Genomic DNA, 56,216 nt, shown 5'->3' with positions numbered 1-56,216 from the left:
GCGATCTCGGCAACCGTCTCCAGCCGCGGCCCCTGGGTGCAGCCATAGACGCCCTGAGCGCTAAAAGCGCAGCGCTCGGCAGTTAGCGCCCCGGCCAACTTTTCCCGCAACTCGGCATCGTAAGGGTGGCTGAAATCCACATGGGTGACATGTTCCAACTCCCCCTCATAAAAGGTGTGCGCGCGCCCCGAGGTGTAATCGATGACCTGGTGCGGCAGACAGAAATGCCCAGTGCCCATGGCCGCCTGGATGCCACCGACCGCATTCACCGCAATAATCGCCTTGGCGCCCGACTGCCTGAGCGCCCAGAGATTGGCGCGGTAATTCACCTGATGCGGCGGAATCCGGTGCGGGTGACCGTGACGGGCAAGAAACAACACTTCCCGGCCGGCATACTCACCCCGCAATACCGGTGCCGAGGGAGCACCGTAGGGCGTATCAACATGCAGCGCAGCTTTGATGGTCAGCCCATCCAGCTGGGTCAGGCCAGTACCGCCGATAATGGCGTAGACAGTCATCAAACTCTCCTCAATCGATTAATTGCGCGGCGCGTAATGCGCCTACTGCTTCCAGCCATCGCGGACTCTGCCGGTATTCCACTCCAGGGAAAGCCTGGCGACGCATACGCGCCAAACCTGGCGGCGCGACCACCTGCAAACGCTGCAAGGCGCTCAGCGCCAATTCAGCGGCAGCGCGATCATTGCAGACCAAGCCCATGTCGCAGCCCGCCGTCAGCGCAGCCTCGATGCGACAAGCCGCATCGCCCACCACATGAGCCCCGGCCATCGACAGATCATCGCTGAAAATAACCCCCGTGAACTGTAACTCACCACGCAGAATTTCCTGCAACCAGCGCCGCGAGAAGCCGGCAGGCTGGTCATCGACCTGCGGGTAGATCACATGCGCCGGCATCACCGCGGCCAACTGCTTGCTCAATTGCGCGAACGGCTGCAGATCGCTGGCGCGGATCTGCTCGAGGCTGCGCTCGTCCACTGGTATGGCCACATGGGAGTCGGCCTCGGCCCAGCCATGCCCGGGGAAATGCTTACCGGTCGCCGCCATGCCTGCCGCGTTCATGCCGCGAATAAACGCACCCGCCAGCCGCGCGGCGCGCCGGGCATCCCCCTCGAAGGCCCGGCTGCCGACCACCGCACTGCGCTGATGATCCAGATCCAGCACCGGCGCAAAGCTCAGATCCAGCCCCACCGCCAACACTTCGATGGCCATCAACCAGCCACAGTGCTCGGCCAAGACTTCGGCATTGGCATTATCGGCAATCGCACGCATCGCCGGCAGACGCACAAAACCCTGGCGCAGGCGCTGCACTCGGCCGCCTTCCTGATCGACGGCCAAGAGCAGATCCGGGCGTAACGCACGAATCGCGGCCGACAACTCGCGCACCTGCCGCGGGTGCTCGATATTGCGCGCGAACAGAATCAGGCCAGCCACTTCAGGCTGACGCAGAATCTGTCGATCCTCGGCGCTCAACCAAGTGCCGGCGATATCCAGCATCAACGAACCTTGCAGGGCTGAACTCACGAATATGATCCTTAACTAAAGTGATGCCGCCGCCCAGACCGGGCACGCCGCCTCGTCGATCTGCACGGCACATTGAACAGGAACGCGCGCAAACAGCGCCAGCAGATCGGCATTGCGCAGGCGTACACAACCGTGGGAGCGCGGCACGCCCATGGGCTCAGTATCCGGAGTGCCATGCAGATAAATGTAGCGGCGAAAAGTGTCGACAGCCCCCAGCCGATTGCGCCCCAGCTCACAGCCGCTGAGCCAGATGATCCGCGTGAGGATCCAGTCGCGGCCGGGGCATTGCGCAGCCAAGGCCGACGACCAGACCTCGCCGGTCCAGCGGCGTCCCCGCAATACGGCCCCCAGCGGCAAACCCTCGCCGATTTTCGCCCGCACTCGATGCAAACCACGCGGCGTGCAACCGGAGCCATTCAGCTCGCCCGGACCATTGAGCGCGGTGGACACAGGCAGGCGCAACACCAATTGCCCGTCGGCAAAACCGTACAGGCACTGATCAGCGAGGGAGATATGCAGAAAATCGAGGGCGCGCATGGCGCCTAGCTTAGCGGATCGAACTCGCCGCGCCCACCGGCACGGCATCAAACCTTGGTGGGTATGCCAGCGTTCTTGACGCGCGGCTTGAGCTGAGCAGCGGCCAAAACCCCATCGGTTACCCCGCTATCCGAACGCATGCCAGCTGCCAGGAACGGCACCATCATCCGCATGACCTGCTCGATCGACGTGCTGACCCCGAAATCGGCCTCAGCCATGGCGCGCAGCGCTTTGATTCCGGACATGCTGAATGCCGCAGCGCCGAGCATGAAATGCACGCGCCAGAACAACTCAAGCGGCGGGATACGCGGGGCGGCCTCATGCACCAGAAGCATGTAACGGCGGAACACCTTGCCGTACACCTCTTCCAGATACTTGCGCAGATGCCCTTGGCTTTGACTGAAGGCCAGCCCCAACAAGCGCATGAATATCGACAAATCGTTGCCACTGCGCGGCTTCACGGCCAACGCCTGCTCGACCAGCAACTCGAGCAACTCCTCAAGGCTGACTTTTGCCTCCGGCTTGGCCTGGCGACGATCCAGCTCGCGTTCGAGGCTACTGCAGAACGGCCCGAGAAAACGCGAAAAAACAGCCTGGATCAGCGCCTTTTTGGAACCGAAATGATAATTCACCGCTGCCAGGTTGACCCCAGCCTTGCTGGTAATCAGGCGCAATGAAGTTTCCGCAAACCCTTTCTCTGCGAACAACTGCTCTGCCGCATCGAGAATGCGTTCAACGGTTTCCGACTGGGCCATGATTATCCACCTAACAAACACTTGTTTGAAACATACGTTTCGGCTCGTCACCTTGTCAAGGTCACGCTGGCCATTTTCTGGCTGGACAGTCATGCATCCATGGCAAACAACACCCGCCGCTGCACCGGCGCACTTGTCGCCGAACCCAGTAACAGGTAGCCGGGATGAAAGCGCAAGCCGCGAATTTAGCCGAGAGGGGAAAAGGAGGATTGCCAACCCCGGATCACTGTATATAATCCCAGTCACTGTATAAAAAGACAGAGCCCAACATGCTGAAACTGACGCCACGCCAAGCTGAAATTCTCACCTTCATCAAGCACTGCCTTGACGACAACGGCTACCCGCCAACCCGTGCGGAAATCGCTCAGGCCCTTGGTTTCAAGTCACCCAATGCCGCAGAGGAACACCTCAAGGCTCTGGCTCGCAAAGGCGCCATCGAAATGACTCCCGGCGCCTCCCGCGGCATCCGCATTCCTGGCTACGAACCGAACAACACGGAAGAGGGCTTACCCGTGATCGGTCGCGTCGCCGCTGGCGCGCCCATTCTAGCGCAACAGAATATTGAAGACTGCTGCCGGATCAACCCCGAGTTCTTTCACCCCAAGGCTGATTACCTGCTGCGCGTGCGCGGCATGAGCATGAAGGACATTGGCATTCTCGACGGTGACCTGCTCGCCGTGCACACCACCCGCGAAGCGCACAATGGCCAGGTCGTGGTAGCCCGCATCGATGACGAAGTGACGGTCAAGCGCTTCAAGCGCCAAGGCAACAAGGTCTGGCTGATTGCCGAAAACCCCGAATTCGCCCCCATCGAAGTGAACCTGGAAGAGCAGGAGTTGGTCATCGAAGGCTTGAGTGTCGGCGTGATCCGCCGCTAGAGGAGATTCTATGCAGTTCCCGCAGCCACTAAACCGTACACAGTTGCCACTGTTCGAGGGGCTAATGGCCTCGGCAGTGACGCCGCGGCTGAACCAGGCGGTGGAGTCACTTTGGCAGGAGCCCCCCTTAGCCTTCAGTGAAATTTCGTTACGTGGCGCTGCCGGTCACTGCCTGAATCTGCTTGCCCCAATGCTCCGCGAGCTGAGCCAGAACAACGATGCGCGCTGGCTGAGTCTGATCGCCCCGCCCGGCAGCCTGACGCAAACCTGGCTGCGCGAAGCCGGCCTCAACCGCGAGCGCATTCTATTGCTCCATCCGCGCGGCAAACAAAGCCCTTTGCAACTGGCCCAGGAGGCACTCAGGCTCGGCCGCAGCCATACCGTCGTCAGTTGGCTGCACCCATTGGAGCAACACGCCCGAGAGCAGTTGGAGCAGGCCGCACGGCAAGGCAAGGCGCAAAGTCTCAACATAAGCCTGGGTTAGAGTGCGCCAGAAATGGCACAAGAACGGTGCGTGAGCCGAAGCCGTCGACTTGAGCGTCTGTAGCGAGGGGCAGTTCGACAAGCTGTGCTTTTCCGCAGTGGGATCGCGTTAAGTCCAACAGGCGGCTAACCACAAGACCGAGCGCGCTGATGCCGATATCAACGCCGATAGCAGCCGACAGAACTCAATGCAGCACGCGCGGGCCTTGTTCGTGGTCAAAGTCACCATCGGCCAGCTTGCCAGCCATTTGCACGCCGACACTGAGCATGGCCTTGGCTACCTCGATATGCTGACCCTGCAGGAATTCCTTGGCATCGGCGGAAAAATCCAGCACCACCAGGGTTTCTTCGTCTTCTGCGCGACGCAGTGCAATGCGCCCATCGGGCAACTCGACGATCTCAAGGTAGGACGTAGGCATAGGGCTGGCTCTCCACGAAAGGCCGGCATTGTAACAGTCGACCAAGGCTCACCCTAGCCCGCTTATCCAGACCCGCCTCACCACTCACTCAATGAGTCACGAAAGCGCCTGGCCAAGCCCTTCAGCTCCTGCCGCCAAACCTCCAGGGTTTCCCGCGCCAGTGGCGGCACCTCCTGATCCAGGCTGATCGCCTCGATCAAGGGAGTGCCCGGGTCGGTCTTGGCCTTGCTTGCCGCCTGCGGCGGCTGAAACAACTCGGCATAAGCTTTCAGCAGCTGAGCCAACCAGGTTTCCGCTTGCTGCGCCAACTCGATGAGTTCGGCCAATTCAGGGCTGGGAGCAGCATCCAGCAGTGCCTTGTTGAGCAACTGCTCGACTCGCGCTGCATGGCTTTGCGGCAGGCGATAGTAACCGGCGATCTCGTGACACAGCCCCAGCAGCGCACCATAGAGATGGAACAGCGCAGCCTCACGCTCGGCCTGTATCAGGGCCAAAGAGTTGACTGCCCGCCCCTCCTGCGCGACGCGCCAGGACTCCAGCGACAGGCCGGCATAGAAGAGCTTCTGGTTGGTACGGGTATACAGCTCATGAGCCATCAAGGCGCCCTCCATTACAGACCGATCAGAGGCTGTGAAAATACCGAAGGCCGTCGCGAGAGTGCCGTCGGGCGAGCGAAACGCAACGCAACGCAACGCAGTTGCAGCCGCCCGGCGACGGTCGCAGCAGGCAAGCGATTTTTTCTCAGACTCTCAGGCCACTATACGCGCGCCTGCTGCCTGCAGACGCGCACCTTGTCCGATCAACGCTTGTCTTCGACCTTCCACTTGCCGCCGTCATAGAAGGCACGCCAACCGGTCGGCTTGCCATCGACCTCGGTCTGCACATATTGCTCCTTGGTCTTGCGACTGAAGCGAATCACCGCCGCGCGGCCTTCCGGGTCTTTCTTCGGCGCCTCACAGAGGAAGTGATACTTAGGGTCGATTTCATCCTTGTGCGGAATCAGCTCCAGCACCAGCGGCGCACGGGTTTCGCGATTTTTCGGGAATTGACTGGCGGCCAGGAACAAACCCGAGGCACCGTCACGCAAGATATAGGTGTCGTTGACCTTCTCGCACTTGAGTTCGGGCATTTTCACCGGATCCATCTTCGGCGGAGCAGCCTCGCCGCTTTTCAGCAGCTTGCGGGTGTTCTTGCACTCAGCGTTGGTGCAACCGAAAAACTTGCCGAACCGCCCGGTCTTCAGCTGCATCTGGCTGCCGCACTTGTCGCATTCCAGGCTTGGGCCTTCGTAACCCTTGATCCGGTACTGGCCCTGTTCGATCTCGTAACCGGTGCAATCCGGATTGTTGCCACAGATGTGCAACTTGCGCGTCTCGTCGAGCAGGTAGGCATCCATGGCGGTGCCGCACTTCTGGCAGCGATGCTTGCCCAGCAGCACCAGCGATTCCGACTCACCTTCATCGTCCGCGGCGATTTCATCGCCAGGCACCAGGTTGATGGTCGATTTGCAGCGTTCTTTCGGCGGCAACGCATACCCGGAGCAACCGAGGAAAACCCCGGTGGAGGCGGTACGGATCATCATCGGCCGAGCACACTCGCGACACGGAATATCGGTCGGCGTCGGCAGGTTGGCACGCATGCCGTTATCGCTGGCTTCGGCCACTTCGAGTTTCTTCTTGAAGTCGCCGTAGAACTCATCGAGCACATGCTTCCACTCGCGCTCGCCTTGGGCCACATCGTCCAGGTGTTCTTCCATGCCGGCGGTAAAGCCGTAGTCCATCAGGTTGGAGAAGCTTTCGCTCAGGCGCCCGGTGACGATGTCGCCCATCTTTTCCGAATAGAAACGCCGATTGTGCAGGGCGACGTAGCCACGATCCTGAATGGTCGAAATGATTGCCGCATAGGTCGACGGACGACCGATACCACGCTTCTCCATCTCCTTGACCAGACTGGCTTCCGAATAGCGCGCCGGCGGTTTGGTGAAGTGCTGGCTCGGGTCGAGTTGGAGCAGCTTGAGCAGATCGCCCTGGGCCATGTCCGGCAACACGTCGTCATCGCCCGGCTTGCTCATTTGCGGCAATACCCGGGTGTAACCGTCGAATTTGAGGATGCGGCCCTTGGCGCGCAACTCGAACTGCGCGGCGGTCACGGTCACGGTGGTCGACAGGTACTCGGCAGGCGGCATCTGGCACGCCACGAACTGGCGCCAGATCAGCTCATACAGACGTTCGGCGTCACGCTCCATGCCGGTTAGCTGGGTCGGCTTGAGGTTGACCTCGGACGGACGAATCGCCTCATGCGCCTCCTGCGCTCCTTCCTTGCTGCTGTAGGCAATCGGGTTGGCCGGCAGGTATTTCTTGCCGAACTCGCCTTCGATGAAATCGCGCACCATGCCCACGGCATCGGCCGACAGGTTGGTCGAGTCGGTACGCATGTAGGTGATGTAACCGGCCTCGTACAGGCGCTGGGCCATCATCATGGTCTTCTTCACCCCGAAACCCAGGCGGTTGCTCGCCGCTTGCTGCAGGGTGGAGGTAATGAACGGTGCCGAGGGTTTGCTACTGGTCGGCTTGTCTTCACGCTTGGCAATGCTGTAGCTGGACGCCTCGAGCGTGGCCAGGGCGGCCATCGCCTGGGCTTCGTTCAGCGGCTTGAAGGCGGCGCCGTTTTCGCGGGCCACCTCGAAGCGCACATTGGCGCCCTTGGCCGTACCGAGGTCGGCGTGCACTTGCCAATATTCTTCAGGAACGAAGGCGCGGATCTCTGTCTCGCGCTCGACCACCAACTTCACCGCCACCGACTGCACCCGCCCGGCCGAAAGACCACGAGCGATCTTGGCCCACAACAACGGCGAGACCATGTAGCCCACTACCCGGTCGAGGAAGCGCCGCGCTTGCTGGGCATTGACCCGGTTGATGTCCAGCTCGCCCGGCGTGGAAAAGGCCTCTTGAATGGCCTTCTTGGTGATCTCGTTGAACACCACCCGCTTGTAGCGGCTGTCGTCGCCACCGATGGATTCGCGCAGGTGCCAGGCGATGGCTTCCCCCTCGCGATCCAAGTCGGTTGCGAGATAGATGGTGTCGGCATCCTTGGCCAACCGCCGCAGTTCTTCGACAACCTTTTCCTTGCCCGGGAGGATTTCGTACTTGGCCTTCCAGCCATGTTCGGGATCGACCCCCATGCGCGCCACCAGTTGGCGCTTGGCCTTTTCCTTGGGCGACAACGCCGGCACCTCGCCAGCAGCCGCCTTGCCCCGTTTAACGGGTTCCTTGGCAGCACTTGTCGAGCCGCTGGTGGGCAGGTCACGGATGTGGCCGATGCTCGACTTCACCACGTACTCGTTGCCCAAGTACTTGTTGATGGTCTTGGCCTTGGCCGGGGATTCCACGATGACCAGCGATTTGCCCATGGATTGGAAAATTCCTGAAATTCGATAAATGAAAGGCGGGAGACGCCATACAGACTGTTGAAAATAGTGCGAAGCAATAACTGGCGAGATGAATTCAACCGAAGAAGCGAAGTTTACATGCTGTAAAGAAGCATTCTGCGGCCGCGTTCAACGCTGCACGATCCAGCGCATGGTTTTCAATAGCCGGCCTGCGCGGCACCGCTATATATAGTGGCGTTCCGGTTGAGGTCAAGCGCAGCAATAGTGCGACTGGCGCTCAGGATCGTTCGAAAAGGCTTGTTTCGGCCTGAATCAAAGCAAAGCGTGGAACCATTTCGCCGTCCACTGCGACGCGCTCGCAAAACATCTCCAGCGGGCGCAGCCACAAGCCGTAATCGCCGTACAGCGCCTGGTAGACCACCATTTGCTGCTCTGTCTCGGAATGCCGAGCCACGCCAAACACGCGGTATTCGGGCCCTTTGTAGTGGCGATAAAGACCGGGCTGTAATTGCATCGCTATATTCCTTGAATTTTTTTCCCGCCGCCAAAAAACCTCCGGGAGATTTTTTCACGTCGCGTAGCGACGGCCCGAAGGGTGGCCGCCATGGATGGCATGGCCAAAAACAAAAACCGGGGCACTAGGCCCCGGTTATGTGTCTGCGAGCGCCTTCGCTGATCAACTAAAGGCGTTCGAAGACCGTGCTGATGCCTTGGCCAAGACCGATACACATGGTGGACACACCAAACGTACCGCCATTTTGCTTCATCACGTTCAACAGGGTACCGGAGATACGCGCACCGGAACAACCGAAGGGGTGGCCCAGGGCAATGGCGCCGCCGTGCAGGTTGACCTTCTCTTCCATCTTGTCGAGCACTTTCAGATCCTTCAGCACCGGCAGAGCCTGGGCGGCGAAGGCTTCGTTAAGCTCGAAGAAGTCGACATCGGCAATCCCCAAACCCGCCCGCTTGAGGGCTTTCTGGGTGGCCGGCACCGGACCGTAACCCATGATCGCCGGATCGACACCGGCGACTGCCATGGCACGTACCACGGCCATCGGTTGAATGCCGAGGTCCTTGGCGCGCTGGGCGGACATGACGATCATGCAGGAAGCGCCGTCGGTGATCTGCGAGGAAGTACCCGCCGTCACGGTGCCGCCCTTAGGATTGAACGCCGGCTTCAGCGCAGCCAGGCTTGCCAGGGTGGTCTCCGGACGAATGGTTTCGTCGTAGTCGAACATCTTCAGGAAGCCGTTCTCGTCGTAGCCTTGCATCGGGATGATTTCATCCTTGAACTTGCCTTCGACGGTGGCCTTGTGCGCCAGACGGTGCGAACGCTCACCGAAGGCATCCTGCTGCTCGCGGCTGATGCCGTGCATCTTGCCGAGCATTTCCGCGGTCAGCCCCATCATGCCCGACGCCTTGGCGGCGTACAGCGACAGATGCGGGTTCGGGTCGACGCCGTGCATCATGCCGACGTGGCCCATGTGCTCCACACCGCCGATGACGAACACGTCGCCGTTGCCGGTCTGAATCGCCTGCACGGCAGTGTGCAGGGCGCTCATGGAGGAACCACACAGGCGGCTGACCGTCTGCGCAGCACTGGTGTGCGGGATCTGGGTCATCAGCGACGCCATGCGCGCGATGTTCCAGCCCTGCTCCAGGGTCTGGTTGACGCAGCCCCAGATCACGTCTTCCACTTCGGCCGGATCGACCTTGGTGTTACGTGTCAGCAAGCCGCTGATCAGGTTGGCCGACAGGGTTTCGGCACGGGTGTTGCGGTGCATGCCGCCCTTGGAACGCCCCATCGGGGTGCGACCGAAGTCGACGATCACTGCATCTCTAGGATTCAGGCTCATAAATTCACTCTCGCTCTAGTCTGTGCGCGATTAACCGAAAAACTTCTGGCCGTTGGCGGCCATTTCGCGAAGCTTGGCAGTCGGGGTGTACAGCGCGCCCAGATCGGCGTACTTGTCGGCCAGGGCCACGAATTCGGCGACACCGATGCTGTCGATGTAACGTAGCGCACCACCGCGGAACGGCGGGAAGCCGATGCCGTAGATCAGGCCCATATCGGCCTCGGCAGCAGTTTCGACGATGCCATCTTCCAGGCAGCGGACAGTTTCCATGCACAGCGGGATCATCAGGCAGTTGATGATGTCCTCGTCGCTGACTTCACGCTGCTCGAAAACGATAGGTGCCAACACTTCCTGAACGCTGGCATCGACCACCTTCTTCGGCTTGCCGCGCTTGTCCATCTCGTAGACGTAGAAGCCCTTGCCATTCTTCTGGCCCAGGCGATTGGCTTCATACAGCGCATCGACGGCCGAACGACGGTCATCCTTCATGCGATCCGGGAAGCCCTCGGCCATCACGTCGCGGCCATGGTGACCGGTATCGATGCCGACCACGTCCATCAGGTAGGCCGGGCCCATCGGCCAGCCGAACTTCTCCATCACCTTGTCGATGCGCACGAAGTCGACACCGGCACTGACCAGCTTGGCGAAACCGCCGAAATACGGGAACAGCACGCGGTTGACCAGGAAGCCCGGACAGTCGTTGACCACCACCGGGGTCTTGCCCATCTTCTTGGCGTAGGCCACGGTGGTCGCAACGGCCACTTCGCTGGACTTCTCGCCACGGATCACTTCAACCAACGGCATCATATGCACCGGATTGAAGAAGTGCATGCCAACGAAGTTTTCCGGGCGCTTGAGGGCCTTGGCCAGCAGGCTGATGGAGATGGTCGAGGTGTTGGAAGCGAGAATCGCATCCTCCTTCACCGCAGTTTCCACTTCCGCCAATACCGCTTGCTTGACCTTGGGGTTCTCGACTACCGCTTCGACCACGATGTCGACGTTGGCGAAGTCACCATAGGACATGGTCGGACGAATGGCGTTGAGCGCTTCGGCCATCTTCGCCGGGGTCATGCGGCCTTTGGCAACACGGTTGCCGAGCAGCTTGCTCGCCTCGTTCAGCCCCATCTGGATACCCTCTTCACGGATATCCTTCATCAGGATCGGGGTGCCCTTGGAGGCGGACTGATAGGCGATACCGCCGCCCATGATGCCGGCACCGAGAACGGCGGCCAGCTTCACGTCGTTGGCGACTTCGTCGTAGTGCTTGGCTTTCTTCTTCAGTTCCTGGTCATTGAGGAACAGGCCGATCAGGCTTTCGGCGACCGAGGTCTTGGCCAGCTTGACGAAGCCGGCGGCCTCCACTTCAAGCGCCTTGTCGCGACCGAAGTTGGCCGCTTTCTGAATGGTCTTGATCGCTTCGACCGGGGCCGGGTAATTCGGGCCGGCTTGGCCTGCCACGAAACCCTTGGCGGTTTCGAAGCACATCATCTGTTCGATGGCGTTGAGCTTGAGCTTTTCCAGCTTCGGCTGGCGCTTGGCCTTGTAGTCCAATTCGCCAGAAATAGCGCGCTTGACCAGATCCAAGGCAGCAGCCTGGAGTTTGTCGGCGGCCACCACCGCATCCACTGCACCCACTTTCAGGGCGTCGTCCGCACGGTTCTCTTTGCCGGCGGCGATCCACTCGACCGCGTTATCGGTACCGATAACCCGCGGCAGGCGCACGGTGCCGCCGAAGCCCGGGTAGATGCCCAGCTTGACTTCCGGCAGGCCCACCTTGGCGCTTTCCGCCATGACCCGGTAATCCGCCGCCAGGCACATCTCAAAACCACCGCCCAGGGCGATGCCATTGATCGCCACGACAGTCGGCACATCGAGGTCTTCAAAATCACTGAAAATCTTGTTGGCTTCGAGGTTGCCAGCCACCAGCTCTGCATCCGGCAACTTGAAGTTGTCGACGAACTCGGTGATGTCGGCGCCGACGATGAATACGTCTTTGCCACTGGTGACAATCACGCCCTTGATCGAACCATCGGCCTTGATTGCATCAACCGACTGACGCAAATCGTTGAGGGTTAGACGGTTGAATTTGTTGACGGACTCACCCTTGAGGTCGAATTTCAATTCGACTATGCCGCTCTCAAGAGCCTTAACCGTGATGGCTTTACCTTCGTAAATCATCAACTGATCTCCACGGTATGGAAGCTGAACAATACACATCGGAGCCAACCAGCTAGCTACCCTACGGCACAGCCGTTTCAGAGCAACCCCTATAAGCCTGGCACACCCGCCGACGCGATAATCGGGCTGGATTGGCGTTGCTTTTTTTAAGCAAACGATCAATTCATACGCCCGTTTGATTTGGGTGTGCCCACCTTCAAGGAAAAGCTGCAAATTGTCAATTGGTCACGCGCAGCTCGATGCATCGGCAGCGGCCAGCAGCCAGATCCCTGAAGATTTATAAGGATATATTGAAGCGATCAGGCAGCCATCAGCGGCAATAAATGGCGATTAATCCAATCGACGAGCGACGCCTGTAAGCCCGCGCATAGCCGAGCAAAAATTTTAGGCGCCGAGCACAATCGTACTCAATGCGGACGAATCAGAACGCAGGCAGCACCTCCACCCGGCTCTGAGTCAGGCTGCATTGGCCATATGGCTCATCCGAATGTTCCGGTCGGCCTGACCACTTCTACAGCCTGGCGCTTGTGCCGGCCTTTGTGGGTTACCTGATCGAATGGTTTGCCGGAGTTCCACTCAAGCACGTGCCAGCAAGAAGCTGGCAATCTTCTGCAGCGCGTCGCCCCCCTCCCGCTCCCCCCAATATAAGGCAACCATTTGCGCCGTAGCCTCGACCTTGAACACATCGACCGGCAAGCCGGCCAATTGCGCTGCCAATGGCGCATCGCTGCAAGGCTCACGCCACTTATTCAGCCACTGACCGGGCTCGGCCTGCCAGTAACACCAGCAATCCTCATGTCCACGGCGCCGCGCTCGATGATATTGCGGACACTGGCCTGGCGGTTCCACAGCCAACCAATGCGGCCATTGCTCGCGCGACAACTGCATCGCCAATCCCATGCGCCGGGCTTGCAAACGCACATCCATCCGCCCACGCTGTCGCCGCGACGGCATCAGCATGGCCAGCGGGCTAAGCACAACAGCCAGAAGCAACAATATGATCCATATGTGCATAAATTTATCTCGCTGGTATAACCCTGTCACAAGCGCTCAATGCGGCCATACTTACCACCATCGGTCACCCTCAGAAGGAACCACCCATGCCTTACCAGCATATTCTGGTCGCTGTCGACCTAACCGAAGAATGCGACCCCGTCATGCAGCGCGCGCAGAAGCTGGCTTCGAGCAGCCACGCCAAATTATCCGTGGTTCATATAGTCGAACCCATGGCCATGGCGTTTGGCGGGGATGTGCCAATGGATTTGTCGATGCTGCAACAGCAGCAATTCGAACAAGCCCGCGAACGCCTGGACAGCTTTGCCGGCAAATATCCCGACCTGGGCGCCGACCAACGCCATCTGGCTTATGGCCAGCCACGCCAGGAAATCCACCGTTTGGCCGAAGAACAAGGTTGCGATCTGATCATCGTCGGCAGCCATGGCCGCCACGGCCTGGCCTTGTTGCTCGGTTCCACTGCCAACGACGTGCTGCATGGCGCGCCCTGCGACGTGCTGGCCGTACGCCTGAAGAAACCCGAGTAGCGTTGCTCACCCGGCAAATGAGGCGCCATGCCTCATTTGCCCGGCATCAGTCTAAATTGTCGCCAGCGCTCATCACCAACGGACGAACCTTCTGCAACTGGGTTTCCAGTGAATAGGTCATGCTCGATGACATCGAAAAGAACGTTAAAAAAGCCTTGAGGTTCGAGTCGCCTTCACAGGTGTCATGAATCCGCTGCCAGAATGCCTGATTGACCAACTGCAATTGCTGGAACATGCGCACCAAGCCCTTGAGTTCCCAATCCGCATGGCGTCCTTCACGGAAATTGAAATACTGCCGTGCCAGGTACAGCGAAACCGTGCGCAGGGTGAATTCCTGGTTATTGGCGAACGGCAGGTGGTTCTGCGCCATTGGCTTGAGCCTGCCCAACATGGGGCAGGCACTGGTCGCCATGATCACCCCGAGCAGCGCACGCAGCCCCTCTTCAAGGCCGGCCTGCTTGGTGTATTCGCGCTCTGGCGTGCGCACCCAGACCATGGCCTTCTTGAAGGCCGGCAGACCTTGGAAATCCTCGATAACCCGGTGCAGGTCGACCGCGGCCGGGCAATGGCTGAAGTCGTTCCTGCTCAGCGGACAATTGCTGCACTGCTGGTAGTCCAGGCGCGTCCAGTTCGGCGCCAGCTGGGCCTGAGCGGGGTCATACACACGATCCAGTTCGATCCTGTAACTGAACTCGTGATTATCGTCGAGACTAATCCGGTACTCGATGGCCATGCGTGTCTCCGCCAGACTTCTTGAGGTTCTGCTTAAGGATAATCAGCCGCGGCAGAAGAACTCAGCCTTCCAACTCGGCCCAACGCTCCAGCAGTTTATCCAGTTCATGCTGCTGGCTTTGCAAACGAGCCAGCACCTCGGCACTTTTTTCTGCGGATTGCTGGTAAAACGCCGGGGCGCCGATTTGCGCCTCCAGTGCGACGATCTGCACTTCCAGCGCATCGATCTGCGCGGGCAGCGCCTCCAGCTCGCGCTGCACCTTGTAACTGAGTTTCTTCTTCGCAACCGGAGCGGCCGCGGCCGCCGGCACAGGTGCAGGCGCCGCCTCGACCACGGCAGACGCCAGTTCGGCCTTGCCGGCCTTGCTTTCGCCAACCCCGAGCAAGCGCGGCGAACCGCCCTGACGCAGCCAGTCCTGATAACCGCCGACGTATTCGCGCACCTGACCCTCGCCTTCGAAGACCAGGGTGCTGGTCACCACGTTATCGAGGAAGGCCCGGTCGTGACTGACCATCAGCACGGTGCCCTTAAAGGTCAGCAAGACCTCCTCGAGCAGCTCGAGGGTTTCCACATCGAGGTCGTTGGTCGGCTCGTCCAGCACCAGCAGGTTGGCCGGCTTGCTGAACAGCTTGGCCAGCAGCAGGCGCGCACGCTCGCCACCGGACAAGGCCTTGACCGGCGTGCGAGCACGCTGCGGACTGAACAGGAAGTCGCCCAGGTAGCTCAGCACATGCCGGCTTTGCCCATCGATCTCGATGAAGTCGCGGCCTTCGGCGACGTTGTCGATCACGGTTTTTTCCAGATCGAGCTGGTGGCGCAGCTGGTCGAAGTAAGCCACGTCGATGCGCGTGCCCTCCTTGACGCTGCCGCTGCTCGGCTGCAAACCGCCGAGCATCAACTTCAGCAAGGTGGTCTTGCCGGTACCGTTGGCGCCGAGCAGGCCGATACGATCCTCGCGCTGCAGCACCATGGAGAAGTCCTTGACCAGCAACGGCCCGCCCGGATGGGCGAAACTGACGTTCTCCAGCACCATCACCTGCTTGCCGGATTTATCGGCGGTGTCGAGCTGGATATTGGCTTTGCCGGTCCGTTCACGGCGCTCGCTGCGCTCGACCCGCAAGGCCTTCAACGCCCGCACGCGCCCTTCGTTACGGGTGCGGCGCGCCTTGATGCCCTGGCGAATCCACACTTCTTCCTGAGCCAGGCGCTTGTCGAACAACGCATTGGCCACTTCTTCGGCGGCCAGAGTGGCCTCTTTGTGCACCAGGAAGCTGGCGTAATCGCCGTTCCAGTCGATCAAGCCGCCGCGATCCAGTTCGAGGATGCGCGTGGCCAGGTTCTGCAGGAAGGAACGGTCGTGGGTAATGAACAACACGGCGCCGCTGAAGCCCAGCAGCGCCTCTTCCAGCCAGGCGATAGCGCCGATGTCCAGGTGGTTGGTCGGCTCGTCGAGCAACAGCAGATCCGGCTCGGAGACCAGCGCCTGGGCCAGCAGCACCCGCCGCCGCCAGCCACCGGAGAGTTCGGCCAGGGTCTTGTCGGCCGGCAACTGCAAACGGCTCAGGGTGCTGTCGACCAGTTGCTGCAGACGCCAGCCGTCACGGGCCTCGAGGTCGTGCTGGACATGCATGAGCTTGTCCAGATCGGCGTCGGTGACGATGTTTTGGCTCAGGTGGTGATATTGCGCCAGCAGTTCGCCGACCCCGTCCAGGCCTTGGGCCACCACATCGAAAACGGTTCGCCCGTCGGCGACCGGCAGCTCTTGCGGCAACTCGCCGATCTTCAGCCCCGGCGCGCGCCAGACCGAGCCGTCATCGGGCTTCTGGTCGCCCTTGACCAGCTTCAACATGCTCGACTTGCCGGTGCCGTTACGGCCGATGATGCACGCCCGCTCGCCACGGGCAATCTGCCAAGACACCTTGTCCAGCAGCGGCATGGCGCCGTAGGCCAGGGAAACATCGGTGAACTTAAGCAGGGTCATGGCACGCCTCGACAATACAGCGACTGCTAAACCCGCAGGTAACGGCGGCGAAAGCGCAGGAGATGAACAGATATCTGCGCGTTTCAGCCCCGTTCTGCGGATGTTCATCAGCGCAAAAACTCATTTACCGATACCCGCAGGCGTCGACAAAAACTGGGCGCGCATTCTAACCGAGATGCGCAGCGAGTTTGCGGGCAATTTTCATTGAGGCGCCAGTCGGCAGCGCGGCTTTCGCCTGCCCCCGGCAAAAGGCTAAGCTAGAGGCATCAAGCGCCGGTTTTACCGCCGCCTCTCCCAATTGCTTACCCGGAAGTGTCATGCGCGGTCGCCTGTTTCGCCTGTTCTCCTGCTTGATCCTCTCTGCCGCGACAGCCGCAGCAGCTCAGGCTGCCAGCCTGACCCAGCAACGCCAGTACTATGACGAGGCCAAAGCCGCCCTGGCCAAAGGCGACAAAGGCCCCTATCAGCGCTACGCCAATGCCCTGCGCGATTACCCGCTGGAGCCTTACCTGGCGTATGAAGAACTGACTGCCCGGCTCAAATGGGCCAGCAATGACGAAATCGAAAAGTTCCTTGCCGAACATGGCGACCTGCCCCAGGCCAGCTGGATGAAACTGCGCTGGCTGCGTTGGCTGGCCGAGCGCGGCGAATGGCAAACCTTCATCAACCACTATGATCCCGCGCTGAACTTCACTGAACTGGACTGCCTGTACGGGCAATACCAGTTGGGCCAGGGCATGCTTGCCGAGGGTTTTGCCACCGCCGAGAAACTCTGGCTGGTCGGCAAGTCGCAACCCAACGCCTGCGACCCGTTGTTCGAGCAGTGGGCCGGCAAGGGCCAACTCACCGAAGCCATGCGCTGGAAGCGCGCCAAACTGGCTGCCGAGACCCGCAACTACGGCCTGGCCAGCTTTCTGATCAAGGGTCTGCCGACCCTGGGCAACCACGGCAAGCTGTTGCTGGAAGTGGCACAGAAACCACAAATCCTCAGTCAAACCGCTCGTTTCAGCCCCAACGACCAGGCCATGGCCGATGTAGTTGGCCTGGGCCTGCGCCGCCTGGCCCGACAGGATCCGGAAAAAGCCCTGACGCTGCTGGATGGCTATGCCCGACGCATGAAGTTTTCCAGCGACGAGCAAGTCGCCATCGCCCGCGAAATCGGCCTGACCCTGGCGAAACGCTTCGACGCCCGCGCACTCCAGGTGATGGCGCAGTACGACCCGCAACTGCGCGACAACACCGTCAGCGAATGGCGTGCGCGCCTGCTGCTGCGCCTCGGCCGCTGGAACGAAGCGCACCAACTGACCCGGCAAATGCCCAAAGAGCTGGGCCAGAGCAACCGCTGGCGTTACTGGCAGGCGCGCAGCCTGCAGCTGGCCCAGCCCAACAGCCAGGAACCGCAAGCGCTCTACCTGGGCCTGGCCAAGGAGCGTGATTTCTACGGTTTCATGGCCGCCGACCAAGTCAAGGCACCTTACCAACTGAACAACAAACCGCTGCTACTGTCAGCCAAGACGGTGCAAAAGGTACGCAACGCCGCCGGTATTCGCCGCGCCATGGAGTTCCACGAGCGTGGCCAGATCGTCGATGGCCGCCGCGAGTGGTATCACGTCAGTCGCCTGTTCAGCCGTGATGAACTGGTTGCCCAAGCGCGCCTGGCCTACGACATGGAGTGGTACTTTCCGGCGATCCGCACCATCAGCCAGGCGCAATATTGGGACGATCTGGACGTGCGCTTCCCCATGGTTCACCGCGAGCCACTGACCATCGAGTCGAAGAAGCGCGGCCTGCATTCCAGCTGGGTGTTTGCCATTACCCGCCAGGAAAGCGCCTTCATGGCCGACGCCAAGTCCCCGGTCGGGGCCATGGGCCTGATGCAGCTGATGCCGGCGACCGCCAAGGAAACCGCGCGCAAGTTTGGCATCCCCTTGGGCAACCCGAACAATGCCCTGCTGCCGAATGTGAACATTCAGCTCGGCGCCGCCTACCTGAGCCAGGTTTACGGTCAATTCAACGGCAACCGCGTACTCGCCTCGGCCGCCTACAACGCTGGCCCCGGACGCGTGCGCCAATGGTTGCGCGGTGCCGACCACCTGGCCTACGACGTCTGGATCGAGAACATTCCGTTCGACGAGACCCGGCAGTATGTACAGAACGTGTTGTCTTATTCGGTGATCTACGGGCAGAAGCTCAACGCGCCGCAACCACTGATTGCCTGGCACGAGCGTTATTTCGACGATCAGTAGGTTTTAGCTGCAAGCCAATCAGACTGGGGCTTAAGCAGCCCACCAGGCTTTTACTTGCAGCTTATGGCTTATGCCTCTTACTCCAACACCTCAACCGGCATACCGACCGTCAGCTCGCCGGCACCTTGATTGATCAGGTTCTGGCCGAAATACACCTCGCCATCACGGGCGCGGTAGGTCTTCAGAGTCGCCAGCGGTTCACGGTCGGCGCTGCGCTCGCCGGTCAGCGGATCCAGGGTCGGGATGATGCAGCGAGTGCAGCCCTTGGCCACGCGAAACTCAGTGCCACCAATGCGAATCCGCCGCCAGCTGTCTTCGGCGTAGGCCGCGCCGCCCTCGATCACCAGATTCGGCCGGAAACGCAGCATCTCCAGCGGCCGGCCGACCCGCGCCGACAAATCATCCAGCGAAGCCTGGCCGATCAACAGCACAGGGAAGCCGTCGGCGAAGCCGACCTTCTCTTGCGCACTGAGGTTGCCGGCGATATAGCGGGCGCGCTCGGCGGGCACATGCACCAGCCGACAGGGCTTGCCGATAAAGCGACTCAACCATTCCGCCGCCTCATCGCCCGCATCCGGGACATACAGGCTGTCGCTCCAGATGAACACCCCGCGCAACGCTGCATCGGCCTTCGGCAAGGGCACCTCGAGCGCCGGAAAGCCGGCCGCACTCAGGGTCAGGCCACCCGCCGCATTGTGCCGCGCCAGCAATTGGCTCATATGCGGCAATGCACGCTGGGTCAAAAAGCGTCCATTCTGGGCATCGACTACCATCCAGCGACGGTCACCAACCACGCCCAAGGCATCCAGCTGAATCTGGCTCAGCGGTTCGGCGATGGCAGACTTCAATGGGTAACGGTACAACTCGGAGAGACGTAACATGAACCAGCTTCCCGCTCGGCAAAAACCCCTTATACGAGTAACCCGGCGTACTCACAAGCCCGCGTTGGGTTTGCCCCTGCTGGTGCTGCTGAGCGCCTGTAGCGCCAGCCCGCCGGACAACCTGGGCGTACGCGACGGCCGTCTGGCACCCTGCCCGGAGTCGCCCAACTGCGTCAACAGCCAAACCGGCGACGAGGAGCAGCGGATCGAACCGCTGCCGCTGCGCGGTAGCCCGAGCCAGACCCGGGCACTGCTGGTCAAGCTATTAGCCGACGAACCGCGGGCACGCCTGATCGAGCAAGAGACGAATTATCTGCGCGCCGAATTCAGCAGCCAGGTGCTGCGCTTCGTCGATGACGTGGAATTCCTGATTGGCGAGCACGCCGTCGATGTGCGCTCGGCCTCACGCCTGGGCTACGCGGATTTCGGCGTCAACCGCAAACGCATCGAGCAACTGCGCCAACGGCTCGGCGAGCAGCAGTAGCGGCTAGGCTGGCGCTGCGCGCCGAGGCGCCCTACGCGGTTGTCTCGTCCAGCGCCAGGCGCTCGCCGATCACGTCGACCAGTTTGTCCGGCTGGAATTTGGAGAGGAAGTTGTCGCAACCGACCTTTTTCACCATGGCTTCGTTGAAGCTGCCGGACAGCGAGGTGTGCAGCACCACATAGAGATCCTTCAGGCGTGGATCCTGACGAATTTCGGTGGTCAGGCGATAACCGTCCATCTCCGGCATTTCTGCATCGGTGAACACCATCAACAGCTTGTCGGTCATCACCTCACCGGCATCCGCCCATTTCTTCAGCATGTTCAGGCCTTTCAGGCCGTCGGTGGCGACATGCATTTTCAAGCCCAACTGCGACAAGGTCTCGCGCAACTGCGCCAAGGCCACGCTGGAGTCATCCACCAGCAGCACCTCACGCCCGCGCGCGCGCTCCAACAGCGGGTCGGCCAGGCGCTCACCGGAAATCTTGGCGTTGTAGGGCACGATCTCGGCCAGCACCTTTTCCACATCGATGATTTCCACCAACTGTTCTTCGGTCTTGGTGATCGCCGTCAGGTAATGCTGGCGACCTGCACCACCGGGCGGTGGCAAGATGGATTCCCAATTGAGGTTGAGAATGCGCTCGACACCGCCAACCAGAAAGGCCTGCACCGACCGGTTGTATTCGGTGACGATGATGGTGCTGCGCTCATCCGGCACTATCGGGCGCATGCCAATGGCTTGCGACAGGTCGATTACCGGCAAGGTCTGGCCACGCAGACTGACCACCCCGCAGACAAACCGATGGCGGTGCGGCATGAGCGTCAGCTTGGGCATCTGCAGGACTTCCTGCACCTTGAACACGTTGATCGCGAACAACTGCCGCCCGGCCAGACGAAACATCAGGATTTCCAGACGGTTCTCGCCCACCAGTTGGGTGCGTTGATCCACCGAGTCGAGAATGCCAGCCATTGCGCGCTCCAAATTGTTTTATCGAGTCCAGTTACAGCAAGGGTATCGGCCAGGAGCGACAGCGCTGCAGCCAATCAGGCGTTATCTTGCACGAGCCAGCGCAACGGTGCCAGCCAAGCGCTATCGGCACACCCGCAGAGTAGCGGCGACCCCGCCGACAAATGCCCCCCGCAAAGCATTGCCTTGCGCTAAAAGCCGCAGCCGCCGGCTTTCCGGCCTCCGGCTGCGCCACTTTGCAAGTCATTGATCCCTTTGGATAACCAGGCAGCCTCGGCGGGCGACGATGCAGGCATCCTGCAAGCCGTCACCCGTCCTGATCCAGACCGGCCGCGCTCTCGTCTGGCGGCGGCTGACGGCGTGGCAGCCAGACGGTGAACGCCGTGCCTTTGCCAAGTTCGCTCTCGATCTCCAGACGACCGTGGTGCTTGGCCACAATGCTGTAAGACACCGACAGTCCAAGACCGGTGCCCTGCCCGACCGGTTTGGTGGTGAAGAAGGGGTCGAACAAGCGGGTCAGATGCTCCGGGGCAATACCGCTGCCACTGTCACGCACCCGCACGAACACCCAATCATCTTGGCTTCCGGTCTCCAGCCAGATAGTGCCCTGCTCCTCGATGGCATGGGCGGCGTTGATGATCAGGTTCATGAACACCTGATTGAGTTGCGAGCCCAGGCACTGCACCGGCGGCAACTCGCCATAGTGCTTGACCACCTCGGCCTTGAACTTGATCTCGTTCCAGATCACGTTGAGCGTGCTGTCGAGCCCCTTGTGCAAATCGGCCTCCTGCCAGTCGCCCGAGTCGATATGGGAGAAATCGCGCAGATCCTGCACGATCTGCTTAACCCGCTCCAGGCCCTGGCGCGACTCACGCACCAGATCGGCCATGTCACTGCGCAGAAAATCGTAATCCAGGCTCTGGTTGGCCTGCTCCAGCTTCCCGCGCAAGGCCGCATCCGGATGTTCGGCTACCACCGCCTGGTAGCTCTCGATCAGGCGGAACAGGTCGCCGACATAACGCTCCAGGCTGCTGAAGTTGGAATAGACATAACCCACCGGATTATTGATCTCGTGGGCTACGCCCGCCGCCAACTGGCCGATCGCCGCCATTTTTTCCGACTGCAGCAATTGCGCCTGAGCGTCTTCAAGCTTGCTAATCAGCCGCGCCTGCTCGCTCTTTTCCGCGAGTAGCAATTGATTGAGGCGCTCCAGCTGCAGATGCTGGGCAGCGGTTTCGGTGGCATCGGAGATGGTCAGGCAGACATATTTGACCGTGCCTGCGGCCTCGATCAGCGGCGAAAAGGTGCAGTCCTGGTACATCATTTCGGTCGAGCCGGTGATGGGCCGGCTGCCGGAGAAGCTGAACAGGTGCGGGCGTTGCTGCCAAGAGGTGAACGCCAGGTTCTGCAAGGCGAAAACCCCATCGATTTTCTTCTGTACCCAGAGCCGCGGCAACTCCGGAAACAACTCGAACAGCGACCGCCCCCTGACCTCGGCGCAGTCCTTGCCGCTGTGGATCGCCATGAAATCGTTCCAGAACACCACCCGGCACTGGCTATCGAGCAGCAGCACGCCAAGGTTGATGCTCTGCAGCACCGCCACCAACTCCGCGGCCAATGCTTCTCCTGGTGCAGACGTCATCTCGCATCCTTATTCCGATAAGGTGAGCCAGGCGGCTGCCCAAGAAGAGCGCCTGGCTCCGAACTGTAAACTGGTGCCGAGGAACGAAGCCCAACAACATCCATACCTTGAACCGGGGCGTACAGACGTTGCCCCCCGGCGCCACCTATCGCCACCGACATTCTCGAACAGCCGGCTAGATATCGCTCAACAACTGATCGATCACGGCGATAACGGTGGCCACCGTATCTTCGGTGATGCACACCAACAGGTCGCAATAGAAGCTGTGGGTCGCCACCTCGAAGTGGATTTCCAGCACCAGCGCCTGATAGCCACGCAATTCCTCGGCGCCAAGCACTTCCTGCAGCGAACGCCCATGGGACAGCAGTGAGGGCGAACCGTAGTTCACCTTGATTTCGACCTGCTGCGCCAGGCCATTGATGCAGGCGCCGGTGAGGATATTGGTGACGTCCAGCATCAGCTCATCCTGAATGCTGTGTTTTTCCACTCCTTCATAGCCCATCAAGTCGGCTAACTGATCGGCACCGTTCTCGCCAAAGCACACCATCACCTCGCCGCGCAGTCGGCCGAGAAAGGACTGACGGGTAATGATGGCCGGCTGACTGGCGATCATCAGCTGACTCAGCACGCCGGTGTTGGTCACGTCGACGGCATGGATGCGGGGCACTGACAGGGTGACGAAGGTTTCGGTCAAGCGCGCCAGACGGTCGGCGCCCTGGCCCATGGCCACGTTCATCAGTTCCTGCAAGGCATCGCGCTGATCTTCATTGAGGTTGGCCAATTGGCTGCTCATCTAGATCAGCCCTACGTCATGCAGCGCCACCTGCATGGCCTCGGGAGTGATCGGTTTCTTGACGAATGCCGCCGCCCCCAGATCGCGCACGCGTTGCTGGGCTTGCGGCTGGATATCGGCGCTGATGACGATGACTACGGCATTGGCATCCTCGCGCTTGAGTTGCTCCAGGGTACGAAAACCGTCCATCACCGGCATGGTCAGATCGAGAAAAATCACCTCGGCGTGGCCGGCGTGGTAAGCCGCCAAGGCTTCCTCACCGTTAGCGGCCTGGGTCACGACCGCCTGTAATTCCACCGGCAGGGCTTTCATCACCAGTTTTCGGGACATGGCCGAATCATCGACTATCAGTATTTTCAAGCGCGCACTCCTCTGCTTTCTGTGACTCTTATGACTTCACGTACGATGCGTGACAGCCAACAGCATGCAGCCTAGCCGCTGCTCATTTCAACCTTAACCAAGCACCTGCCTCTGAGCATGCCGGGATTGAGGCGCGCCGACTGCGGCGAGCAGGCACAATATATCGCGGCCAGCGGGTTATGCCGGATAGCCGGTAATCGCCCGAATGCGCAGATACAAGGGTTTGAGTTGCTGGTACATGCGCAGATAAACCTCGCGATATAGCTGCTGATAGATACGTTGCGCGGCCGGGTTGGGCTGGAATACCCGACCGACCCGGGTCATGGCCGCGAGGGCGCTGGGGAAATCCGGATGCAGGCCGAGGCCCACCGCACAGTCGATGGCCGCGCCCAGGCCGGAGGTCTCGTAGACATGCGGGCGCTCGGCCGGCAGGCCGAAGATGTCGGCGGTCAACTGCATGGCCGCATCGCTCTGTGAGCCGCCACCGGAAACCCGCAGGCGGGTGATTCTGGTTCCCGAGCGTTTTTCGATCTTCTCCTTGCCTTGGCGCAGGGCGTAGGCCAGGCCTTCGAGAATGGCGCGATAGATATGCGCGCGGGTATGCACATCGCCAAAACCGATAATCGAACCCTTGGCCTCCAGGCCCGGTTCACGGATACCCGGCGACCAGTAGGGTTGCAGCATCAGGCCCATGGAGCCGGCCGGCACGGCGTTGACCAGTTCGTCGAACAATGCCTCGGGTTCGACGCCCAACTCCCTGGCCCGCTGCATCTCGCGCTGACCGAACTCCCGCTTGAACCAGCTGACCATCCAGAAGCCGCGGTAGATCATCACCTCGGTATTGAAGTGCCCGGGGAGCGCCGCCGGGTATGGCGGAATCAACGCGGTGGTTTCCAGGTACTGGTGCCGCGTGGTGTTAATGGTCGCGGTGGTGCCGTAGGACAGGCAGGCGACATGCGGCTCCAGCACACCGGCGCCGAGTACCTCGCAGGCCTTGTCGGCACCGGCGGCGATCAGCGGCAAGCCCTCGGGAATCCCGGTGTGGCGGCTGGCGGCGGCGCTGACAGTGCCGAGCCGTGCGCCTGGCGGGTAGAGTTGCGGCAACTGCTCGCGGCGCACCGGTATGGCCTGCCATTTCCAGTCACGCGGCGCCGCCCACTTTAAGCGCTTGTAATCGAACGGCAGGTAACCGACGCAACTGGCCAGCGAATCGACGAAGCGCCCGCACAGGCGATGCGTGAGAAAGCCGGAAAGCAGCAGGACTTTATCGGTTTGCGCCCAGATCTCCGGCTGGTTCTGCGCGACCCAATTGATCTCGGCCTGAGCACGAAAATGGTCGACCGCCTGTTGCGCGCCGATCAGCTTGAACAGCCAGCCCCAGGGCCCCTTGATCCGCCCCCGCACCTCGGCCTGCCGCTGATCCAGCCAGAGGATCGCCGGGCGCAGCGGCTGGCCCTGCGCATCGACATGGATCAGCGTGCCGCGCTGGGTGGTCAACGCCACGCCCTTGATCAGGCTACGGTCGATATCCACCTGCGCCCACAGCCGCTTGCAGGCCTCGCCCAGGCTGGCCCAGTAATACTCAGGATCCTGCTCGGCCCAGCCGGGTTGAGTGGAGTAGTAGGCTTCGAGTTCCACCTTGCCCTTGCCGACCAGGTTGCCGTGCAGGTCGAACAACAGCGCCCGCACGCTCTGGGTGCCGTTATCGATGGCCAGCAGGTAGCTTTTTTCGCTCAAGGCACAGTCCTTCTTATCATGTGTGCAGTCGCCTGCAAGGCCGGGCTACCGGACACCTGGCAGGCCGTACCAACTGTTTAGGGTGGGTTTCGGCCCACCGAGGCATGCGCCGCCGATCACCCCTACACGCGTTCGCAATTCTGCGGCAGGCTGTAACAGCTGCGCCAGAGCGCCAGATAGTCGCACTGCTCCCGCTCCCAGCGCTCATCGTCCCAACCCAGGCGCGCCTGACACAGCGCACGGATTTTCGGCAGCTCGGCGGCGGCGCCGTTCGCCAGCAGCAGGCCCAGACGGGTGCGGCGCAGCAGCAGATCGTCCAGGTGCAGCACCAACTCCTGCTCGGCCGCCCAGGCCAGTTCAGCCCAGAGCGTGTAAGTGCCGACCGCCTGCTCGGCACCCAGTTGTTCGACCAACGCCAGCAACTGCGGCAACGCCCGGCCATACCGGCCCAGTAGGCGCTTGTGCTGGGCGTGGCTGAGCGGCGCCATAGGTTGGCTGGGCAACGGGACAAAGGTCGCCGCTCCGTGATCCTCCACGCGGCGCCCGAGCATGGGCGCGCAGGCCGCCAGCACTTCCAGGGCGAGCAGGCGAAAGGTGGTCAGCTTGCCGCCGGCCAGGGTCACGCAACCGGGCTCGCACCACAGCGCGTGTTCACGCTTCTCGTCCGAGGGTTTACGTCCGGCGGCGCCGTCGCTGACCACCGGCCGCACCCCGGCCCAGGTCGACAGCACGTCGCTGGCCTTGATCGCGGCAGCGGGAAACTGCTGGGCGCAGGCCAGCAGCAGGTAATCCACCTCCTCGGCGCTGATTCGCGCTTCCCGATCCAGCGGATCCGGGTGATCGAGATCGGTGGTGCCGACCACGGTCGCGCCTTCCCAGGGGAAGACGAACACCGGGCGCCGATCCGCGCCGTGCATGAAGCTGAAGGCATGGGCCACCGGCAGGCGCCAGGCTGGCAGCAGCAAGTGGCTACCACGCAACGGACGGATATGCTCGCTGCCGGTTGCAGCACGCAACCGATCCGTCCAGGCGCCGGTGGCCTGGGCCACGACCCGACTGCGAAAATTGAAACGGCGGCCGCTTTCGCGATCCTCGGCGAGCAAGCCGACCACCCGGCCATTGTCGCGCAACAACTCGATCACCTTGACCCCGTTGAGCGCCTCGCCGCCGTCGCCGCGCGCCTCGCCGAGCACGCGCATGACCAGGCGGGCGTCATCGGTCACCGCATCGAAGAAGCGCGTGCCGCCGAGCAGGCCGTCTTGCTTGAGGCCCGGCGCCAGATAGCGCAGTTCCTGCAACGGGTAGTACAGGTGATTACGTTTGCCCGCCAGGGCGTCGTACAGCGCCAACAGGCCGCCGAACACTCGCGGCCCGGGAAACTGCCCCTGGTAATGCGCCATCATGAAGCTCAGCGAATCGACCAGCCCGGGGGCTTCCTGCAGCAGGCGCTGGCGTTCGCGCACCGAGTCGCGGGTCAGGCCGAACTGGCCTTTGGCGATGTAACGCAGGCCGCCATGCACCATCTTCGACGAGCGGCTGGAGGTGCCCCAGGCGAAGTCGCGCTGCTCCAGCAGCAGGCATGTCCAGCCACGCCGCGCCGCCTCGCGGAGAATCCCGGCGCCGCTGATGCCGCCACCGATGACGATCAGATCCCACTCGCGCGCCGCCAGCTCGGCGAGCGCAGGCTCGCGCCAGGCGGCGTTCCAGGCGGGCATCGTCATTGCTCAAGCAACACGCCGGGAGCCAGGCGCTGCTCCGGGTCGAAATGCGCGGCCAAGGCCTTGAGCGCCGCCATGCCCAGCTCGCCCTTTTCCACCGCGAGGTAGGCCGCGTGATCGCGGCCGACGCCGTGCTGATGGCTAATGGTGCCGCCGTTATCGGCGATGGTTCGGCTGGCGGCGTGCTTGAGCTTCTGCCAGCGCTGCATGGCCTGCTCGTAACTGTTGCCGGGGCGGAACACGTAGGTGGTGTAGATGCTCGATCCCTCGCCATACACGTGGGACAAGTGAGTGAACACATGCACCCGCTCGCCTTCTTCGTTCAAGCCATCGCGCAGGCTGGCTTCAACCTTGTTCAGCAGGCTGTCGACATTGCTCCAGTCGGTGGCGGTTTCCAGGGTGTCCACCGCGTAGCCGGCGCTCCACAGGCCATGGCGCAGGTAGGGGAAACGAAAACGGTTCTCCGCCCACTTCTTGCCCAGCAGGGTGCCGCTGAACACGCCGCCGAAGCCTTTCAGCAGGCGCTTGGCCTGCTTCAGCGAAGCGCCATTCTGCATGCGGCTGCCGGTCACGCCAAAAGTCAGCATGCACTTGCCGTCGCCGGCACCGCGCAGGGCCAGGTATTTCTCCAGCCAGGCGATTTGTTGCGGGTGCCCGGCCAGGGCCAGTTGGGTTGTGGTTTCGATGGCATTGGACAGGCGCAGCATGGACAGCGGCACACGCGCCTGGGCCAGGCTGCGGATACCGGTCAACGCCTGCTGCCAGTTGGGCATGAACACCGCGTAGAAGTGTTCCTGCTCGGCCAGGCGACTGATGCGCACCTTGACCTCGGAGATGATGCCGAAGCGCCCTTCCGAACCCATCAGCAGCTCACGCAGGTCGGGGCCGGCGGCGGAAGCCGGGAAGGTCGGAATTTCCAGGGTGCCGGCAAACGTCTCGACCTTGCCGCCGGCGAACAATTGTTCGATCCGTCCGTAACGCAGCGACTGCTGGCCACTGGAACGACTGGCGACCCAGCCGCCGAGGGTCGACAGCTCCCAGGATTGCGGGAAATGGCCGAGGGTGTAGCCCTGGGCCCGCAACTGGCTTTCCACCTGCGGACCATTGGCGCCGGGACCGAACGTGGCGATCAGGCTGTCGTCGTCGATCTCGATCAACTTGCCCATGCGCTCCAGCGACAGGGTCAGCACCGGCTTGTCACTGACTGGCGGGTTGATATGCCCGGCCACCGAAGTTCCGCCGCCATAAGGAATCACGGTCAGGTCGTGCCGGCTGGCCCAGACCAGCAACTCGCGAATCTGCGCGGCGCTCTCCGGGTAGGCGACGCCATCGGGAAATACGCCGAACTCGCCGGAGCGCATCGCCAGCCAATCCGCCAGACTCTGGCCACGGGCATGGCGCAGGCGATCCTCGGCGCGCAGGCAGACCAGGGGGTGGGCCGGCAAACGTGAAACCGGCACCTTGGCCAGCACCTGCTCCAGGCTGGCATCGGCCAGTGCCTGGCCCGGCCCAACCAATTCGGCAAGAAAGGCCTCGCCATGACTCGGCAATTCCACCACTGTTGCCTCATCGCCCCAGCCGTTCCAACGTCGCATCAGCCTCTCCCCTGGATATTCCGATCACACTCAATGGCTGCCTATACTAGCCGGCCGCTGCCCGACGTCACTGTCGAATCGGGACAGGCGCTATCGCCAATCAAGCCATTGCGAATAAGACCATAATGCAGACTCTCGGCTACACCTCGGTTCCCGTCCTGCTCAAGCACCTGCGCCATGCCGAACAGCTTGGCCTGGATATCGATCGGGCGCTGGCCGCCGCTGGCGTGCAGGCCGACGACCTCGGCGACAACGGCAAGCGCATTCCCGGCGCAGCCCATGAGCGCCTGCTCCAGCACCTGATCGAGGTCTCCGGCGACCCGCTGTTCGGCCTGCATTGCGCCCGTTTCGTGCAACCCGGCTCGTGGAGCGTGCTCGGCTATATCACCATGAACTGCGCCACTCTCGGCGAAGCCATGAGCCGCATCGTGCCCTACGAAAAATTGGTGGGCGATATGGGCGTCAGCCGGATCGAGGCGGCAACCGATCACGTCAAACTGATCTGGAGCTGCCGCCACCAGAGCGCACAGATCCGCCGACACATGGTCGAAGACGTGCTGGCGTCCTGGCTGCTCTACGCACGCTGGATCGCCGACATGCAAGGCTCGCCGCAAGAAGTCTGGTTCGAACACGCCCTGCCCGCGGGCGTGAACCTCGCCGAGTACAGCGCGGTGTTCGGTTGCCCGATCCGTTTCGAGCAACCCTGCAGCGCCCTGATCGTGCCGCTGGACTACCTCGGCCTGGCGCTACGCCAGGCCGACGCCAACCTGCTGCGCACCCTGGAAGAGCATGCCCTGAACCTGATGGCCGGCCTGGACGAGCACGAAGCGCTACCGCTGCGGGTCAAGAACGCCCTGCGCCTGCTGCTCAAGGACGGGCTGCCACGCAAGGAACGGGTGGCGGAGAAATTCAACATGACGCTACGCACCCTGCAGCGTCACCTGCAACAGGCCGACACCAGCTACCAGCAGATCCTCGACCAACTGCGCCAGGAACTGGCCGAGCACTACCTGCTGCGCAGCGACCTGGCGATCCAGGACATCGCCAGCTACCTGGGCTTCACCGAATCGCGCTCCTTCCACCGCAGCTTCAAGGGCTGGACCGGCCAGACGCCGGGACAGTTTCGCGAGAACCAGCGCCAGGCGCAGAACCCGTAGGGGGGGGCTTCAGCCCACCGCTTAGTTCGCCGACACGCCGCGCGCTATCTGCCCAGCGCTACCCGAGAATCTCACTCAGCGGGATAAAGCGCAGACTATCGCCCTCGGCCAGGGTCGTGCCCTCCAGCACCTCGGCCAAGCCCTCGGCCCAGGCGGCGCTGCGCAATACGCCGGAACTCTGGTTGGGATGCAGCACCACGCGACCATTCTGCAGACGCGCACGCAGGTACTCGCGGCGTTTGCCCGGTTTGCTCCAGGTGAAACCGGCGGGCAGCGCAAAGCCCAGCGGCTCGACCCGTTGCACACCCATGCGGCGCAGCAGATAGGGTCGCGCCAGCAGGCCGAACGTCACCAGGGTCGAGCCCGGATTGCCCGGCAGGCCGATCACCGGCACGCCGCGAAACTGCCCGCAGGTCAGCGGCTTGCCCGGTTTGATCGCCAGCTTCCAGAGGGCCAACTGGCCCTCTTCGCGCAGCGCCACGCCGAGAAAGTCCGCCTCGCCCACCGACACCCCACCGGTGGACAGAATCAGATCGACATCGCTCAACGCCGCCAACGCCGCGCGGGTTGACTCCAGGTCATCGGCAAGGATGCCGCCATCCACCACCGCACAGCCGAGGCGCTGCAACCAGGCCATCAGCAGACGGCGATTGCTGTTGTAGATCTGCCCCGCCCCCAGCGGCAAGCCCGGCTCGACCAATTCGTCGCCGGTGGACAGCACCGCCACCCGCAGACGCCGGCGCACACTCAGTTCGACGATCCCCAGCGAGGCCGCCAAGCCCAGTTCGATCGGCCCGAGGCGCGTCCCCGCCGGCAACAGATGCTCACCGAGGCGGGTTTCCTGGCCCTGTGCCCGCACGTTCTGAGCGAGGCGCAATGGCTCGCTAAAACGCACCCGGCCATCCGCCTCGACCACCACGTTTTCCTGCATTTCCACCGTATCGGCCCCGGCCGGCAGCGGCGCGCCGGTGAAGATCCGCGCACAACTGCCGGGCTGCAGCGGCTGCGGCGCGTTGCCGGCCTGGATCCGCTGGCTCACCCGCAGCGGCTCGCCCGTCCAGTCGGCCAGGCACAGGGCGTAACCGTCCATCGCACTATTGGCCCAGGGCGGCAAGTCCAGCCCGGCAATCAGCGGTTCGGCCAGCACCCGGCCGTCGGCGTCGGCCAGCGCTACCCGCTCGTTATCAGCGACCGGCATCGCCTCGGCCAGGGCCAGCAAGCGCTGCAGCGCCGCCTCGACCGGCAGCAGGCCGGGCTGCTCGCCGCCACTCATCCGCGGCTCTCGCAGGCGGCCATCTGTTTCAGGTGGGCGACGAAGTTGCAGGGGCCATGCCGGGCGTCGAGCTGCTCGCCGAGGATGCCATCCCAAGCGGTGCGACAAGCATTGGTCGAACCCGGCAGACAGCACACCAGGGTGCTGTTGGCCATGCCGGCCAGCGCGCGGGACTGAATGGTCGAAGTGCCGATATCGACCGCGGAAATCTGCCGGAACAGCTCGCCGAAGCCGTCCACCTGCTTGTCCAGCAGGCAAGCCACGGCTTCCGGGGTACTGTCACGACCGGTAAAGCCGGTGCCGCCGGTGATCAGCACCACCTGCACGCCGTCGTCGGCAATCCAGGTCGCGACCTGGGCGCGGATCTTGTACAAGTCGTCCTTGAGCAACACTCGCGCCGCCAGGACATGCCCAGCGGCCTGCAGACGGTCGACGAACAACTGACCGGAGGTGTCGGTTTCCTGAGTACGGGTATCGCTGACGGTCAGCACGGCAATATTCAACGGCGCAAATTGCGCCTCGGCCTTGTGGCTCATGGCAGGCTTCCAGTTGTCTGAGGGGAGGCGCAATGTTATATCACAGGCCCACCTTTGGAGGCTCTACCATGCTCGTCCCCCCTGCTCTGCCAAGCTGTTCCGTGCTGTTGTTGTGCGGTGGACGCGGACAACGCATGGGCGGTCGCGACAAGGGCCTGATCGAGTGGCAGGGTCGCCCGCTGGTCGCCTGGCTGCATGACCTGGTACGGCCGCTCAGCGACGACCTGATCATCTCCTGCAACCGCAACAGCGAACGCTACAAGGCCTTTGCTGACCGCCTGATCGCCGACGACGACCAGCACTTCCAGGGCCCGCTGGCCGGTATCCGCGCGGGCCTGCAAGCGGCCCGCCACGACTATCTGCTGGTGCTGCCGTGCGATACGCCCCTGCTCGACCGTGCCTTGCTCGAGGAGTTGCTGGGCCACGCCGGCAACCAACCGGTCTTGGTGCGTCAAGGCGACTTCTGGGAGCCCTTGTTCAGCCTCATCCCGAAATCCCTGGGCAGCTCACTCGAAGACGCCTGGCTGGCCGGCGAACGCAGCCCGCAACGCTGGCTGTGCCGGCATGAACCGATTGCAGTTGTTTGCCCGCCCAACGACCCCCGCCTGGCCAACCTGAACACCCCGCAACTGCTCGCGCAGAACAGCGAATAACTGCCCGCCACTGAACTTGAACACCAATTATTCGTCAGAGGCTGAGTACACAGCCCCTACAAACACAAGGAAACAACTCATGACCCAGCGGTTCCTTCACGCCTTCCTGCTCGCTCTGGGCTTCGCCGCGCTGGCCGGTTGCGCATCGCCATCGGTAATCACCCTGAACGATGGCCGTGAAATCCAGACCATCAACACCCCCGAGTTCGATGATGACTCCGGCTTCTACGAATTCGAGCAACTCGATGGTAACCGCGCCAAGGTCAACAAGGATCAAGTGCGCACCATCCAAGAGTTGTAAGCACAGCCTGCACCCAGGCACCCACGCCCCCTGAGTGCAGGCCAGCGACCGAAAGTGCTGGTAGCGCGCCCACGCCGCTCGAAAAAATAATGCCCTAAGCCCTTGTGCAACAAAACTATTTCAGTACAATTCGGCTTATTCGGAGTGTAGCGCAGCTCGGTAGCGCGTCTCGTTCGGGACGAGAAGGTCGCAGGTTCGAATCCTGTCTCTCCGACCAAATCCCAGTTTCTAGCAGTCTCAAGCTGTCTACGAAACACCCCAAGAAGCCCGCCTAATGCGGGCTTTCTTGTTTCTGCCAGTCGCAGGTTGGCTCAGGTCAGTTCACCCCGCCGTGGTATGCCTATCGTGCAGGCTCGGAGAATTCGAACCAGAGGCATGCAAGGATAGAACGACAGGCCATAACCCCCCGCCCGCTGGCTGAGACAACCCTCTCCGCTCTAGAGCCCGAGCATGACGGCAACAGCGATTATTGAACGACGCTGTTTATGGCGCGCTTGCTGAGCATGCGGATCCGTACCCGCTTAAAAACCAATGCCCCAAGGCCGTCAATTCAGGCCATTGGCCAGCACCCCGCTGCCCACCGACACGGTGTTCTGCGGCAGGCATTGGCGGAACAGGTCGCGCTCGGGCTGATACGCCGAGGTGCGCACATCCATCAAGCCGAGGATCGAGTGGAACAGGTTGTCGTGCGAGTAGGCGACGCCCTGCTGTTTGGCCAGGCAACTGGCTTGAATGCCGGAGCGTTGTTCCAGCCCAGCCGATAGCCACACGATCATCGGCACATGGGTTTGCTCGCTCGGCGCCATGGCGTAAGGCAGGCCGTGCAGGTAGAGGCCATTCTCGCCCAGCGACTCACCGTGATCGGACATATAGAGCATGGCCGTGTCGAAACGCCCGGCATTGCCCTTGAGCAATTCGATGGTTTGCGCCAGCACATGGTCGGTATAGGTCAGCGAGTTGTCATAGGCATTGACGATGCTGTCGGCCGAACACCGGTCGAGCTGGTTGTCTCGGCACACCGGAGTGAATTTCTCGAACGCCGCCGGGTAACGTTTGAAATACGCCGGGCCATGGCTGCCCTTCATGTGCAGCACCACCACGGCGTCGTGATCGAGCTTGTCCAGGTAGCTTTGCAGACCGCTGAGCAACACCTGGTCGTGGCACTCATGGCCCTGGCACAGGCCGGGGATCTGCAGGTGCGACACGTCGTCGGTCGGCACCCGGTCACAGGCGCCCTTGCAGCCGGAGTTGTTGTCACGCCACAACACCGCGACCCCGGCACGCTGCAATACGTCCAGCAGACCCTCGCGGTTTTTGCTCATCGAGTCTTTGTAGTTGGCGTGGCCGACATCGAGGAACATGCAGGGCACCGATACCGCCGTGGCGGTGCCGCAGGAGCGGGCATTGCTGAAGCTGATGACCGCCTGCTTGGCCAGCTCCGGGTTGGTCGGGCGGGGGTAACCGTTGAGCGAGAAGTTCGCTGCCCGCGCGGTTTCCCCGACGACCAGGATCGTCAGCTTGGGCTTGGCGATACCTCCCACCGGCTTGACTTGGTGGGCATCGGCGCCGACCACCTGCAACTTGGCCGGGGTCGCGAACTGGCGCTTGCTATAACCATGCACCGCCGCCGCCACGTTGGACGGAGTCAGCAACAGGCGCAGTTCATGGTGATTGCGCAGCAGCGAGGCGTACGACTGATAGTTGCTCATCGCGATGCCGCCCAGGCAGGCCAGCGCCAGCGCCATGCTCGCCAGCTTGAAGCCCAGCTCACGCGTCCAAGGCCGAGTGATCAGACACACCCGACTGACGACCAGTGCGGGCACCACACCGAGGGCAAACAGCCAGCCGAGCATGCCCCAACTGAACAGATCCAGCGCCTCGGCACTGTCGGTCTGCAGCACGTTGGCCAGCATGTTGTAGTCGATGACGATGCCGTAGCTGCTCATGAAGAAACTCGCCGCCGCCGACACCAGCAGCAACACGCCGAGGCTCGCCTTGGTCAACCGCCCCCAGGCCAGCAGGCTGAGCAACAGGTAAAGCCACAGCCAAACCAGTAGCGGCAAGCTGATCAGGAACAGGCGGTTGTCATTGCTCCAGCCGCCCACGCCTTGCCAGACATCGCGCCAGAAAGGGATGTTCATGGTCAGCAGCAACCACAGGGCAACCGCCATGATCAGGACGTTGCGGCTGATGGCGAACGTCCGCTTGGCGGAGCCTTGGGGGTGTTCGGTTGCCTGAGCTTGTTTTCGCACAACGGCCTCTATGCACAGATCGAGAGAATGCCGTGCAGCCTAAGGAGCGCGATGTGAAAGGCTTGTCGGGGCTATGTGAAGAATTCGTTGAGCGTGTGCAGGGCTGCAGCCCCTGCGCAGAATGCCGCCCTTGGCGAGCCGCCTTGTTTCGAGTGCAATACGGGCGGAGCGGCCAGCGATTCAAGCTGCAAGCCGCTCAACCCTGATCACGGCGTCAGGCCGAGGCAGGCGTGGCAATAGCTTTTTGAGTCTGGGCTGGCCTGCACATGGCGGCTACCACCAGCACCGGCAGAACCACGGCGAGAATCACCGAGGAGCCGACGGTGCCGAACTCCACACCGTCCTTGTCATAGGTATTGGCGAAAAAGTCGCCATCAACGCTTACGCCATTAGCTCGAGCGAATCAGGTGGTCGAAGGCGCTCAGTGAAGCCTTGGTGCCCTCGCCCACGGCAATGACGATCTGCTTGTACGGCACCGTGGTCACATCGCCGGCGGCGAAGATCCCCGGCACCGAGGTTTCGCCGCGCGAGTCGACGATGATCTCGCCACGCGGGGACAGCTCGATGGCGCCCTTGAGCCAGTCGCTGTTGGGCAGCAAACCAATCTGCACGAAGATGCCTTCCAGCTCGATAGTGCGCAGCTGGTCACTGTTGCGATCCTGGTAGACCAGGCCACTGACCTTCTGCCCATCACCTTGCACCTCGGTGGTCAGGGCGTTCTTGATGACGCTGACGTTGGCCAGGCTGTTGAGCTTGTTCTGCAACACCGCATCGGCGCGCAACTGGCTGTCGAACTCGATCAGGGTGACGTGCGCGACGATACCCGCCAGGTCGATGGCCGCCTCGACACCGGAGTTGCCGCCGCCTATCACCGCCACTTGCTTACCCTTGAACAGCGGGCCGTCGCAGTGCGGGCAGTAGGCCACGCCGCGACCGCGGTACTGCTGCTCGCCGGGTACGTTCATCTCGCGCCAGCGGGCGCCGGTGGCAAGGATCAGGGTCTTGGCCTTGAGGCTGGCGCCGCTGGCGAACTTCACTTCATGCAGGCCGCCGGCGCTGCTCGCAGGAATCAGCGCACTGGCACGCTGCAGATTGATGATGTCGACATCGTACTGCTTGACGTGCTCTTCCAGGGCACGCGCCAGTTTCGGCCCTTCGGTTTCCTGCACCGAGATGAAGTTCTCGATGGCCATGGTGTCCAGCACCTGGCCGCCGAAACGCTCGGCGGCGACGCCCGTGCGAACCCCCTTGCGTGCGGCATAGATAGCCGCCGCCGCACCGGCAGGGCCACCGCCCACGATCAAGACCTCGAAGGCGTGCTTGGCGTTGAGCTTTTCGGCGTCGCGAGCACTGGCGCCCGTATCGATTCTGGCGAGAATCTGCTCGACATCCATACGGCCCTGGGCAAACAACTCGCCATTCAGGTAGATGCTCGGCACCGACATGACCTGGCGCTGCTCGACTTCATCCTGAAACAGCGCGCCGTCGATGGCGACGTGACGGATATTCGGGTTGAGCACGGCCATCAGGTTCAGTGCCTGAACCACATCCGGGCAGTTCTGGCAGGACAGCGAGAAGTAGGTTTCGAAGTGGAATTGGCCTTCGATGCCTTTGACCTGCTCGATGACGTCTGCCGCCAGCCTGGACGGGTGACCGCCGACCTGCAGTAGCGCCAGCACCAGGGAGGTGAACTCGTGCCCCACAGGGAGGCCGGCGAATCGCAGGCCGATATCCGCGCCTGGGCGATTCAGCGAGAACGACGGTTTGCGGTTGTCGCGGCCATCTTCACGCAGGGTAATTTTGTCGGTCAGGCTGACGATGTCGTGCAGCAGACCGCTCAGTTCGCGGGACTTGTCGCTGTCATCGAGGGACGCAACGATCTCGAACGGCTGGGCAACCTTCTCGAGGTAGGCCTGCAACTGGGCTTTAAGTGTGGCGTCCAACATGATTCAGGCATCCCTTTCAACGAATTAACGAATTTCAGACACAAAAACGCCCAGGCGGATCGCGCCCGGGCGTCGGCCACCAAAGGGGCCGAACTACAGCCCGCAAGTGCGTGAGGCAGTAAGACTTAAATCTTCCCGACCAGATCCAGCGAAGGCGCCAGAGTGGCTTCGCCTTCTTTCCACTTGGCCGGGCAGACTTCGCCTGGGTGGGTGGCAACGTATTGGGCCGCCTTGACCTTGCGCAGCAACTCTTGAGCATCACGGCCGATGCCGCCAGCGTTGATTTCGACGATCTGGATCTTGCCTTGCGGGTCGATGACGAAGGTGCCGCGATCAGCCAGACCCGCTTCTTCGATCATCACGCCGAAGTTGCGGGTGATGCTGCCGGTGGGGTCGCCGACCAGCGGGTACTGGATCTTGCCGATGGTGTCGGAGGTGTCGTGCCAGGCTTTGTGGGTGAAGTGGGTGTCGGTGGACACGCCGTAGATCTCCACGTTGAGCTTCTGGAACTCGGCATAGTTGTCAGCCAGGTCGCCCAGCTCGGTCGGGCAAACGAAGGTAAAGTCGGCCGGGTAGAAAAACACCACCGACCACTTGCCTTGCAGATCGGCTTCGCTGACATCGACGAACTGGCCCTGATGGTAGGCAGTGGCTTTGAACGGCTTAACTTCACTGTTGATGTAGGACATGTAGAACTCCTTGGGAGGGGAATAACTTGACCCGAGGAATACTAGCGATCGCCACTCGAAGAATCTTATTGATTGAAGCCATCGGACTGATTGAATCCGTCAATCGACAAACCAATAAGAACTTAAAAAACAAATAGTTAGCAAAGCCATGGAGCCACGCACGGACACCGCTGCAGGCACCAACTCGCTGTGGCTCCGGCATAAAACAGCGGACTCAAGCGAGGCTTGGATCGATCACCAACACCAGCTTGCCGTTGACCCGATTGCTCGCCAGTGCGGCAAAGGCCGCTTGCGCGTCGCCGATCGGGAAACTGCGCTGCAGTTGCGGCCTCAGCCGGCCCTCGGCAAACAGCGGCCACACCTGCTGCTGCAGATCGCGCAGCAGGTCGGCCTTGAACTGATCGTCGCGGCTGCGCAGGGTCGAACCGATCAATTGCAGGCGCTTGCCGAGCAACAACGCCAGATCCAGCTCGGCCTTGCGCCCGCCCATCAGGCCGATATTCACCCAGCGACCATCGAGCGCCAGCAACTCCTGGTTGAGCGCGGCGTAGTTGCCGCCGACCGGATCGAGGATCACGTCGAAGGGAGCAAAATCGCGCAAGGCCTGCAGGTTGTCGGCGTCGCGCAGCACGCCAGCCTGGGCACCCAAGGCCTCGCAATAGGCCAGGCGTTCGACCGAGCCGACGCTGACCCAGCACGGATTGCCAAATGCCTTGCACAACTGGATCGCCGCCGAGCCCACGCCACTGGCCCCCGCATGCAGCAGAACCTTTTCCCCAGGCTTCAGGCCGGCCAGTTGGAACAGGTTGAGCCAGGCTGTGGCATACACCTCAGGCAAAGCAGCCGCTTCATGCAGCGATACGCCTTGCGGCACCGTTAAGGCATGCCGCGCATCGACCACCACCTCCTCGGCCATGCCGCCGCCGGCCAGCAACGCGCAAACCCGATCGCCCACCTGCCAGTCACTGCCCGCCCCGACCGCGCTGATCACCCCGGCGCACTCCAGACCCAGGATAGCGCTGGCCCCCGGTGGCGGCGGATACAGACCGGCGCACTGCAGCAGGTCGGCCCGGTTCAACCCGGCGGCCGCTACGCGGATACGGATTTGCCCTACATCACAGACCGGGGTGGGCTGCTGCGCCCATTCCACGCGCCCTTCAACGCCTTGCAATGCCTTCACGCTGCCTCCATAGTGCATTTGAACCGGGCTCGACGTTTCAACGTCGGGCTTTTGCATTGCGCCGATGGAACCTGGCGCCCTGAAAGATGGCCTAATATGCGTTATCAAATGTCCCTACGTCGAGTCAGCATGAAGCGATCACTGCTTAGCACCCTCCTCGCCCTTAGCCTCGGTTTAAGTGCTTTGCCGCTGTCTGCGAAAACCAGCAGTGCCGACCCGTGGGAATACTTGCAACCGAATCGCGAGCAGGTCATCGCCAGCCTCAATGTCGTAGAGCTGCTCAATCGGCACCACTACAACAAGCCGCCGCTCAACGATGAGCGTTCGGCGAAGATCTATCAGGGCTACCTGAAGATGCTCGATCCTTCGCGCAGTTACTTCACCGCCGGTGACATTGCCGAATTCGACCGCTGGCGCAACCGCTTCGACGACCTGCTGAAAAGCGGCAATCTGGAGCCGGGCTTTCTTATCTACAAGCGTTATCTGGAGCGCCTGCAAAGCCGCTTGCAGCTTGCCCTGCAGATACTCGAACAGGGCGTCAACAAGATTGACTTCAGCATCGATGAGAGCCTGCTGATCGACCGCGAAAAGGCCCCCTGGGCCAAGGATCTAACCGAGCTGGACGAGTTATGGCGCAAACGCGTTAAAGACGAAGTGCTGCGCCTGAAAATCGCCGGCAAAGAACCCAAGGCAATTCAAGAGTTGCTGATCAAGCGCTACAAGAGTCAACAGACGCGCCTGCGGCAGACGCGCGGCGAGGACATCTTCCAGACCTACATCAACGCCTTCGCCATGTCCTACGACCCGCACACCACCTACCTCTCCCCGGACAACGCGGAGAACTTCGACATCAATATGAGCCTGTCGCTGGAAGGCATTGGCGCGGTACTGCAAAGCGACAACGAACACGTCAAAGTCGTGCGCCTGGTGCCCGCAGGCCCGGCCGACAAGAGCAAGCAGATTGCACCGGCGGACAAGATCATCGGCGTTGCCCAGGGCCGCGACGAAATGGTCGACGTGATCGGCTGGCGGCTGGACGAAGTGGTCAAGCTGATCCGCGGCCCGAAAGGTTCGCTGGTACGCCTGGAAGTCATTCCGGCGAGCAACGCACCGAATGACGACACCAGCAAAGTGGTCAACATCACCCGCGAAGCAGTCAAGCTGGAAGAGCAAGCCGCGAAGAAATCCGTGCTGCAACTGAACCACGAAGGGCGCGACTACAAACTGGGCATCATCGAAATCCCCGCGTTTTATCTGGATTTCAAGGCCTTTCGCGCCGGAGATCCGAATTACACAAGCACCACCCGCGACGTCAAACGCCTGATCGCCGAACTGGAACAGGAGAAGGTCGACGGCGTGGTCATCGACCTGCGTAACAATGGCGGCGGCTCACTGCAGGAAGCGACCGAACTGACCGGGCTGTTTATCGACCAAGGGCCAACCGTACTGGTGCGTAACAGCGACGGCCGGGTCGATGTGCTGGCCGATGAAAATACCGGCATTTACTACAAAGGCCCTCTGGCCGTATTGGTCAATCGCCTGTCCGCCTCGGCTTCGGAGATTTTCGCCGGCGCCATGCAGGACTATCACCGCGCGCTGATCCTCGGTGGCCAGACCTTCGGCAAAGGCACGGTACAGACCATTCAACCGCTCAATCACGGCGAACTTAAGCTGACCCTGGCCAAGTTCTACCGCGTTTCCGGACAAAGCACCCAGCACCAGGGGGTGATCCCGGACATCCAGTACCCCGATGTGATGGACACCAAGGAGATCGGCGAAAGCGCCCTGCCCGAGGCTTTGCCGTGGGACAGCATCAAAGCTGCAATCGCCCCCGAACAGGATCCGATCAAGCCACTCCTGGAAGAGCTACAGTCTCGCTACGATAGCCGCACAGCGAAGAATGCGGACTTCACCTTTACCCGCGACCGCCTGGCGCTGGCGCAAAAGCTCATGGATGAAACCAGCGTCAGCCTCAACGAAGGCAAACGCCGCGCACAACAAACCGATATAGAAGCGCAGCAATTGGTGATCGAAAACAACCGCCGTCAAGCCAAGGGCGAAGCCCTGCTCAACGAGTTGAAGAAAGAGGATGAAGACGCCGCTGCGGTCGAACCTGAAAAAACCAAACCGGAAGATGACGCCTTCCTCGCCGAAAGCGGGCATGTCCTGCTCGACTTCCTGGGCTTGAGTTCGAGGGTGGCCAAACAGTAAGCGAACAGTAAGCGTTAGCCGCTCACGGCTGTCATCAAAGAGTCATCAATCTGTCGTGAAATGCAGGGGCTGATAGCGATATCAGCCCCTTCGCTTTTTCTGCATATCGAGACTCCCATGACCGTCACCGAGCAACTGAGCGCACTGGGCCATATTCTCGCTCACGGCGACCTGCATAGCGTATTCCAGCCAATCGTCAGCCTCTCCGAACGCCGCATCCTCGGTTACGAAGCCCTGACTCGCGGCCCGTCCAACAGCCCCTTGCACTCGCCGATCAACCTGTTCGCCGTGGCACGCAATGCCGGGCGGCTGGGCGAGCTGGAAGTGGCCTGCCGCAAGAATGCCTGCCGGCGCTTCAGCGAACTGCAATTGCAAGGCAAGCTGTTTCTCAACGTATCGCCGGATTCACTGCTGGAGCCCGGCCATCAACCCGGTCGCACCCTACAACTGCTGCAAGCCTATGGCATCCCCCCCAGCCAGGTGGTGATCGAGCTAACCGAGCAGTCTCCCACCGACGACTTCACCCTCCTCGACACGGCCCTCCACCACTACCGCGCCATGGGCTTCTCGATTGCCCTGGACGACCTCGGTGCGGGCTATTCAAGCCTGCGCCTATGGTCGGAACTGCGCCCGGATTACGTGAAAATCGACCGTCACTTCATCGATGGCATTCATCAGGATGCGGTCAAACGCGAGTTCGTCGGCTCCATCCTGAAGATGGCCCAGGCCTCCCGCGCCCAGGTGATTGCCGAAGGCATCGAACTGGAAGAAGAACTCATGGTGCTGGCCGAGATGGGCATCGACCTGCTGCAAGGCTATTTGCTCTGCCGCCCGCAGGAACAACCGCCACGCGATGCACGCCAGCTCCTGCCGAAGCTCAACGGCAATGCGCTCATAATGAATGAAGAAAGCAGCAGCCTCGCCGCCTTGCTAAACGAACAGCCGGCAGTATCCCAGCACACGGCCATCGCCGAGGTACTGGAAGCCTTCCGCGCCCAGGCCAACCTCAATTCCCTGGCGGTAATCGATGAACACGGACAAACGGTCGGTATCGTCAACCGCCAGGCGCTGTCCGAAGCGCTGCTCAAGCCCTTCGCCGCCGACCTGTTCGCGCGCAAACCGATCAGCCGCCTGATGAGCAATGACTTCCTCGCCGTCGAACTGAATCAGTCGCTGCAGAAGGTCAGCCGCCTGCTCACCAGCCGTGCCCGCCAGCGCATTGAGGAAGACTTCATCATCACCCAGGGCGGCAGCTACCTGGGGCTCGGTCGGGTGATCGACGTGCTCAAGTTGATCACCGAACTGAAAATCCAGCAGGCGCGCTACGCCAACCCGCTGACCTTGCTACCGGGCAATGTGCCGATCCAGCAATGCCTGACTCGCCTGCTGCAACAAGCCCGTGAAGCGGTAATCTGCTATGTGGATATCGACAACTTCAAGCCGTTCAACGACCTCTATGGCTACGCCAAAGGCGATGAAGTGCTGCTGAGCCTGGCGCAATGCCTGAGCGAACGGGTAGACCCGGCACGCGACTTCGTCGGCCACATTGGCGGCGACGACTTCTTACTGGTGCTCGGTTCGCACGATTGGCGGGGCCGCCTCAATCGCCTGCTGGAAGACTTTCAAAGTCAGTGTCGACGCTTCTACAGCGATGAGCACCTACAAGCGGGCTGCCTGGTCGCTCACAGCCGACAGGGCCAGCGTCAGGAGTTTGCACTGCTCTCCCTGTCGCTGGGCGTGGTGCACTTGCGCCCGGAACAATGCGCGCAATTCGACGCCAGCCAGCTCGCAGGCCTGGCTTCCGAGGCTAAACGCTACGCCAAGGCGGTGCCCGGCTACAGCCTGCACATCATCGATACGCAAAAGCTGTCGGCGTAAGCCGGCCGCGCCCCACAGGCTTGAAGTTCTGCTCAGGGTATAAACAGCGCTGCCGGAGCGCGCCGGGCACGATCCGGCAGCCTGCAGCGGCTCGGCGGACCACAGTGGATAGCCTTGCGCCACAGCCCCGTGGACTCCCGTGCCGCTACAGCCCCAGCTCCTGCGCCCGTTGGACAAAGCTTGCCGCACGCGCGGCATCGGCCGGCAAGCCCGGGCCACCGTCGCGATACAGATCGGCCAAGCGCTGGGCGGCCAGGGGATGGCCAGCCGCTGCCGCCAGCGTCCACCAGCGCACGGCCTCAAGACCGTCGGGGGCTTGTCGGGCATTGCCCGCCAGGCTCAGCACACCGAGCTGATAGGCGGCCTTGGCATCGCCCGCGGTGGCCGCCAGATGCAACAGCCGCATGCCTTCTTCGCGGGCGCCAAGCCCCTGGCCGCGAAACAGCAGGATATGCCCATAGAAGCTCTGCGCGGCAACATCGCCCAGGTTGGCCATGCGTGCAAACTGCCCCTCAAGCCAACGCCAACCGCGTGGCTGCTTGACCAACCACGACCAGTGAAACAGCCGCCGGGCCACGCCATAGCCTATCCGCGCACGCAGCCGCCAAAACACCTAGACCTCCTCGGGGTAGGTAAACTCGAACACCCGCACCACTTCGGCCGCATGCCAGGACGCGGCGGCTACGCCGTCCGACGCACCGTTAAAGCGACCAAGGCGAGTCACGCAGTCGAAGAATCCGGTGCGCGGCAGTCGACTCGCCCCCTGACTGATTACCAAGGCGCTACGCAGTGGCCGCTCGGCACGGGCATCCAGGGCCGCCAGGTGTTCCAACGCAGCAGTGAGTGTTTGCATGGCCGGGGTCGGCAAGGCCAAACGCTCGACCAACGCCCGATAGGTCAGCAGGTGACGTTGGCGCCGGGCATCCTCCAGCTCATCGAGCAAGGCCTGCCAATGCTGGCGACTGATACTTACGCTCAAAATTTCTCCTCCCAGCCGGCGACACCGAGCGCCCAGGCCAAGGCCCGCTTGATGGCGGCATCCGGTTGGCGCTCGGCACTTTCGATCATGCCCAGATAATGCGGGCTGATCCCCACCGAACGCGCCAACTCCTGCAGCGACAAGCCCTTTTCCTCGCGCAAACGCGCCAACTCACTCAGCGCCGGTTTGACTGTATCCGCAGCCGCCACCGGCACTTGCGCAGCGTGACCCGCAGCCTGCAACAAGGCCAGGTAATCCGCCCAGGGCAGTACCGCATACTCGGGTTCGCCATCACGCTTGATCACTTGCACTTTCATTCTCGACTCTCCGTGGAAAGCAGTACCGACAGCCTCAGCACCTTCCTTGCAGATGGCCATGTTAACAGCCCAATACGGCAAAGGGCGTGACCTAAACTGCCTTGACACCGTTCGGGCAGCACTCTGGAGGCATTTTGCGGACGCTGGCGATCCTTCTATTAGCCGGCGGCATACCATAACCGCCGCAGAGGCATTGCGCCGGGGCTGCTCCCCCGCCGACGGCATGCCCTATGCCGAGGTGCGCGATCATCAGCTGCTGGTTTCACCCAGTAGTTCGGCCGCCAGGCCGGCCAGCGCCTGAAGCTCGAACTGCACTTCGTCGAGCCCCCGCACGGATGCATCGAAACTTACCGCCGAGTGGCTGGAAGGGCGCTGCAGGAACGCGCGACCCGAGGGCGCTCGCCCGGATGTTCGACGTCTCCGCCAAGCATCCGTCAGGGCTGCCATTCATCCAACGCCAAGTGTTACCTATCCGGCAGGCGCTCGATAACCTCGAGCGCCTCAGGCGCCTGGGCTTCCCGCCAGGCACGGAATGCCGCCAGCTCATCGCTCCAGGTGCGCAGCACCCAAGCCAGCACGGCTAAATCGTCGATAAACCCCAGCACCGGCAACCAATCCGGCAGTCCATCCAGCGGAGTGACGAAATACAGCAGCGCCGCCACTACCGCCAGTAGTGCCTGTGAGCTGATCGCTCGATACTCACCCCGCCACCAGGCCATGCACAGGCCTTGCAGTAGTCGCAAGTCTTCTTTCAACGCACCCACGCGCCGGCCTTGCGTTGCACTCTTGCGTGCCACCGCCAGCAACAGGGCAGGTAATCGGCCACGCCGCAAAAAAGCCTGCGCCAACCGCAGGTAACTGGAAAAACGCCACGACTGTTTCATGGGCATTCCTCGTCAACCCGCATGCCTGCTGGGCTGGCTTGGGTTATCCACTAAAGCTGTGGATAACCTTGTGAACAGATTCCTCATGAGCCGAGCAAACGCCCAGCCCACGCGGTCTCGCGACAGATCGGACATTTTTCACCCATCTGTTAAAGTCGTTTTAAATCAATAACTTAAAATATGCAAAGAGTTTTTCAAGAGGCCCACGGCAAGGCCGCACGCGAGTCAGACGAAATGTGCATAACAGTAACGCCCAGGCTTCATTCAGAGTCTTTTTCAAGCCTCCAGTCAACCTCAAGCTCGCTTTGTGATCGGCACAAACGACAACGCCCCGTCGAAACGGGGCGTTACCTGCAACACTGGCGACCTGTCGAACTTAGGGCTGCCTCGCTAGCTGTTACTGCTCGGCACTAGCGGCCTTGATTTCCAGCAGCTCCAACTCGAACACCAGCACCGAGTTGGCCGGAATCGCCGGAGTCGGGCTTTGCTCGCCGTAGGCCAGCTCGCTCGGAATATAGAGCTTGTACTTCTCGCCGACATGCATCAACTGTAGGCCTTCGACCCACCCTGGAATCACACCACTGACAGGCAGTTCAATCGGGCTACCGCGTTCGATCGAACTGTCGAACACGCTGCCATCGGTCAATTTGCCTTCATAGTGCACGCTCACCACGTCGGTGGCTTTCGGCTGATCACCTTCGGCTTTGTTCAGTATTTCGTACTGCAAACCGGATTCGGTGGTGACCACACCTTCACGCTTGCCATTCTCTTCGAGGAATTTCTTGCCCGCTTTGGCCGACTCCTCGTTCATGGTAGCCATGCGTTCTTCGGCACGCTTCTGCAGGAAGGCGAAAGCCTCGACCAGCTCATCGTCTTTCAGGCGCTGCTCTTTCTTGCCGATTGCATCTTCGATGCCCTGGGCCACGGCTTTCGAGTCCAGGTCATCCATGCCTTCCTGGGCCAGGCTCTTGCCCATGTTCAGGCCGATACCGTAGGAGGCTTTTTGCGCCGGGCTTTCCAGTTTCACTTCGCTGGTTTGCGAATCGCAACCGGCGAGAACCAGACCCACCAGGGCAACCGCCGCTGCTAAACGATGTTGTTTCATGCTTATTCCTTGTTCGGTAAGCGGGTCTGTTCCCGTTTCATTCGCGAGCCACGTTGCTGCGCAAAATCTCGCCAGGTTAGGCGTGGGACGCAGGGAATGGTATTCCCTTGCCAAGTCCCACAACGACGCATGGCGAGATTTTTCGCGCAACCCGGAGGGCCGGGCCTGTTTTAGCGCGATGCTGCGTTTCTCGGCACTCATTTGGAACACCAAACTTCGTGCCTCGTGCCTTGCCTCGCGCCAAAACAGGCTCCGGCGCGGCCGTGAATGAAACGGGAACAGACCCTAGGGCAATCGAGTGAAGGCGCGAGCTTAGCAGGCCGCCGCAATCACTGGCTACCAGGATACGAACCAGGAAATGCGTATAAGTTCAGGTGTTTAGACGATTTTAAGAGGAGTACAGCGAATCTATCGAAGGGATGATGCAGAGGTGAAGCGAGGAAGGAAATGGCGCAGCGGACGGGACTCGAACCCGCGACCCCCGGCGTGACAGGCCGGTATTCTAACCGACTGAACTACCGCTGCGCGTAACTTCAATAGCGAGTTGGTGGGTGATGACGGGATCGAACCGCCGACCCTCTGCTTGTAAGGCAGATGCTCTCCCAGCTGAGCTAATCACCCTTCACTCTCGAAGTGGGCCGCATTCTAGACAGCCAACCTCACCTTGGCAAGCACTGATTCAAAAATTTTTTATCGACACGCCAAAGGCTTAGCGCAGGGTTGGCCTACGGCGCCAAGGGGAGAATAATGCGTGCTTTGCGTTAATGGAGAGTCACCCCCTCATGTGGTTTCGTAACCTGCTGGTTTATCGCCTCACCCAAAACGTCCCCTTTGATGTCGAGGCACTCGAAGCCGCACTGGCCGCCAAACCGGCACGCCCCTGTGCCAGCCAAGAGCTGACCACCTATGGTTTCGTCGCCCCCTTCGGTAAAGGCGGCGATGCGCCGCTGGTGCACGCCAGCGGCGACTTCCTGCTGATCGCGGCGCGCAAGGAAGAACGCATTCTGCCGGGCAGCGTGGTGCGCGATGCCTTGAAGGAAAAAGTCGACGAGATCGAAGCCGAGCAGATGCGCAAGGTCTACAAGAAGGAACGCGACCAACTCAAGGATGAAATCGTGCAGGCCTTCCTGCCGCGCGCCTTTATCCGCAAGTCGGCGACCTTCGCCGCCATCGCCCCGAAGCAGGGGCTGATCCTGGTCGACGCCTCCAGCCCGAAACGCGCGGAAGACCTGCTCTCCACCCTGCGCGAAGCCATCGGCTCGCTGCCGGTACGCCCGCTGACCGTGAAGATCGCCCCCAGCGCCACCCTGACCGAGTGGGTCAAGACCCAGAAAGCCGCCGACGATTTCCATGTGCTCGACGAATGCGAACTGCGCGACACCCACGAGGATGGTGGCGTGGTGCGCTGCAAACGCCAGGATCTGACCAGCGACGAAATCCAGCTGCACATGACCGCCGGCAAGCAGGTCACCCAGTTGTCTCTGGCCTGGCAGGACAAGCTGTCGTTCATGCTCGATGACAAGCTGGTGATCAAGCGCCTGCGTTTCGAGGATCTGCTGCAGGATCAAGCCGAACAGGATGGCGGCGATGACGCCCTCGGCCAACAGGACGCCAGCTTCACCCTGATGATGCTGACCTTCGTCGACTTCCTCCCCGCGCTGTTCGAGGCCCTGGGTGGAGAAGAGACGCCACAGGGTATCTAAGGGAGGGCACCCGAGAGCAGGATGCCAGCCAGCAGGGCTCGCTCAATCCGCACCCAGAGCTTTTTGCATGTTTCATGCTCAAGCCCGACTGAGCGCCAGGGTAATCCGGGAACGCCTCCCGGATTGCGCCAGGCTTATCCAGGCTACCGGCACGGCCCTGTAGCCGGCCGCCATCCGGGAGCCCTATAACGGCTGCTGCGGCTCAGAGCCGCGAGCCCGCCTGTATTCAATAACCATCGGCAGTCCTACGCCAGCGTGTAATCACAGCTGCAACAAACGCTCACGCAGCTTGTGGATCTCGTCGCGCAACTGCGCGGCCGCCTCGAACTCCAGATCGCGGGCCAACTGGTACATCTTCTCTTCCAACTGACGGATGCGCTTGCTGATTTCGCTCGGCGAACGCAGCTCATTCTCGTAGCGCGCACTTTCTTCCGCCGCCTTGGCCATGCCTTTGCGCTTCTTACTGCGCGAGCCCGGCACGCTGGCACCTTCGAGAATATCCTGGACGTCCTTGAACACGCCCTTGGGCACGATGCCGTTGGCGGCGTTGAAGGCGATCTGCTTGTTGCGCCGCCGCTCGGTTTCGCCGATGGCACGCTCCATCGAGCCGGTCATGCGATCGGCATAGAGGATCGCCCGGCCGTTGAGGTTGCGCGCCGCGCGGCCGATGGTTTGGATCAGCGAACGCTCGGAGCGCAGAAAGCCTTCCTTGTCCGCATCGAGAATCGCCACCAGCGACACCTCCGGCATGTCCAGCCCCTCGCGCAGCAGGTTGATGCCGACCAGCACGTCGAAGGCGCCGATGCGCAGGTCGCGGATGATCTCGACCCGCTCCACGGTGTCGATATCCGAGTGCAGGTAGCGCACCCTGACCCCGTGATCGGCCAGGTAGTCGGTCAGATCCTCGGCCATGCGCTTGGTCAGGGTGGTGACCAGCACCCGTTCCTCAATGGCCACGCGCTTGTGGATTTCCGAAAGCAGGTCATCGACCTGAGTCAAGGCCGGACGCACCTCGATCTGCGGGTCGACCAAGCCGGTCGGCCGCACCACCTGCTCGATTACCCGGCCGGCGTGCTCGGCCTCGTAGGGCCCCGGGGTGGCCGAGACGAAGATGGTCTGCGGGCTGGCCGCTTCCCATTCCTCGAAGCGCATCGGCCGGTTATCCAATGCCGAGGGCAAACGGAAGCCGTACTCGACCAGGGTCTCCTTACGCGAACGGTCGCCCTTGTACATGGCACCGACCTGCGGCACCGAGACATGTGACTCATCGATCACCAGCAAGGCCTGGTCGGGCAAGTAGTCGTAGAGGGTCGGCGGCGGCTCGCCCGGGCCGCGCCCGGACAGATAGCGCGAGTAGTTCTCGATGCCGTTGCAGTAACCCAGCTCGAGGATCATCTCCAGGTCGAAGCGGGTGCGCTGCTCCAGACGCTGCGCCTCGACCAGCTTGCCCGCGCCGCGCAGGTATTCCAGACGCTCGGCCAGTTCGACCTTGATCTTCTCCACCGCCTCCAGCAGCACCTCGCGCGGGGTGACGTAGTGGCTCTTGGGGTAGAAGGTGAAGCGCGGCAGCTTGCGGATCACCTCACCGGTCAACGGATCGAAAGCCGACAGGCTCTCCACCTCGTCATCGAACAGCTCGATGCGCACCGCCTCCAGATCCGACTCCGCCGGAAACACATCGATCACGTCGCCGCGCACCCGAAAGCTGGCGCGGGCAAAATCCATATCATTGCGCGTGTACTGCAAGTCAGCCAGACGGCGCAGCAACTCACGCTGATCCAGCTTGTCGCCGCGGTCGACGTGCAACACCATTTTCAAATAGGACTCGGGACTGCCCAGACCGTAGATGCACGACACCGTGGTGACGATGATCGCATCCGGCCGCTCGAGCAGCGCCTTGGTCGCCGACAGGCGCATCTGCTCGATATGGTCGTTGATCGAGGCATCCTTCTCGATAAAGGTATCGGACGACGGCACATAAGCTTCAGGCTGGTAGTAGTCGTAGTAGGAGACGAAATACTCCACCGCGTTGTTCGGGAAGAAGCTCTTGAACTCACCGTAGAGCTGCGCCGCCAGGGTCTTGTTCGGCGCCAGAATCAGGGTCGGACGCTGGATCTGGGCAATTACGTTAGCAATGCTGAAGGTCTTGCCCGAACCGGTCACGCCGAGCAAGGTCTGGTGTGACAAACCCGCCTCCAGGCCTTCGAGCATCTGCCGAATGGCCTCCGGCTGGTCGCCGGCAGGCTGAAAACGGGTGACCAGTTGGAACTTGGACATGACTAACCTCAACAAACGACTGTGACGCGATCTGAAAGCCTACGTCAAAACAGTTGAAATGCGTGTGCTCGCTGTCGCGACGCACGTTATGGGTCGTTATACTACCGACCCACTTACGCAACCCCTAGCGCCAGTCGTAGCGGGGTGTTGCCCGACATTCACTTCTCCCCCTCGAGCTGCCGCATCCATGAGTCTGTTCTCTGCCGTCGAAATGGCTCCGCGCGACCCCATTCTGGGCCTCAACGAAGCATTCAACGCCGATACCCGCCCCACCAAGGTCAACCTGGGTGTCGGCGTGTACACCAATGAAGAGGGGCGAATTCCGCTATTGCGGGCCGTGGCAGAAGCAGAAAATGCACTGACCGCCACCCACGCACCTCGCGGCTACTTGCCGATCGAAGGCATCGCCGCTTACGACCAGGCCGTACAGACCCTGTTGTTCGGCGCCGACTCGACTCTGGTGAAGGAAGGCCGGGTGATTACTGCCCAGGCTCTGGGCGGCACTGGCGCACTGAAAATCGGCGCGGACTTCCTCAAGCGTTTGCTGCCGGATGCAGCGGTCGCCATCAGCGACCCAAGCTGGGAAAACCACCGCGCCCTGTTCGAGGCAGCCGGCTTCCCCGTGCGCAACTATCGCTACTACGACGCCTTCAGCAATGGCGTAAATCGCGGCGGCCTGCTCGAAGATCTGAAAAACCTGCCCGCCCGCTCGGTCGTGGTGCTGCACGCCTGCTGCCACAACCCGACCGGCGTCGACCTGAGCATGGACGACTGGCAGGCCATTCTCGAGATCCTCCGTGAACGCGAGCATGTGCCCTTCCTCGACATCGCCTATCAGGGTTTTGGCGACGGCATCGAAGAAGACGCCGCAGCCGTGCGCCTGTTCGCCGAATCCAGCTTGACCTTCTTTGTCTCCAGCTCTTTCTCCAAATCGTTCTCGCTGTATGGCGAACGGGTGGGCGCGCTCTCCATCGTCACTGGCTCGCAAGATGAAACCGGCCGGGTGCTGTCGCAACTCAAGCGCGTGATCCGCACCAACTATTCGAACCCGCCGACCCACGGCGCCAGCGTCGTCGCCGCGGTGCTCAGCAACCCTGAACTACGCGCCATGTGGGAAGCCGAGCTGGGCGAAATGCGTGAACGCATTCGCGCCATGCGCCTGGCCATGGTCGATCAACTGACCGCCCTGGGCGCCAAACGCGATTTCAGCTTCGTCGCCCAGCAACGCGGCATGTTCTCCTACTCGGGCCTCACCACCGAACAGGTGGAACGCCTGAAAAGCGAGTTCGGCATCTACGCGGTCGGCACCGGGCGCATCTGTGTCGCCGCGCTCAACCGCAACAATCTGGATGCGGTCACTCGCGCCATCGCCCAAGTGCTCTGAGCGGGCCAGGGGAAGTCCTAGACACTTGACTTCCCCTTCCTAATCAGTAGGATACGCAGCGTTGTTCCGCGATAGCTCAGTCGGTAGAGCAAATGACTGTTAATCATTGGGTCCCAGGTTCGAGTCCTGGTCGCGGAGCCAAATTCGAGAGCCCAGCCATCCAGCTGGGCTTTTTATTGCCTGCGGACTCTCACCGGGACTACGTCCCAGGTTATTCGCCAAGGCTCACCCCTCCGGGGCCGCACTGAAGCGCGTTCAGCTGCGCTGTCGAGTCCTGGTCGCGGAGCCAAATTCGAGAGCCCAGCCATCGCGCTGGGCTTTTTATTGGCTATGTACCCGTTAGGTGTTGCATGCGCGATCTCTTGTAGGAGGCGCGCCCCGCGGCGAATGCAGCCCGCAGGGCTGCCTGCCCATCGTTTGGCGGTATGGGTCGGGCCTCCTACGGATCGCAGGCAGTTCGTGCCTGGTGATACAACACCTAACGGGTACAAAGCCTTTTTTATGGGTGCGCCAGCCACGGCGCTACGCGCCATGCCTGGCGCACCATGCAAAAAGACCGGTCAGTGACCGGTCTTCGTCTCCCAGCGTGTCGGTTAATTGATACTCAGCTTGTCGCGATTCTTCTCCAGAATCGACTCACCGATTCCCTTGACCTCAAGCAGCTCGTCAACCGTGGCGAATGCACCGTGGGCATCGCGGTAGGCCACTATTGCCTTGGCCTTGATCTCGCCAACACCACTCAGCTCACGTTGTAGCGTGGGAGCATCGGCCGTGTTGAGATTGATTTTGCCGACCTCGGCCACTTGCACCGCATCAGGCTTAGCGGGTGCCGTCTTGGTGGCTTCGGCGGCGGAGACGCTGAGGGTAGCTGCGGTCAGCACAGCGCACAGCAGGGAGGAGAGGTAACGCTTATACATGTTGGAACTCCTTTTCAGAAAAGCTCAAGTAATCGGCGCGGAACTTCCATGCGCCGCGCACTTCAAGTTAGTCGCCAACATTGCCTTGTCAAATCCGTCAAAGCATTTTTTCGACGCTCTTTCACCGCTGGCGCCTGCTCAAGAGCGATCTGTTGCCCTGGCTAGATTAACAAATACTATTAATGGTATTTCGACGAAACATTTCATCAATATATCACTGAGCGCTACCCTGACAATCCGCCAGCCATAACTCTCATTCGAGGCATGCCATGCTCAAGACCCTGACCTTCACCCTGATGCACTTTTGCATCGCCTTTGCGGTGACCTATGCGTTGACCGGCAGTGTCGCGGCCAGTGGTCTAGTGGCCGCCATCGAGCCGCTGTGCAACTCGCTCGGTTTCTACTTTCACGAGAGGATTTGGCAACGCCTGGAAAAACCTTCGGCCCCGGCGCCAGAACGGCCAACACATGCCTGGCTGCCCCACCAGGCCTGAGCAGCGGTGAAAAACTCTCGCCTGCTGCGGCCGTGCGCCGTTTCATCGCGGCTGAGACGCCAGACCCCGACACCCGCAGCAGCGACACATTGCAACCAACTGCATGGCCACGGCTTGCGAAATCCCCTGTTCACACGGCATGCTCGCCTGATCAGCAGCTCAAGGAACGACCATGCCCCATTTGCACATCCGCAGCGCCCAGCGTGACGATATTGAACTGATCCTCGGCTTTATCCGCGAATTGGCCGAGTACGAGAAGCTCAGCGATCAGGTGGTTGCCAGCCCCGCGCAAATGGCCGAACACCTTTTCGGGATACGGCCCTTCGCCGAGGTGCTGATTGGTGAGCTGGATGGCGCGGCCGCAGGTTTTGCGCTGTTCTTCCACAACTATTCGACCTTTCTCGGCAAACCCGGCATCTACCTGGAGGATCTCTATGTGCGCGCCAGCGCACGCGGCGCCGGATTGGGCAGCGCCCTGCTCGGCAAGTTGGCGAGCCTGGCCGTCGAACGCGGCTGCGCTCGCCTGGAATGGTCGGTACTGGACTGGAACCAACCCTCGATCGGTTTTTACCAAAACCTGGGCGCTCAACCGCTGGATGACTGGACGGTGTATCGCCTTACCGGCCCGGCGCTGCATGAGCTGAGTCGAAGAACGGCTTGACCGGCACTCACAGAGGGTTCTGCTGTCTTACCTCCTCAACTCGATCAATCCGCTCTCTGCTAAAGGGATGACAGTCATGCCGCTGGTATATCGCCTCGCTGCTCTGCTTTGCGGCATAACTTTCGTTGGCCAGCTACAGGCCGCTGACATCGATGCGCAAAGCTATGGTTACCCACTGACCAACCCGTTCGAGGCGACCATCGCCACCACCCCGTTCGAACTGCGACCGCAACTACCGGCCGATGCGGACATCGACCAACAAGACTACAAGGTCAGGCTACGCCCGGAGCGCGAGTTCGAATTGCCGGATAATTTCTGGTCGGTGACCAAGATGGGCTATCGCCTGGCCAAGCAAAAAGGCGAGGCACCGTTGATTTTCATCATCGCCGGTACGGGCTCGCCTTATGCCAGCAGCACGGCGGAATACCTGAAGAAACTGTTCTACGGTGCCGGTTACCATGTGGTGCAGCTGTCCTCGCCGACCAGCTACGACTTCATGAGCGCCGCCTCGCGTGTCGCCACCCCGGGACTCACCAGCGAAGATGCCGACGATCTGTACCGGGCGATGCAGGCCGTGCGCGCCCAGCACCCACGCCTACAGGTCAGCGCCTTCCACCTGACCGGCTACAGCCTGGGCGCCCTGCAAGCGGCATTCGTCAGCCGGCTCGACGAAACCCGACGCAGCTTCAACTTCAAGCGCGTGCTGCTGCTCAACCCGCCGGTCAACCTCTATACCTCGACCAGCAACCTCGACCGTCTGGTGCAAACCCAGGTCGAAGGCATCGACAACAGCACCACCTTCTACGAAACGGTACTGGCCAAGCTGACCCGCTATTTCCAAGCGAAGGGTTACGTTGACCTCAACGATGCGATGCTCTTCGACTTCCAGCGCTCCAAGGAGCAGCTTTCCGACGAGCAGATGGCCATGTTGATCGGTGCGGTGTTCCGCTTCGCCGCTGCCGATATCGCCTTCACCTCCGACCTGATCAACCGTCGCGGTCTGATCACCCCGACGCGCTACCCGATCAACGACAGCACCAGCCTTACACCGTTCTTCAAGCGTGCCCTGCAATGCGATTTCGACTGCTACATCAGCGAACAACTGATGCCGATGTGGCGAGCGCGGCATGACGGCGGCAGCATTACCCAGATGATCGATCAGGTCAGCCTGTATGCCGTCGCAGACTATTTGAAAAACGCCAGCAAGATCGCCGTGATGCACAATGCCGACGACCTCATCCTCGGCCCTGGCGACTTGGGCTTTCTGCGCCGAACCCTGGGCGAGCGCCTGACCGTCTACCCGCTCGGCGGGCACTGCGGCAACCTCAATTACCGCGTCAACAGCGACGCCATGCTGGAGTTCTTCCGTGGTTAACCGGCCGTTGAACAATCTAGACGAGGCAGCCAAGGCCATGTTTAACGCCGTATTGGCAACGCAGGTAGTTTTTCAACGGCCGGTTAAGCTTCTTGCCCCAGCCCTGCTGCTGACCCTGCTCGTGACCAGCGACCTGACTCAGGCCCAGCATCACGTCGATGCAGACGGTTTCAAACGACCGCTGCAACACCTGCAGTTCAATCCCGGCCTGGATCAGCGCGAGTTCGAACGTTCGAGCCTGGGCGCCCTGAATGTCTACGATCCCCTGGAGTCCTGGAACCGGCGGGTCTACCACTTCAACTACCGCTTCGATCAGTGGGTGTTTCTGCCCATCGTCGACGGTTATCGCTATGTCACCCCAACTATTGTGCAAAACGGTGTGAGCAATTTCTTCAGCAACCTGGGCGATGTACCCAACCTGCTCAACAGCTTGCTGCAGTTCAAAGCCAAGCGCTCGATGCAGACCACCGCCCGCCTGCTGCTCAACACCACCATCGGCGTGGCCGGGCTGTGGGATCCGGCGAGCCGGGTGGGCCTGCCGAAACAGCGCGAAGACTTCGGCCAGACCCTGGGATTCTATGGTGCACCTGCCGGCCCTTACCTGATGCTGCCACTGCTCGGCCCTTCCAACCTGCGCGACACCGGCGGGCTGGTGGTGGATTTCAGCGCCAAGAGCCAGGTCAACTGGCTGAACGTTGCCGAAGCCAGCAACAGCCATCCGGAAATATTTTTGCTCGAGACGGTCGATCAACGCTCCACCGTCAACTTCCGTTACGGCCAGCTCAACTCGCCGTTCGAGTACGAGAAGATTCGCTACTTCTACAACGAGTCGCGCAAGCTGCTGATTGCCGAGTAAGCCGGCCCGCTTGAGCGTAGGGCCGCCCCGGGGGTCTAACCTGGCGCGGCCTGGGTCTCCTCAGGAGCAAACCCAGGCGCGGCGCCCAACTGGCCAAAGCCGCCGCCGTCAGCGCGGAAACGGTACGCCATTACACCGATCTCGGCTTGCTGCGTCCCACACGCGATTGTCGTGACGGCGCGTTGGCCTGATCGCGACAAGTTCAAGGTTGCAGGGTGGGCTCAAACCCGCCCCGTGGGCGCGGACGGCTGAGTTAGTGCGGGTAATGGCGGTACAAGCCCGGCGGTACGCCGCTGCTGTCGGTCGGCTGCCACGGCCCCTGCGGATGGGTCGCCCAACTCCAGCCATTGCTCCAGCGGTAGTAGGTGCGTTCGCGGTAATACAGGTCACGCGCACCAGCCACCACGTAGACCCCCAAACCGGCATCCCAGTGACTTTGCGCCCCCGGCGGCGGCGCGTAGCGTGGGTGCGACTTGCTCA

The 56,216-nt window shown here is 61.5% G+C and carries 53 protein-coding genes and 4 tRNA genes (2 of these 57 running past the window's edge); 20 read left to right on the top strand and 37 right to left on the bottom strand.

Going from position 1 to position 56,216, the window contains the following annotated elements; genetic code table 11:
• The 4 genes in view from P8H27_RS02795 to P8H27_RS02780 are tightly spaced (at most 47 nt apart) and all read right to left on the bottom strand, a layout consistent with a single transcriptional unit that may run on beyond the window.
• On the bottom strand, positions 1–518 hold the 5' portion of the coding sequence (locus tag P8H27_RS02795; RefSeq protein ID WP_289635092.1) for an S-methyl-5'-thioinosine phosphorylase. The gene continues 220 nt to the left of window position 1, outside the view; only the first 518 of its 738 coding nucleotides appear in the window; it begins with the start codon at positions 516–518; its stop codon lies off the left edge, out of view.
• Positions 519–528: 10 nt separating this feature from the next.
• Positions 529–1,527: a beta-N-acetylhexosaminidase gene (gene nagZ, locus P8H27_RS02790; RefSeq protein ID WP_289635213.1), complete on the bottom strand. Its 999-nt coding sequence runs from the start codon at positions 1,525–1,527 to the stop codon at positions 529–531.
• Between the two features lie 27 nt (positions 1,528–1,554).
• On the bottom strand, positions 1,555–2,076 hold the full coding sequence (locus P8H27_RS02785; protein ID WP_289635091.1) for a L,D-transpeptidase: 522 nt from the start codon (positions 2,074–2,076) through the stop codon (positions 1,555–1,557).
• A gap of 47 nt (positions 2,077–2,123) precedes the next feature.
• Positions 2,124–2,831: a TetR/AcrR family transcriptional regulator gene (locus P8H27_RS02780; RefSeq protein WP_289635090.1), complete on the bottom strand. Its 708-nt coding sequence runs from the start codon at positions 2,829–2,831 to the stop codon at positions 2,124–2,126.
• A 269-nt stretch (positions 2,832–3,100) separates the two neighbouring features.
• Here P8H27_RS02780 and lexA point away from each other — a divergent pair, with 269 nt between their 5' ends.
• Both lexA and sulA read left to right on the top strand, forming a co-directional pair.
• A complete protein-coding gene (gene lexA / locus P8H27_RS02775) occupies positions 3,101–3,709 on the top strand; it encodes a transcriptional repressor LexA (protein ID WP_289635089.1) in 609 nt (202 codons plus the stop codon).
• Between the two features lie 10 nt (positions 3,710–3,719).
• The gene (gene sulA / locus P8H27_RS02770) at positions 3,720–4,193 is read left to right on the top strand and encodes an SOS-induced cell division inhibitor SulA (RefSeq protein WP_289635088.1); all 474 of its coding nucleotides are present in this window, start codon (positions 3,720–3,722) and stop codon (positions 4,191–4,193) included.
• A gap of 184 nt (positions 4,194–4,377) precedes the next feature.
• Here the strand turns inward: sulA and P8H27_RS02765 are convergent, their stop codons facing one another.
• The 7 genes from P8H27_RS02765 to P8H27_RS02735 form a co-directional block, all read right to left on the bottom strand.
• Positions 4,378–4,611 (bottom strand): hypothetical protein, encoded by a 234-nt coding sequence (locus P8H27_RS02765; protein ID WP_289635087.1) that lies wholly within the window; start codon positions 4,609–4,611, stop codon positions 4,378–4,380.
• Between the two features lie 77 nt (positions 4,612–4,688).
• Positions 4,689–5,207, bottom strand: coding sequence for a DUF6586 family protein (locus P8H27_RS02760; protein WP_289635086.1), 519 nt, complete (start codon positions 5,205–5,207; stop codon positions 4,689–4,691).
• A gap of 203 nt (positions 5,208–5,410) precedes the next feature.
• Positions 5,411–8,020 carry a type I DNA topoisomerase gene (topA, locus tag P8H27_RS02755; RefSeq protein WP_289635085.1) on the bottom strand — a complete coding sequence of 870 codons (2,610 nt, stop codon included), beginning with the start codon at positions 8,018–8,020 and terminating at the stop codon, positions 5,411–5,413.
• A 256-nt stretch (positions 8,021–8,276) separates the two neighbouring features.
• Entirely contained in the window at positions 8,277–8,513 is a 237-nt protein-coding gene (locus P8H27_RS02750; RefSeq protein ID WP_289635084.1) for a DUF1653 domain-containing protein, read from the bottom strand.
• Positions 8,514–8,679: 166 nt separating this feature from the next.
• Positions 8,680–9,855, bottom strand: a complete 1,176-nt coding sequence (fadA, locus tag P8H27_RS02745; protein WP_289635083.1) for an acetyl-CoA C-acyltransferase FadA — start codon at positions 9,853–9,855, stop codon at positions 8,680–8,682.
• Positions 9,856–9,885: 30 nt separating this feature from the next.
• The gene (gene fadB, locus P8H27_RS02740; RefSeq protein ID WP_289635082.1) at positions 9,886–12,033 is read right to left on the bottom strand and encodes a fatty acid oxidation complex subunit alpha FadB; all 2,148 of its coding nucleotides are present in this window, start codon (positions 12,031–12,033) and stop codon (positions 9,886–9,888) included.
• Between the two features lie 576 nt (positions 12,034–12,609).
• Entirely contained in the window at positions 12,610–13,047 is a 438-nt protein-coding gene (locus P8H27_RS02735) for a hypothetical protein (protein ID WP_289635081.1), read from the bottom strand.
• Between the two features lie 86 nt (positions 13,048–13,133).
• On the opposite strand from P8H27_RS02735, the gene P8H27_RS02730 reads away from it, so the two are divergent.
• Positions 13,134–13,574 (top strand): universal stress protein, encoded by a 441-nt coding sequence (locus P8H27_RS02730; RefSeq protein ID WP_172147499.1) that lies wholly within the window; start codon positions 13,134–13,136, stop codon positions 13,572–13,574.
• Positions 13,575–13,620: 46 nt separating this feature from the next.
• Here the strand turns inward: P8H27_RS02730 and P8H27_RS02725 are convergent, their stop codons facing one another.
• Positions 13,621–14,307, bottom strand: coding sequence for a DUF6901 family protein (locus tag P8H27_RS02725; RefSeq protein ID WP_289635080.1), 687 nt, complete (start codon positions 14,305–14,307; stop codon positions 13,621–13,623).
• A 61-nt stretch (positions 14,308–14,368) separates the two neighbouring features.
• Complete coding sequence (locus P8H27_RS02720; RefSeq protein WP_289635079.1) at positions 14,369–16,288, bottom strand: ATP-binding cassette domain-containing protein; 1,920 nt, start codon at positions 16,286–16,288, stop codon at positions 14,369–14,371.
• Here P8H27_RS02720 and P8H27_RS02715 point away from each other — a divergent pair.
• The gene (locus tag P8H27_RS02715; RefSeq protein ID WP_289635078.1) at positions 16,287–16,496 is read left to right on the top strand and encodes a hypothetical protein; all 210 of its coding nucleotides are present in this window, start codon (positions 16,287–16,289) and stop codon (positions 16,494–16,496) included. The two genes, P8H27_RS02720 and P8H27_RS02715, sit on opposite strands and share 2 nt — an antisense overlap.
• 109 nt (positions 16,497–16,605) lie before the next feature.
• Positions 16,606–18,534, top strand: coding sequence for a transglycosylase SLT domain-containing protein (locus tag P8H27_RS02710; protein ID WP_289635077.1), 1,929 nt, complete (start codon positions 16,606–16,608; stop codon positions 18,532–18,534).
• A gap of 77 nt (positions 18,535–18,611) precedes the next feature.
• Here P8H27_RS02710 and P8H27_RS02705 read toward each other — a convergent pair whose 3' ends face one another.
• Positions 18,612–19,415, bottom strand: coding sequence for an MOSC domain-containing protein (locus tag P8H27_RS02705; protein WP_289635076.1), 804 nt, complete (start codon positions 19,413–19,415; stop codon positions 18,612–18,614).
• Between P8H27_RS02705 and P8H27_RS02700 the strand changes: the two genes are divergently transcribed.
• Positions 19,414–19,899 (top strand): DUF1499 domain-containing protein, encoded by a 486-nt coding sequence (locus P8H27_RS02700; RefSeq protein WP_289635075.1) that lies wholly within the window; start codon positions 19,414–19,416, stop codon positions 19,897–19,899. The genes P8H27_RS02705 and P8H27_RS02700 overlap by 2 nt on opposite strands.
• Before the next feature lie 31 nt (positions 19,900–19,930).
• On the opposite strand, the gene P8H27_RS02695 is transcribed toward P8H27_RS02700, so the two are convergent.
• The 7 genes from P8H27_RS02695 to P8H27_RS02665 all read right to left on the bottom strand — a co-directional run bounded on the left by P8H27_RS02695 (position 19,931) and on the right by P8H27_RS02665 (position 28,708).
• Positions 19,931–20,866, bottom strand: coding sequence for a chemotaxis protein CheV (locus P8H27_RS02695; RefSeq protein ID WP_289635074.1), 936 nt, complete (start codon positions 20,864–20,866; stop codon positions 19,931–19,933).
• A 304-nt stretch (positions 20,867–21,170) separates the two neighbouring features.
• Positions 21,171–22,505, bottom strand: coding sequence for an ATP-binding protein (locus P8H27_RS02690; RefSeq protein ID WP_289635073.1), 1,335 nt, complete (start codon positions 22,503–22,505; stop codon positions 21,171–21,173).
• Between the two features lie 175 nt (positions 22,506–22,680).
• Positions 22,681–23,298 (bottom strand): hypothetical protein, encoded by a 618-nt coding sequence (locus P8H27_RS02685; RefSeq protein ID WP_289635072.1) that lies wholly within the window; start codon positions 23,296–23,298, stop codon positions 22,681–22,683.
• Positions 23,299–23,658 carry a response regulator gene (locus P8H27_RS02680; RefSeq protein WP_289635071.1) on the bottom strand — a complete coding sequence of 120 codons (360 nt, stop codon included), beginning with the start codon at positions 23,656–23,658 and terminating at the stop codon, positions 23,299–23,301.
• 177 nt (positions 23,659–23,835) lie between these two features.
• Positions 23,836–25,395, bottom strand: a complete 1,560-nt coding sequence (locus tag P8H27_RS02675) for an FGGY-family carbohydrate kinase (RefSeq protein WP_289635070.1) — start codon at positions 25,393–25,395, stop codon at positions 23,836–23,838.
• A gap of 122 nt (positions 25,396–25,517) precedes the next feature.
• Positions 25,518–27,110, bottom strand: coding sequence for a glycerol-3-phosphate dehydrogenase/oxidase (locus P8H27_RS02670; protein WP_289635069.1), 1,593 nt, complete (start codon positions 27,108–27,110; stop codon positions 25,518–25,520).
• A 2-nt stretch (positions 27,111–27,112) separates the two neighbouring features.
• Complete coding sequence (locus tag P8H27_RS02665; protein WP_289635068.1) at positions 27,113–28,708, bottom strand: FAD-binding oxidoreductase; 1,596 nt, start codon at positions 28,706–28,708, stop codon at positions 27,113–27,115.
• Positions 28,709–28,833: 125 nt separating this feature from the next.
• On the opposite strand from P8H27_RS02665, the gene P8H27_RS02660 reads away from it, so the two are divergent.
• On the top strand, positions 28,834–29,865 hold the full coding sequence (locus P8H27_RS02660; RefSeq protein WP_289635067.1) for an AraC family transcriptional regulator: 1,032 nt from the start codon (positions 28,834–28,836) through the stop codon (positions 29,863–29,865).
• A gap of 58 nt (positions 29,866–29,923) precedes the next feature.
• Here the strand turns inward: P8H27_RS02660 and glp are convergent, their stop codons facing one another.
• Together glp and moaB are read right to left on the bottom strand one after the other, a co-directional pair.
• Entirely contained in the window at positions 29,924–31,138 is a 1,215-nt protein-coding gene (gene glp, locus P8H27_RS02655; RefSeq protein WP_289635066.1) for a gephyrin-like molybdotransferase Glp, read from the bottom strand.
• On the bottom strand, positions 31,135–31,674 hold the full coding sequence (gene moaB, locus P8H27_RS02650; RefSeq protein ID WP_289635065.1) for a molybdenum cofactor biosynthesis protein B: 540 nt from the start codon (positions 31,672–31,674) through the stop codon (positions 31,135–31,137). The genes glp and moaB overlap by 4 nt, the downstream gene beginning before the upstream one ends.
• Positions 31,675–31,742: 68 nt before the next feature.
• On the opposite strand from moaB, the gene mobA reads away from it, so the two are divergent.
• From mobA to P8H27_RS02635, 3 genes are all read left to right on the top strand, one after another.
• Positions 31,743–32,327, top strand: a complete 585-nt coding sequence (mobA, locus tag P8H27_RS02645) for a molybdenum cofactor guanylyltransferase MobA (protein WP_289635064.1) — start codon at positions 31,743–31,745, stop codon at positions 32,325–32,327.
• 79 nt (positions 32,328–32,406) lie between these two features.
• Entirely contained in the window at positions 32,407–32,628 is a 222-nt protein-coding gene (locus P8H27_RS02640) for a YgdI/YgdR family lipoprotein (protein WP_289635063.1), read from the top strand.
• Positions 32,629–32,768: 140 nt separating this feature from the next.
• A tRNA-Pro gene (locus P8H27_RS02635) sits at positions 32,769–32,845 on the top strand.
• Between the two features lie 328 nt (positions 32,846–33,173).
• Here P8H27_RS02635 and P8H27_RS02630 read toward each other — a convergent pair.
• The 4 genes from P8H27_RS02630 to P8H27_RS02615 form a co-directional block, all read right to left on the bottom strand.
• Positions 33,174–34,880 carry a phosphoethanolamine transferase gene (locus tag P8H27_RS02630; RefSeq protein WP_289635062.1) on the bottom strand — a complete coding sequence of 569 codons (1,707 nt, stop codon included), beginning with the start codon at positions 34,878–34,880 and terminating at the stop codon, positions 33,174–33,176.
• 389 nt (positions 34,881–35,269) lie between these two features.
• Positions 35,270–36,826 carry an alkyl hydroperoxide reductase subunit F gene (gene ahpF / locus P8H27_RS02625; protein WP_289635061.1) on the bottom strand — a complete coding sequence of 519 codons (1,557 nt, stop codon included), beginning with the start codon at positions 36,824–36,826 and terminating at the stop codon, positions 35,270–35,272.
• 125 nt (positions 36,827–36,951) lie between these two features.
• Complete coding sequence (gene ahpC, locus P8H27_RS02620) at positions 36,952–37,515, bottom strand: alkyl hydroperoxide reductase subunit C (protein ID WP_289635060.1); 564 nt, start codon at positions 37,513–37,515, stop codon at positions 36,952–36,954.
• Between the two features lie 214 nt (positions 37,516–37,729).
• On the bottom strand, positions 37,730–38,695 hold the full coding sequence (locus P8H27_RS02615; RefSeq protein ID WP_289635058.1) for an NAD(P)H-quinone oxidoreductase: 966 nt from the start codon (positions 38,693–38,695) through the stop codon (positions 37,730–37,732).
• Between the two features lie 129 nt (positions 38,696–38,824).
• Here P8H27_RS02615 and P8H27_RS02610 point away from each other — a divergent pair, with 129 nt between their 5' ends.
• On the top strand, positions 38,825–40,906 hold the full coding sequence (locus P8H27_RS02610) for a carboxy terminal-processing peptidase (protein ID WP_289635056.1): 2,082 nt from the start codon (positions 38,825–38,827) through the stop codon (positions 40,904–40,906).
• Positions 40,907–41,023: 117 nt separating this feature from the next.
• Positions 41,024–42,784: a bifunctional diguanylate cyclase/phosphodiesterase gene (locus P8H27_RS02605; protein WP_289635055.1), complete on the top strand. Its 1,761-nt coding sequence runs from the start codon at positions 41,024–41,026 to the stop codon at positions 42,782–42,784.
• Positions 42,785–42,929: 145 nt separating this feature from the next.
• Here P8H27_RS02605 and P8H27_RS02600 read toward each other — a convergent pair whose 3' ends face one another.
• The 7 genes from P8H27_RS02600 to P8H27_RS02570 form a co-directional block, all read right to left on the bottom strand.
• Entirely contained in the window at positions 42,930–43,397 is a 468-nt protein-coding gene (locus P8H27_RS02600) for a sel1 repeat family protein (protein ID WP_289635054.1), read from the bottom strand.
• On the bottom strand, positions 43,398–43,763 hold the full coding sequence (locus P8H27_RS02595) for a hypothetical protein (protein WP_289635053.1): 366 nt from the start codon (positions 43,761–43,763) through the stop codon (positions 43,398–43,400).
• The gene (locus P8H27_RS02590) at positions 43,760–44,080 is read right to left on the bottom strand and encodes a helix-turn-helix domain-containing protein (RefSeq protein ID WP_289635052.1); all 321 of its coding nucleotides are present in this window, start codon (positions 44,078–44,080) and stop codon (positions 43,760–43,762) included. Before P8H27_RS02590 ends, P8H27_RS02595 begins: the two co-directional genes overlap by 4 nt.
• A 464-nt stretch (positions 44,081–44,544) precedes the next feature.
• On the bottom strand, positions 44,545–44,964 hold the full coding sequence (locus P8H27_RS02585; RefSeq protein ID WP_289635051.1) for a YkvA family protein: 420 nt from the start codon (positions 44,962–44,964) through the stop codon (positions 44,545–44,547).
• A 397-nt stretch (positions 44,965–45,361) separates the two neighbouring features.
• A complete protein-coding gene (locus P8H27_RS02580; protein WP_289635050.1) occupies positions 45,362–46,069 on the bottom strand; it encodes an FKBP-type peptidyl-prolyl cis-trans isomerase in 708 nt (235 codons plus the stop codon).
• A gap of 448 nt (positions 46,070–46,517) precedes the next feature.
• Positions 46,518–46,594 (bottom strand) — tRNA-Asp (locus P8H27_RS02575).
• 20 nt (positions 46,595–46,614) lie between these two features.
• Positions 46,615–46,690 (bottom strand) — tRNA-Val (locus P8H27_RS02570).
• 161 nt (positions 46,691–46,851) lie between these two features.
• Here P8H27_RS02570 and rdgC point away from each other — a divergent pair.
• Positions 46,852–47,772: a recombination-associated protein RdgC gene (rdgC, locus tag P8H27_RS02565; RefSeq protein ID WP_289635049.1), complete on the top strand. Its 921-nt coding sequence runs from the start codon at positions 46,852–46,854 to the stop codon at positions 47,770–47,772.
• A gap of 261 nt (positions 47,773–48,033) precedes the next feature.
• Here rdgC and uvrB read toward each other — a convergent pair whose 3' ends face one another.
• Positions 48,034–50,049 carry an excinuclease ABC subunit UvrB gene (gene uvrB / locus P8H27_RS02560; RefSeq protein WP_289635048.1) on the bottom strand — a complete coding sequence of 672 codons (2,016 nt, stop codon included), beginning with the start codon at positions 50,047–50,049 and terminating at the stop codon, positions 48,034–48,036.
• A 187-nt stretch (positions 50,050–50,236) separates the two neighbouring features.
• Between uvrB and P8H27_RS02555 the strand changes: the two genes are divergently transcribed.
• Positions 50,237–51,433 (top strand): amino acid aminotransferase, encoded by a 1,197-nt coding sequence (locus P8H27_RS02555; RefSeq protein ID WP_289635047.1) that lies wholly within the window; start codon positions 50,237–50,239, stop codon positions 51,431–51,433.
• Positions 51,434–51,498: 65 nt separating this feature from the next.
• Positions 51,499–51,574: transfer RNA gene (locus tag P8H27_RS02550), tRNA-Asn, on the top strand.
• A 452-nt stretch (positions 51,575–52,026) separates the two neighbouring features.
• On the opposite strand, the gene P8H27_RS02545 is transcribed toward P8H27_RS02550, so the two are convergent.
• Positions 52,027–52,350 carry a helix-hairpin-helix domain-containing protein gene (locus P8H27_RS02545; RefSeq protein ID WP_289635046.1) on the bottom strand — a complete coding sequence of 108 codons (324 nt, stop codon included), beginning with the start codon at positions 52,348–52,350 and terminating at the stop codon, positions 52,027–52,029.
• A gap of 269 nt (positions 52,351–52,619) precedes the next feature.
• On the opposite strand from P8H27_RS02545, the gene P8H27_RS02540 reads away from it, so the two are divergent.
• The 5 genes from P8H27_RS02540 to P8H27_RS20595 all read left to right on the top strand — a co-directional run bounded on the left by P8H27_RS02540 (position 52,620) and on the right by P8H27_RS20595 (position 55,927).
• Positions 52,620–52,844 (top strand): DUF2061 domain-containing protein, encoded by a 225-nt coding sequence (locus tag P8H27_RS02540; RefSeq protein ID WP_289635045.1) that lies wholly within the window; start codon positions 52,620–52,622, stop codon positions 52,842–52,844.
• A gap of 172 nt (positions 52,845–53,016) precedes the next feature.
• On the top strand, positions 53,017–53,505 hold the full coding sequence (locus P8H27_RS02535; protein WP_289635044.1) for a GNAT family N-acetyltransferase: 489 nt from the start codon (positions 53,017–53,019) through the stop codon (positions 53,503–53,505).
• Positions 53,506–53,581: 76 nt separating this feature from the next.
• Positions 53,582–54,880, top strand: coding sequence for a serine/threonine protein kinase (locus tag P8H27_RS02530; protein WP_289635043.1), 1,299 nt, complete (start codon positions 53,582–53,584; stop codon positions 54,878–54,880).
• A gap of 37 nt (positions 54,881–54,917) precedes the next feature.
• Positions 54,918–55,736: a VacJ family lipoprotein gene (locus P8H27_RS02525; protein ID WP_289635042.1), complete on the top strand. Its 819-nt coding sequence runs from the start codon at positions 54,918–54,920 to the stop codon at positions 55,734–55,736.
• 50 nt (positions 55,737–55,786) lie between these two features.
• Complete coding sequence (locus P8H27_RS20595; RefSeq protein ID WP_374761322.1) at positions 55,787–55,927, top strand: MerR family transcriptional regulator; 141 nt, start codon at positions 55,787–55,789, stop codon at positions 55,925–55,927.
• A 62-nt stretch (positions 55,928–55,989) separates the two neighbouring features.
• On the opposite strand, the gene P8H27_RS02520 is transcribed toward P8H27_RS20595, so the two are convergent.
• Positions 55,990–56,216, bottom strand: the 3' portion of a protein-coding gene (locus P8H27_RS02520) for a hypothetical protein (RefSeq protein WP_289635041.1). The gene runs 94 nt beyond the window's last position; 227 of the gene's 321 nt are visible here — the last part of the coding sequence; its start codon lies beyond the right edge, outside the window; it ends in the stop codon at positions 55,990–55,992.

The sequence above is a fragment of the Pseudomonas sp. sp1636 genome, assembly GCF_030376615.1.
Lineage (GTDB): Bacteria > Pseudomonadota > Gammaproteobacteria > Pseudomonadales > Pseudomonadaceae > Aquipseudomonas.
The sequence above is the reverse complement of the archived record's forward strand: the minus strand, read 5'-3'. Positions and strand labels throughout refer to the sequence as shown.

What these genes read in the sequence shown, in the direction of transcription:
- moaB (WP_289635065.1), bottom strand. Translation starts at nt 31,674, where the DNA reads ATGAGCCACAAGGCCGAGGCGCAATTTGCGCCGTTGAATATTGCCGTG.
- P8H27_RS02765 (WP_289635087.1), bottom strand. Translation starts at nt 4,611, where the DNA reads ATGCCTACGTCCTACCTTGAGATCGTCGAGTTGCCCGATGGGCGCATT.
- P8H27_RS02610 (WP_289635056.1), top strand. Translation starts at nt 38,825, where the DNA reads ATGAAGCGATCACTGCTTAGCACCCTCCTCGCCCTTAGCCTCGGTTTA.
- lexA (WP_289635089.1), top strand. Translation starts at nt 3,101, where the DNA reads ATGCTGAAACTGACGCCACGCCAAGCTGAAATTCTCACCTTCATCAAG.
- P8H27_RS02780 (WP_289635090.1), bottom strand. Translation starts at nt 2,831, where the DNA reads ATGGCCCAGTCGGAAACCGTTGAACGCATTCTCGATGCGGCAGAGCAG.
- mobA (WP_289635064.1), top strand. Translation starts at nt 31,743, where the DNA reads ATGCTCGTCCCCCCTGCTCTGCCAAGCTGTTCCGTGCTGTTGTTGTGC.
- P8H27_RS02605 (WP_289635055.1), top strand. Translation starts at nt 41,024, where the DNA reads ATGACCGTCACCGAGCAACTGAGCGCACTGGGCCATATTCTCGCTCAC.
- uvrB (WP_289635048.1), bottom strand. Translation starts at nt 50,049, where the DNA reads ATGTCCAAGTTCCAACTGGTCACCCGTTTTCAGCCTGCCGGCGACCAG.
- P8H27_RS02695 (WP_289635074.1), bottom strand. Translation starts at nt 20,866, where the DNA reads ATGGCTGGCATTCTCGACTCGGTGGATCAACGCACCCAACTGGTGGGC.
- topA (WP_289635085.1), bottom strand. Translation starts at nt 8,020, where the DNA reads ATGGGCAAATCGCTGGTCATCGTGGAATCCCCGGCCAAGGCCAAGACC.
- P8H27_RS02685 (WP_289635072.1), bottom strand. Translation starts at nt 23,298, where the DNA reads ATGAGCAGCCAATTGGCCAACCTCAATGAAGATCAGCGCGATGCCTTG.
- P8H27_RS02725 (WP_289635080.1), bottom strand. Translation starts at nt 14,307, where the DNA reads ATGGCCATCGAGTACCGGATTAGTCTCGACGATAATCACGAGTTCAGT.
- P8H27_RS02640 (WP_289635063.1), top strand. Translation starts at nt 32,407, where the DNA reads ATGACCCAGCGGTTCCTTCACGCCTTCCTGCTCGCTCTGGGCTTCGCC.
- P8H27_RS02660 (WP_289635067.1), top strand. Translation starts at nt 28,834, where the DNA reads ATGCAGACTCTCGGCTACACCTCGGTTCCCGTCCTGCTCAAGCACCTG.
- P8H27_RS02555 (WP_289635047.1), top strand. Translation starts at nt 50,237, where the DNA reads ATGAGTCTGTTCTCTGCCGTCGAAATGGCTCCGCGCGACCCCATTCTG.
- P8H27_RS02700 (WP_289635075.1), top strand. Translation starts at nt 19,414, where the DNA reads ATGAACCAGCTTCCCGCTCGGCAAAAACCCCTTATACGAGTAACCCGG.
- P8H27_RS02720 (WP_289635079.1), bottom strand. Translation starts at nt 16,288, where the DNA reads ATGACCCTGCTTAAGTTCACCGATGTTTCCCTGGCCTACGGCGCCATG.
- ahpC (WP_289635060.1), bottom strand. Translation starts at nt 37,515, where the DNA reads ATGTCCTACATCAACAGTGAAGTTAAGCCGTTCAAAGCCACTGCCTAC.
- P8H27_RS02535 (WP_289635044.1), top strand. Translation starts at nt 53,017, where the DNA reads ATGCCCCATTTGCACATCCGCAGCGCCCAGCGTGACGATATTGAACTG.
- fadA (WP_289635083.1), bottom strand. Translation starts at nt 9,855, where the DNA reads ATGAGCCTGAATCCTAGAGATGCAGTGATCGTCGACTTCGGTCGCACC.
- P8H27_RS02545 (WP_289635046.1), bottom strand. Translation starts at nt 52,350, where the DNA reads ATGTATAAGCGTTACCTCTCCTCCCTGCTGTGCGCTGTGCTGACCGCA.
- P8H27_RS02665 (WP_289635068.1), bottom strand. Translation starts at nt 28,708, where the DNA reads ATGCGACGTTGGAACGGCTGGGGCGATGAGGCAACAGTGGTGGAATTG.
- P8H27_RS02705 (WP_289635076.1), bottom strand. Translation starts at nt 19,415, where the DNA reads ATGTTACGTCTCTCCGAGTTGTACCGTTACCCATTGAAGTCTGCCATC.
- P8H27_RS02525 (WP_289635042.1), top strand. Translation starts at nt 54,918, where the DNA reads ATGTTTAACGCCGTATTGGCAACGCAGGTAGTTTTTCAACGGCCGGTT.
- P8H27_RS02690 (WP_289635073.1), bottom strand. Translation starts at nt 22,505, where the DNA reads ATGACGTCTGCACCAGGAGAAGCATTGGCCGCGGAGTTGGTGGCGGTG.
- ahpF (WP_289635061.1), bottom strand. Translation starts at nt 36,826, where the DNA reads ATGTTGGACGCCACACTTAAAGCCCAGTTGCAGGCCTACCTCGAGAAG.
- P8H27_RS02760 (WP_289635086.1), bottom strand. Translation starts at nt 5,207, where the DNA reads ATGGCTCATGAGCTGTATACCCGTACCAACCAGAAGCTCTTCTATGCC.
- P8H27_RS02590 (WP_289635052.1), bottom strand. Translation starts at nt 44,080, where the DNA reads ATGAAAGTGCAAGTGATCAAGCGTGATGGCGAACCCGAGTATGCGGTA.
- glp (WP_289635066.1), bottom strand. Translation starts at nt 31,138, where the DNA reads ATGAGTGGCGGCGAGCAGCCCGGCCTGCTGCCGGTCGAGGCGGCGCTG.
- P8H27_RS02750 (WP_289635084.1), bottom strand. Translation starts at nt 8,513, where the DNA reads ATGCAATTACAGCCCGGTCTTTATCGCCACTACAAAGGGCCCGAATAC.
- P8H27_RS02715 (WP_289635078.1), top strand. Translation starts at nt 16,287, where the DNA reads ATGGCACGCCTCGACAATACAGCGACTGCTAAACCCGCAGGTAACGGC.
- P8H27_RS02785 (WP_289635091.1), bottom strand. Translation starts at nt 2,076, where the DNA reads ATGCGCGCCCTCGATTTTCTGCATATCTCCCTCGCTGATCAGTGCCTG.
- P8H27_RS02730 (WP_172147499.1), top strand. Translation starts at nt 13,134, where the DNA reads ATGCCTTACCAGCATATTCTGGTCGCTGTCGACCTAACCGAAGAATGC.
- P8H27_RS02735 (WP_289635081.1), bottom strand. Translation starts at nt 13,047, where the DNA reads ATGCACATATGGATCATATTGTTGCTTCTGGCTGTTGTGCTTAGCCCG.
- P8H27_RS02540 (WP_289635045.1), top strand. Translation starts at nt 52,620, where the DNA reads ATGCTCAAGACCCTGACCTTCACCCTGATGCACTTTTGCATCGCCTTT.
- P8H27_RS02580 (WP_289635050.1), bottom strand. Translation starts at nt 46,069, where the DNA reads ATGAAACAACATCGTTTAGCAGCGGCGGTTGCCCTGGTGGGTCTGGTT.
- P8H27_RS02670 (WP_289635069.1), bottom strand. Translation starts at nt 27,110, where the DNA reads ATGCCCGCCTGGAACGCCGCCTGGCGCGAGCCTGCGCTCGCCGAGCTG.
- fadB (WP_289635082.1), bottom strand. Translation starts at nt 12,033, where the DNA reads ATGATTTACGAAGGTAAAGCCATCACGGTTAAGGCTCTTGAGAGCGGC.
- rdgC (WP_289635049.1), top strand. Translation starts at nt 46,852, where the DNA reads ATGTGGTTTCGTAACCTGCTGGTTTATCGCCTCACCCAAAACGTCCCC.
- P8H27_RS02530 (WP_289635043.1), top strand. Translation starts at nt 53,582, where the DNA reads ATGCCGCTGGTATATCGCCTCGCTGCTCTGCTTTGCGGCATAACTTTC.
- P8H27_RS02585 (WP_289635051.1), bottom strand. Translation starts at nt 44,964, where the DNA reads ATGAAACAGTCGTGGCGTTTTTCCAGTTACCTGCGGTTGGCGCAGGCT.
- P8H27_RS02710 (WP_289635077.1), top strand. Translation starts at nt 16,606, where the DNA reads ATGCGCGGTCGCCTGTTTCGCCTGTTCTCCTGCTTGATCCTCTCTGCC.
- sulA (WP_289635088.1), top strand. Translation starts at nt 3,720, where the DNA reads ATGCAGTTCCCGCAGCCACTAAACCGTACACAGTTGCCACTGTTCGAG.